Origin of the sequence: Arachidicoccus rhizosphaerae, assembly GCF_900107765.1 — a bacterium.
GTDB lineage: Bacteria > Bacteroidota > Bacteroidia > Chitinophagales > Chitinophagaceae > Arachidicoccus > Arachidicoccus rhizosphaerae.
The window spans coordinates 1-57671 of sequence record NZ_FNQY01000009.1 but is presented as its reverse complement, the minus strand read 5'-3'; the positions used below and the strand labels follow the sequence as shown (position 1 = coordinate 57671).

The 57671-nt window shown below is 39.0% G+C and carries 45 protein-coding genes and 1 pseudogene (1 of these 46 running past the window's edge); 14 read left to right on the top strand and 32 right to left on the bottom strand.

Features of this window, described 5'->3' with window-relative positions; all coding sequences use genetic code 11:
- From BLU80_RS09205 to BLU80_RS19540, 8 genes are all read right to left on the bottom strand, one after another.
- Positions 1-530, bottom strand: the 5' portion of a protein-coding gene (locus BLU80_RS09205) for a hypothetical protein (protein ID WP_139188117.1). Its footprint begins 112 nt before the window's first position; only the first 530 of its 642 coding nucleotides appear in the window; it begins with the start codon at positions 528-530; its stop codon lies beyond the left edge, outside the window.
- Positions 531-550: 20 nt separating this feature from the next.
- Entirely contained in the window at positions 551-1231 is a 681-nt protein-coding gene (locus BLU80_RS09200) for a hypothetical protein (protein WP_091397023.1), read from the bottom strand.
- 49 nt (positions 1232-1280) lie between these two features.
- Positions 1281-3845 (bottom strand): TraG family conjugative transposon ATPase, encoded by a 2565-nt coding sequence (locus tag BLU80_RS09195; protein ID WP_244518843.1) that lies wholly within the window; start codon positions 3843-3845, stop codon positions 1281-1283.
- Between the two features lie 14 nt (positions 3846-3859).
- Positions 3860-4186: a DUF4133 domain-containing protein gene (locus tag BLU80_RS09190; RefSeq protein WP_091397020.1), complete on the bottom strand. Its 327-nt coding sequence runs from the start codon at positions 4184-4186 to the stop codon at positions 3860-3862.
- A 9-nt stretch (positions 4187-4195) separates the two neighbouring features.
- Positions 4196-4729, bottom strand: coding sequence for a hypothetical protein (locus tag BLU80_RS09185; RefSeq protein WP_091397017.1), 534 nt, complete (start codon positions 4727-4729; stop codon positions 4196-4198).
- A gap of 29 nt (positions 4730-4758) precedes the next feature.
- Entirely contained in the window at positions 4759-5112 is a 354-nt protein-coding gene (locus BLU80_RS09180; protein ID WP_139188116.1) for a hypothetical protein, read from the bottom strand.
- A 32-nt stretch (positions 5113-5144) separates the two neighbouring features.
- On the bottom strand, positions 5145-5456 hold the full coding sequence (locus BLU80_RS09175) for a DUF4134 domain-containing protein (protein WP_449371660.1): 312 nt from the start codon (positions 5454-5456) through the stop codon (positions 5145-5147).
- A gap of 125 nt (positions 5457-5581) precedes the next feature.
- On the bottom strand, positions 5582-5755 hold the full coding sequence (locus BLU80_RS19540) for a hypothetical protein (RefSeq protein WP_170831192.1): 174 nt from the start codon (positions 5753-5755) through the stop codon (positions 5582-5584).
- A 355-nt stretch (positions 5756-6110) separates the two neighbouring features.
- Between BLU80_RS19540 and BLU80_RS09170 the strand changes: the two genes are divergently transcribed.
- A complete protein-coding gene (locus tag BLU80_RS09170) occupies positions 6111-7316 on the top strand; it encodes a toll/interleukin-1 receptor domain-containing protein (protein ID WP_091397011.1) in 1206 nt (401 codons plus the stop codon).
- Between the two features lie 75 nt (positions 7317-7391).
- Here BLU80_RS09170 and BLU80_RS09165 read toward each other — a convergent pair whose 3' ends face one another.
- Positions 7392-7958 carry a hypothetical protein gene (locus BLU80_RS09165; RefSeq protein ID WP_091397009.1) on the bottom strand — a complete coding sequence of 189 codons (567 nt, stop codon included), beginning with the start codon at positions 7956-7958 and terminating at the stop codon, positions 7392-7394.
- A gap of 94 nt (positions 7959-8052) precedes the next feature.
- Entirely contained in the window at positions 8053-8748 is a 696-nt protein-coding gene (locus BLU80_RS09160) for an AraC family transcriptional regulator (protein WP_091397007.1), read from the bottom strand.
- 604 nt (positions 8749-9352) lie between these two features.
- Between BLU80_RS09160 and BLU80_RS09150 the strand changes: the two genes are divergently transcribed.
- Positions 9353-10192 (top strand): RteC domain-containing protein, encoded by an 840-nt coding sequence (locus BLU80_RS09150; protein ID WP_091397001.1) that lies wholly within the window; start codon positions 9353-9355, stop codon positions 10190-10192.
- Positions 10193-10212: 20 nt separating this feature from the next.
- Here the strand turns inward: BLU80_RS09150 and mobC are convergent, their stop codons facing one another.
- The 4 genes from mobC to BLU80_RS09130 all read right to left on the bottom strand — a co-directional run bounded on the left by mobC (position 10213) and on the right by BLU80_RS09130 (position 14398).
- Complete coding sequence (gene mobC, locus BLU80_RS09145) at positions 10213-12201, bottom strand: conjugal transfer protein MobC (RefSeq protein ID WP_091396998.1); 1989 nt, start codon at positions 12199-12201, stop codon at positions 10213-10215.
- A 34-nt stretch (positions 12202-12235) separates the two neighbouring features.
- On the bottom strand, positions 12236-13507 hold the full coding sequence (locus BLU80_RS09140) for a relaxase/mobilization nuclease domain-containing protein (protein ID WP_091396995.1): 1272 nt from the start codon (positions 13505-13507) through the stop codon (positions 12236-12238).
- Complete coding sequence (locus BLU80_RS09135) at positions 13492-13896, bottom strand: hypothetical protein (protein WP_091396992.1); 405 nt, start codon at positions 13894-13896, stop codon at positions 13492-13494. Before BLU80_RS09135 ends, BLU80_RS09140 begins: the two co-directional genes overlap by 16 nt.
- A 202-nt stretch (positions 13897-14098) precedes the next feature.
- Positions 14099-14398: a hypothetical protein gene (locus BLU80_RS09130; RefSeq protein WP_091396990.1), complete on the bottom strand. Its 300-nt coding sequence runs from the start codon at positions 14396-14398 to the stop codon at positions 14099-14101.
- 612 nt (positions 14399-15010) lie between these two features.
- Between BLU80_RS09130 and BLU80_RS09125 the strand changes: the two genes are divergently transcribed.
- The 4 genes from BLU80_RS09125 to BLU80_RS09105 all read left to right on the top strand — a co-directional run bounded on the left by BLU80_RS09125 (position 15011) and on the right by BLU80_RS09105 (position 20895).
- On the top strand, positions 15011-16663 hold the full coding sequence (locus BLU80_RS09125; RefSeq protein WP_091396987.1) for an ATP-dependent nuclease: 1653 nt from the start codon (positions 15011-15013) through the stop codon (positions 16661-16663).
- Positions 16664-17035: 372 nt separating this feature from the next.
- Positions 17036-18565 carry a DDE-type integrase/transposase/recombinase gene (locus BLU80_RS09120; RefSeq protein ID WP_170831191.1) on the top strand — a complete coding sequence of 510 codons (1530 nt, stop codon included), beginning with the start codon at positions 17036-17038 and terminating at the stop codon, positions 18563-18565.
- A 24-nt stretch (positions 18566-18589) separates the two neighbouring features.
- Positions 18590-19342: an IS21-like element helper ATPase IstB gene (gene istB / locus BLU80_RS09115; protein ID WP_091396982.1), complete on the top strand. Its 753-nt coding sequence runs from the start codon at positions 18590-18592 to the stop codon at positions 19340-19342.
- A gap of 506 nt (positions 19343-19848) precedes the next feature.
- Positions 19849-20895, top strand: coding sequence for a 3'-5' exonuclease (locus BLU80_RS09105; protein WP_170831190.1), 1047 nt, complete (start codon positions 19849-19851; stop codon positions 20893-20895).
- Position 20896: 1 nt separating this feature from the next.
- On the opposite strand, the gene BLU80_RS09100 is transcribed toward BLU80_RS09105, so the two are convergent.
- The 8 genes from BLU80_RS09100 to BLU80_RS09065 form a co-directional block, all read right to left on the bottom strand.
- Positions 20897-24121 carry a type I restriction endonuclease subunit R gene (locus BLU80_RS09100; protein WP_091397320.1) on the bottom strand — a complete coding sequence of 1075 codons (3225 nt, stop codon included), beginning with the start codon at positions 24119-24121 and terminating at the stop codon, positions 20897-20899.
- Between the two features lie 11 nt (positions 24122-24132).
- Positions 24133-26391: a hypothetical protein gene (locus BLU80_RS09095; protein WP_091396972.1), complete on the bottom strand. Its 2259-nt coding sequence runs from the start codon at positions 26389-26391 to the stop codon at positions 24133-24135.
- Positions 26391-27560, bottom strand: coding sequence for a hypothetical protein (locus BLU80_RS09090; RefSeq protein WP_091396968.1), 1170 nt, complete (start codon positions 27558-27560; stop codon positions 26391-26393). Before BLU80_RS09090 ends, BLU80_RS09095 begins: the two co-directional genes overlap by 1 nt.
- A gap of 18 nt (positions 27561-27578) precedes the next feature.
- On the bottom strand, positions 27579-28811 hold the full coding sequence (locus BLU80_RS09085; RefSeq protein ID WP_091396964.1) for a restriction endonuclease subunit S: 1233 nt from the start codon (positions 28809-28811) through the stop codon (positions 27579-27581).
- A complete protein-coding gene (locus tag BLU80_RS09080; RefSeq protein ID WP_091396961.1) occupies positions 28808-29845 on the bottom strand; it encodes a PDDEXK nuclease domain-containing protein in 1038 nt (345 codons plus the stop codon). The genes BLU80_RS09085 and BLU80_RS09080 overlap by 4 nt, the downstream gene beginning before the upstream one ends.
- Positions 29846-29893: 48 nt before the next feature.
- Entirely contained in the window at positions 29894-30778 is an 885-nt protein-coding gene (locus BLU80_RS09075) for an ORF6N domain-containing protein (RefSeq protein ID WP_091396957.1), read from the bottom strand.
- Complete coding sequence (locus BLU80_RS09070) at positions 30771-32306, bottom strand: type I restriction-modification system subunit M (protein WP_091396953.1); 1536 nt, start codon at positions 32304-32306, stop codon at positions 30771-30773. Before BLU80_RS09070 ends, BLU80_RS09075 begins: the two co-directional genes overlap by 8 nt.
- 609 nt (positions 32307-32915) lie before the next feature.
- Complete coding sequence (locus tag BLU80_RS09065) at positions 32916-33152, bottom strand: SymE family type I addiction module toxin (RefSeq protein ID WP_091396949.1); 237 nt, start codon at positions 33150-33152, stop codon at positions 32916-32918.
- A gap of 301 nt (positions 33153-33453) precedes the next feature.
- Between BLU80_RS09065 and BLU80_RS09060 the strand changes: the two genes are divergently transcribed.
- Positions 33454-33912 carry a helix-turn-helix domain-containing protein gene (locus BLU80_RS09060; protein ID WP_091396946.1) on the top strand — a complete coding sequence of 153 codons (459 nt, stop codon included), beginning with the start codon at positions 33454-33456 and terminating at the stop codon, positions 33910-33912.
- A 98-nt stretch (positions 33913-34010) separates the two neighbouring features.
- On the opposite strand, the gene BLU80_RS09055 is transcribed toward BLU80_RS09060, so the two are convergent.
- Positions 34011-34526 (bottom strand): hypothetical protein, encoded by a 516-nt coding sequence (locus BLU80_RS09055; RefSeq protein WP_091396942.1) that lies wholly within the window; start codon positions 34524-34526, stop codon positions 34011-34013.
- Between the two features lie 150 nt (positions 34527-34676).
- On the opposite strand from BLU80_RS09055, the gene BLU80_RS09050 reads away from it, so the two are divergent.
- The 4 genes from BLU80_RS09050 (at position 34677) to BLU80_RS09035 (ending at position 39122) form a co-directional block, all read left to right on the top strand.
- The gene (locus BLU80_RS09050) at positions 34677-35597 is read left to right on the top strand and encodes a hypothetical protein (protein ID WP_091396939.1); all 921 of its coding nucleotides are present in this window, start codon (positions 34677-34679) and stop codon (positions 35595-35597) included.
- Between the two features lie 2 nt (positions 35598-35599).
- Positions 35600-36061, top strand: a complete 462-nt coding sequence (locus BLU80_RS09045; RefSeq protein WP_139188115.1) for a hypothetical protein — start codon at positions 35600-35602, stop codon at positions 36059-36061.
- A gap of 4 nt (positions 36062-36065) precedes the next feature.
- Positions 36066-38108, top strand: a complete 2043-nt coding sequence (locus tag BLU80_RS09040; protein ID WP_091396932.1) for an ATP-binding protein — start codon at positions 36066-36068, stop codon at positions 38106-38108.
- A 312-nt stretch (positions 38109-38420) separates the two neighbouring features.
- A complete protein-coding gene (locus BLU80_RS09035) occupies positions 38421-39122 on the top strand; it encodes a DUF4145 domain-containing protein (RefSeq protein ID WP_091396930.1) in 702 nt (233 codons plus the stop codon).
- Positions 39123-39528: 406 nt separating this feature from the next.
- Here BLU80_RS09035 and BLU80_RS09030 read toward each other — a convergent pair whose 3' ends face one another.
- The gene (locus BLU80_RS09030) at positions 39529-39747 is read right to left on the bottom strand and encodes a hypothetical protein (protein WP_091396928.1); all 219 of its coding nucleotides are present in this window, start codon (positions 39745-39747) and stop codon (positions 39529-39531) included.
- A 23-nt stretch (positions 39748-39770) separates the two neighbouring features.
- The gene (locus BLU80_RS09025; protein WP_244518841.1) at positions 39771-41237 is read right to left on the bottom strand and encodes a recombinase family protein; all 1467 of its coding nucleotides are present in this window, start codon (positions 41235-41237) and stop codon (positions 39771-39773) included.
- A 591-nt stretch (positions 41238-41828) separates the two neighbouring features.
- On the opposite strand from BLU80_RS09025, the gene BLU80_RS09020 reads away from it, so the two are divergent.
- On the top strand, positions 41829-42350 hold the full coding sequence (locus BLU80_RS09020) for a hypothetical protein (RefSeq protein WP_091396925.1): 522 nt from the start codon (positions 41829-41831) through the stop codon (positions 42348-42350).
- Positions 42351-42448: 98 nt separating this feature from the next.
- On the opposite strand, the gene BLU80_RS09015 is transcribed toward BLU80_RS09020, so the two are convergent.
- From BLU80_RS09015 to BLU80_RS09005, 3 genes are read right to left on the bottom strand one after another with little or no spacing between them, the layout of a single operon-like run.
- Positions 42449-44461: a cytidine/deoxycytidylate deaminase family protein gene (locus BLU80_RS09015; protein ID WP_091396921.1), complete on the bottom strand. Its 2013-nt coding sequence runs from the start codon at positions 44459-44461 to the stop codon at positions 42449-42451.
- Between the two features lie 23 nt (positions 44462-44484).
- Positions 44485-47742 (bottom strand): DEAD/DEAH box helicase, encoded by a 3258-nt coding sequence (locus tag BLU80_RS09010; protein ID WP_091396917.1) that lies wholly within the window; start codon positions 47740-47742, stop codon positions 44485-44487.
- A 56-nt stretch (positions 47743-47798) separates the two neighbouring features.
- Entirely contained in the window at positions 47799-53714 is a 5916-nt protein-coding gene (locus BLU80_RS09005) for a DUF3320 domain-containing protein (RefSeq protein WP_091396914.1), read from the bottom strand.
- A gap of 245 nt (positions 53715-53959) precedes the next feature.
- Between BLU80_RS09005 and BLU80_RS19535 the strand changes: the two genes are divergently transcribed.
- On the top strand, positions 53960-54484 hold the full coding sequence (locus BLU80_RS19535; protein ID WP_449371659.1) for an ISAon1 family transposase N-terminal region protein: 525 nt from the start codon (positions 53960-53962) through the stop codon (positions 54482-54484).
- A 235-nt stretch (positions 54485-54719) separates the two neighbouring features.
- On the opposite strand, the gene BLU80_RS20100 is transcribed toward BLU80_RS19535, so the two are convergent.
- Complete coding sequence (locus BLU80_RS20100; protein WP_091396907.1) at positions 54720-54959, bottom strand: DUF1016 N-terminal domain-containing protein; 240 nt, start codon at positions 54957-54959, stop codon at positions 54720-54722.
- A 445-nt stretch (positions 54960-55404) separates the two neighbouring features.
- Entirely contained in the window at positions 55405-55638 is a 234-nt protein-coding gene (locus BLU80_RS19865; RefSeq protein ID WP_244518839.1) for an ORF6N domain-containing protein, read from the bottom strand.
- 140 nt (positions 55639-55778) lie between these two features.
- On the opposite strand from BLU80_RS19865, the gene BLU80_RS20215 reads away from it, so the two are divergent.
- Positions 55779-56117, top strand: a complete 339-nt coding sequence (locus tag BLU80_RS20215) for a hypothetical protein (RefSeq protein ID WP_244518838.1) — start codon at positions 55779-55781, stop codon at positions 56115-56117.
- 173 nt (positions 56118-56290) lie between these two features.
- Here the strand turns inward: BLU80_RS20215 and BLU80_RS08980 are convergent.
- Positions 56291-56599, bottom strand: a pseudogene (locus BLU80_RS08980) (putative polyvalent protein kinase domain-containing protein); the annotation flags it as partial.
- Positions 56600-57008: 409 nt separating this feature from the next.
- Positions 57009-57671: IS3 family transposase (locus BLU80_RS08975; protein WP_091396896.1), on the bottom strand; the 663-nt coding region annotated here is incomplete at its 5' end.

Genomic DNA, 57671 nt, shown 5'->3' with positions numbered 1-57671 from the left:
TTAACTTCCAGATACAGCCCATCAATACGTAGTATCCTTTCATCATCCGTCATTTTCAGTTTACCGTCCGCAACGAGTAGCTCCAATTCTTCCAGGTCTTTCTCAGCGTCATCATCCGCCTCTTTACATATTTGACGAACAGCGCTCAATTCCCGGGCATTCAACAGATCATCCAGCCTCTTATCAGTCAACAACGCACTTCGGCACTGTTCAGAGCGGTCCTCCATTTCTGCAATGCCTACCACTTTAGCGTATTTTTTAACCCTTGGACTAACCATCTCAAGGCGCTGGAAATACAACACATGCTGCATAAAATCACCATCCTTCAGCACAGAAATGACAGAAAGACCATTTTGAGCTATATCATACCCCTTTTCTACCGCCTTCAGATAAGTCCCGAGGGCCGCAATCTGGGCCAACAGGTATTTTTTCTGCGTCTTTTTCTGTTTAAACCACTCACTGAAACTCTGGGCATCCGTACTGCCCATAAAGAGCACTGTTATCAGCAGTAACAAATAGAATCGCTTCACTATAGAATATTTTAGTTTATTTATTGAATACCATACATTTTTCTGGTGATCAGCTGATCCGCCAAATCCACGGCCCGAGCCAGGCTCAACCGTACATTACTATTATTAAAACTGCGTAAATCAGCCAGGTTCTTTTCTATATACTTACCCGCGTCGACGATCAGTTGCATTCGCTTCCCATCCGACATCTGTGTCGTGAGCATACTGCAGGCAAGCATCAGCTGGTCCAGATTCCGGAGGCTCTCGGTCAGAATACCCCCATAAACCCGGTACATCTGATTTAATTCCGCTACAGAAAAATGGTCATCATTTTTTAGTATTCCCCAGACACTATTATACTCACTCACCAACTGCACCTGCCGTTGAATAATCTCTTTCACCTTCCAATAGCTGGTCAGCACCGTTTTCACTTGCCACAACTGCCGGAAGTACTGATCATATAACGACTTTTGCCGCTCCGCCCAGCCAGCGATATCTTTTAAATGCAGTTTCGACATCGCATTTTCAATGACCTTCTGGGCATTTTGCAGACCAATGGTTTTATTCTGCATCCGCTGGATCTTAAGATCTATGGCCTTAATTGCCCGGTTGATCAGTCCGGAAATATTGCCAATGCCCGGAATGATCTGCGCCTGCAAATTGCCAGCTGACAGACTCAGCGAAAAGGCTAACAATAAGCTGACGAAATAGCTTCTTTTCATAGGAATTCTTTGTATTATTACTCACTTGTGTATTTTGTTACTATACAACCTAAGCCGTCCCCTCGCTTTTCATATCCGCCACCAGTGCAGCCAGGCCCTTTTTGATATCACCACCGAATTTTTCCGTATATCGCTTAACTTTGAGCTTATCCGTCTCTTCCGTTGAATAAGCATAAAACTCTTCCGGACTGGGCTCATACCGATAGACTTTCATCAGTTGGTTACCCAGTTCTATATAGACCTCCCGGTACCTTCTGTCCGGATCATTGGCTCTATTGATGGAAAGTACCAGGTCCCGTCCCTTATTACTCATCCCCAGCACCTCCTGTATCGCCTCAAACTTATTCTGGAACTTTTTCATGTCCAGCAGGATCTTGCAGTCTGCATTATTGATAATCGCTTCCTTAATAATCGGTGAGCTGATAATGTCATCAATTTCCTGTGTAACGGTCACCGCTTCCCCGTAATACTTACGTACTGTTTTATAGAGGTATTTCATGAACTCCGCCATCCCGGACCTGGCAATCGCCTTCCAGGCTTCTTCGATGACAATGACCTTACGAACACCTTTCAGCTTCCGCATCTTAGAAATGAACATCTCCATAATAATCAGGGTAATCACCGGAAACAAAATCGGATGATCCTTGACATTATCCAGTTCAAAGACGATAAAAGGCTGGCTCATGACATCCAGATTTTCCCTTGCATTGAGCAGATAATCGAATTCACCTCCTTTATAATAAGGCCGCAGGACATACAGAAAATTATCGATATCAAAGTCCCGATCCTTAACGCCGTCATTTTGCAGCTCCCTGACAAAAGCTGTCTGTAGATATTCATAAAAGCTATCAAAGCAAGGAAACACCGTCCCGGTGCTTTTTAAGAAGGTATAGTAACCACTTAACGCATTTGAAATGGCCACATATTCGCTGCGCCTGAAAGTCTCGTCTCCCTGCTTCCATAAGGCCACCAACAGTGTTTTGATACTCTCTTTCTTCTCCGTGTCCAGTAGCGCACCTTCCGGAATGTAAAAAGGATTAAAGGAAATAGGCTCCTCGTCCGTATAGGTAAAATAATACCCATCCAAAAGTTCGCAAAGCCCCTCATAGCTATGCCCCACATCCACCACAATGCAGTGCGCACCCTGACTGACATAACTTCGCAACAGATGATTCATAAACATACTCTTCCCACTGCCGGATCCGCCTACCACAATCTTATTGCGGTTAGTAATCATCCCCTTTTTCATCGGTTCGTCAGAAATATCCACATGGACCGGCAGGCCGCTTAACCTGTCACCGAGCCGGATACCAAAAGGGCTATCAGAGGACCGGTAGGCCGTTTCCATATTCAGAAAACAACTGGCCTGCTCTACAAACGTATCGAAGCACTCATTTTCCGGCATTGCCCCCTCATTGCCAGGTAACCCCGCCCACCAGATCTGTGGGGCACCTGCCGACTCCTGATAAGGGACAGCCCCCAGATGAGAGATAGCAGCAGCAACATTGCCACGAAGTGGCTTCAGGCCATCCCTGTTTTCAGTCCAGGCCAGCAAGTTAAAATGCGCCTTCACCGGCAGCCGGTTATCACCAATGGCTTCATTCAAATAATCAGCCGTCGCGTCTTTTGCAATACTATTTTCCCGGCTATAGGCAGATAAAGACTGGAGCCGTTTTCTTTTGCCTTCCAGTCGCTTTAAAGTCGTACTCGTATCAAGAATCCGGATATACTGATTATAAACATGGTTTACGGGTAGTAACAAGCCTACCGGAGCAGCAAATCCAACCGAAAACCTGGTCTTGTCCGTAGCATACTTCGTATAATCCATCACAGGACCACAGCCAGCAGGTAATTGCTCGACATCCGCCAGGGTAAAAAGCTCGGGAAAAGCTGCGCCGATTTTCCAGTCCGGTTTCAGCAGGATGTCCTTTAAAACAGGCCGATCATTTTCTTTCAGCAAAAAAAGATACCGTTCCAATAGTCCAGGCTTATCCGGGCCACCGGTAATCTCCGGGGAGAACACCCGCTTTATCTGAATCAACCCACTGTCAGACAGCAGTTTTTGAAATTTACCAACCGTCTCCAATAATTCCTGCATCCGCTTATTATCGAGAGCGCCTTTCGGGACAATGGATTTTTTCAACAAATTAGAAGCCGCAGAATTACCGGGGCGGCTTCCGCCAGCCGTCCAGGTGATAAACAGTAAGCTCTCGTGTTGTAAATACGGTCGTTCGTGGAAGAATCTTTCCCTACAGCCACTGATAAAATCATCACCATCATTACCGGCAATACCGTCCTGCTCAAAATCAGCCTTATAACCAGCCTCCTGAAACCAGTCCTGCTTATGCAGTGTCGTACCAGCAGGCAATATCCCAATCGCTTTTACCCAGTGCCCATGCAAAGCAGCATATTCAGCCCCGGAAAGAGAGAAGATTTCAGGTAAAGTCAGCCTGAAACAGACCGTGATATCACCATTTTTGGCCAAAATGCAATCATTTTCCACTTTCCAAAGGGGAAAGCTTTCATCCAGGGACACAAAACCATCGTCTGAAAGCCTGCTCCTTAAAAACAGGACTGCCATTACAATAGAAAAAACAACAACTAAAGGGATCATTATTTATCAGAAAATTATATGCGTGACTTCATCAAACGAAAGATCATCCTGGAACCAGGCCGAATAGCCTTGGGTAAGCGCCGCAAAGCGGAACGCTTCATCAGGCCAAATTGCCCATACCGACGATTGAGTTTAGAAACGGAAACAAAAAGGCCTGCACCAAGAAGCAAAATCAGGGAAAGACACAGATAAACCGGCGTACCACTAATATACAATACACAGAAGAGCACCAGTAAGACGGCCAATCCCACCGCCAAATAGTATATATACTGCGCCTTCAACCCCCTAAATTCAATAGGCCGGTTAACACCTTTGTTAATCTTAAATTGTAACGCTTGCATATCTAATGATTAAAATTGCCGCCCACAGTGATGACAGCAGGCCACCTTCCCATTCCTGCCTTCTTTCTGGCAACAATCCCGCTCACCAGCGAAACCGCCCGGCGACACCTTTGCCGTAAAAAGTTGAATAAAATAAAAGGTAGTGTCTGTGTCCAGCTCTGTGACAATAGCCTTCAACTCCTTTTGAAGCGGATACATTTTAAGCGCTAAATCCATATCATACCCATTCATCTTTGCCACTCCAATCGGATCCATCATGAGTTCAAAGGGCAGATGGACCAAAACAAGGGTATCGGGCACGCCAAAATCACTATCCAAAGGAGCATACAGTTCTATTGCCTTAGGATCATACAGAAAACGCCTTCCATGGGTCATTGGATCAGGATGCATTAAATAGAAGGGGAGATATTTACCATAATCCGCCACCGATCTTAACTGCTGCGCACGGATATCAACAAAAAATGGCTGTCCACAGATATTAATAACGGGCAAATGACCTACCAGCCTTCTGGCAATCAGCACCTTCAGCTCTCTTAATCTCATAAATTCAACTTTTAAATGCGCAACAATCTCTACAAACAACGACTCAATGGACTTAATGCCGCAGTCACCCGCTTAGGCGGTTTGGGTAAAGAGTCAGGAGAAAGCATCTCTAAGGGGATTTCATAACGTATCGCCATACCCTCCGGATCTAACTCCATCAGTGCAGGAAGGGTTACTACCAGGTGATCACCTAAATGGCCATTTATATACGATTTGTCCCAGGACCAACAACGGCTCTTTCTATTGTATATAAAGTAATAACCATTATTCTTCGAGTGGAATACACTAAAGGAGATGCAGTTTCCAGGGCTGTCCACCTGCCGAAGCTCTTCACGTTCCGCATCCACATAAAAATCCACTCCATCAATTTCTGCGATAGGCAATTCTCTTTGCATATGCTTATAATTTTAAAAGTTTAAACCTTAAAAAAGCTCTTCAGCACCGTTGCCACCACCACCAGGAAAATACAAGCCCCAAACCAACTGGAAGCCACCTTGGTTGTATCAGGCTCGCCCGCACTCCATTTATTATATACCTTTATCGCCCCAATTAGCCCAACCAACGCTCCAACTGCGTACATTAAGTCAATCCCCGTATTGAAATAACCTTTAATAAGACTTGTCGCCTGAGAGATACCCGCATTGCCATCTGCCTGAGCCATTACCATCTTATATCTCAATTGAAATAATCCGGTCATAAGGCTGTACAAAACCAGTTTTTTCTTCAAAGTGCTCGATTTTATAATTGAAAAAATATTACAACAATTAGGTGGTGGGCGGGAGAACGACCTTTCCTCACCTCAACCCCGTCCCTTCAGCATTCACCGCCCACCCAATAGGTTTAATTAAATAGTTATGGAGCATCTAATAGATCACCGTCTCCTTCCAGTTTCCGTCGAAGTTTCCTTTTTGTAAACAACCCCACAACCTCCTGTCTGAAATAAAGCGACAGAACCACCGCATAATAAACCGGGATAATAATGAACAAGTAATGCAGATAGGTGCCCCACGTGATTGACTGAAACATAAATTCTAAATTTTTTCGTTTGTGTTATCAACGGGGCAAAAGTGCAGCAGCTGAAATTAACTTTTTGCTACTATGGTATTACTAATAGAAAAAATGTGAGGGATCGATGCTCAAACAAAAAAACTGAATACAATTTATTAGTTTTGTTAACCAATCTATTTTCCCGTTAGGAAGGAATCACAAAAAGACATGACAACGGCTAAGTAGATAAAATGAAGATAAAAGACTATTCATCAATAAGATACATTAACTAACAAAGATTTCGTAAAATTCGATGATCAACTTAATGCAGTTCATATTAAATTTTGTGGTAACTTTTGAGCAACAACCAGTCTAAATTCAAAAATTAGCTTAAATGCAAAAAAATAAAATTTTCATCAGCCATTCAGCTAAAGACAAAGCATATATTGATTCCTTCGTGGAAAAAATACTTATATTAGGTTTAGAAATTCCGTCAACGAGAATTTTTTGTTCAAGTATGGAAGGCCAAGGAATAAGAAGCGGACAACATATCACGACAAAACTCCGCGAAGAAATAAATCAATCAGAACTTGCATTACTGTTCATATCCAAAAACTATAAATCAAGCGAAATTTGTTTAAACGAAGTAGGTGCAACATGGGCCACCCTAGCATCTGAATCCGTCATCCCTTTGCTTCTTCCAGACGTAGATTTCGGGGAAATCGGTGTCTTAAATCTCGGAAAAATTGGTGTAAGGATAAAGGAACGATCAGAAATTTTAAAGCTTATACAGGATTGTAGAGAACAATTAAATCCGGACTTAAAAATACAAAAACTCAGTGCCCAAGTTGATCGTTTTATAACCAGTGTTCAATCATTTATAGAGGAAAATAATATCCACACGACGACCACGAAAAATCAGCAAATTAATGAGTGGGATCAATGTTTTACCTATACTTTATTTCCATTTCACGAAATAATCAACAAATCAACTCCGACATTACCGGATGGCATACACAATATCACAGACGCAAAAACACAAGATCAAATATTTATGGAATTAAGCAAGGGAACTTTTTTAGAAAATTTGTGGTATAAGCATTCAGAAGGAGACTTCTATGTGGAGAAACTACGCAAACTTCCGTCTGGAAACTGGTTACTGTCACAGGCTAACTGGGAAGTAAAGATCAGTGATATGTGGGTGTCAAAAAATATAGAGCTCCAGTATGAATTTATTCTATTTCGCTCTGAAAAGCAAGAGCCATATAATATAAATTCAGATATTGGAGGCTCTAGTTATAATGTAGCTATTTTAAATGATGGAACCATAATCAGTAACATCGAATACCAAAACAGTTATGCTGTTATTAACGGGCAAACAATTAATACGACTGATTATGATTCAAAACCACGATTTAGAGAAGATGAATCGCACTGGACCTTCTTTGTTTCAGATTACCATAAGGCGGGTTATAACCCGGATGAAACTATTGAATTTTGCAAAAAAATAGATAAAGGGGAAATCAACATAAACCAACAAACTATAATGCAATTTTTGAGCAAACTCAAGAATAATCCAATAGTTACCAGGTGGAGATAAAAAACCGATGCCCATAACAATGGCTTACGACTTAAATAATTCGGCACATTATCGATGCCTGTCAGAATTCTAATGTCAGTTAAACGATTTCCCAGAGAGCGCCTTCAGCATAGCTTCCTCGGCCGCAAACCGATCACCATTTTTTAAATCCAATAAAATCATTTCATGCCTTACTCTACTAGCTCCAGCAAAGAGCGATATCTCAGATGTAGGCAATTGAATAGTTTTCTGGTGACCTCGTTCAAAATAAAAGACTTCACCCGGCCGAAATTGAGCGCGAACGCTTTCCCCTATATTTAAAAAAAGCAAACTCTTCATTTCATCTAGTTCTAAATTTACTCCGGCGGCCACCGGAACTTCCATATCAATTTTCCAAAATGAACATTCCGAATTCTCTACCTTCTGTCCTAATAGATCAACGCTGTTGAAGACAACGCTCCACCTAACTACATCAACATGCTTAATTAAAGCTTCGGATAAAGACTCAGGAACGGTATCTACAAACGAAACTGGTTTCCCATCAATTTTTATTCGCAACTTTTTATTCATAAGATTTACATTTCTATAAATATCATTTTTAAATTGTCTAAAGTCATTTTTCAATAATTTACCATGTATTTCCCCATTGACCTTTGTTCTCATCCACAAATTTCACTAAGTCATACCTTACAGGATTGTCCAATAAGACAACTATTACAAGTTAATATATATTTGGTTGCTGATCAATATCTTCTGTCTAATCTAAATTAACCCCCATTCGCTTTCTATAGTCAGAAGGAGATTCCTCAAACAGCTTCCTAAATGCCTTGTCAAAAGCCGCTGTATCGCCATAACCGACATCCAACGCAATATCCTTCATAGAATCACTGGTCGTAAGTAGTCTTAATACCCCCTTCTGAATCATTCCGAGCTGCCAATAGTCAAAAGGAGTATAACCCGTTACCTTCTTAAAATTGACCTTGAACTTTGTAGGACTCATATTCGCCATCCGGGCATATTGAAGAATTCCCCTGAAACTATCCTCCTCTATTGTTAATAATCGTTTTATCTCATTCAATTTCCTTAAAGTTTCTATTTGGCTATCAGTCAAACCACGCCTCTGCTCGATTTCAGCTTTCCACAAAAGGATCTGACCAAGTAGAATCTCTCCTCTTCTATCCAATAACAGCGGGGATAATCCGTCTTCTGTAACATGGTTCATCATTGAATATGCTGAGTCCAATATAGCGCCGTTGGGAAAGATATCCTTTCTAAATAGAGATAACTCCCGACCTGCATAATAATCATTAAGGAAAGGGTAAACAAGTTCCGGCATGATGAGGGCTAACTTCTCAAAAATTTCAGGTTTGAAATGTACATCGAAAGATTTGTAATGACAGCCCTTTTCAAATTTGACCTCATTATCCATCGCCAGGCAATGGTCGAGGTTCATCTCAAATGCCTTGATCTCAGACCATCCGTAAGGGCGTGGACGACGCTCAATACTGCTTTTCAGATGCAATCTAAACTCCAGGCTTCGATAGTTCAGGGACGCCCAAGCGGTGAAACCGTTCAAAATATCATAATCGTTCAGTCACATATCGAATAGCGGTCGAAACTTCCCCTGAAATATCATATTTCCAAAACCACCAATAACAGAAGCAATTTTCCCGTCCAGGATAAGTGGACCATTAAACGATGTATAAGGGCCTTTAATCCAATCAATGTACTTAAAATTATCCGTCGTAATAGAGAACCACTCTTTCATAATCATTTTTTGTTTAAATAGTTATCAAAAAAGTCTTAATGGACAAGCAATTCTACTGTATAGCACCTAATATCGCAATAAATTTTAATTTAATTTAATTGCAATATATAACTTAAAGATATGATTAATATTACATAAAGAGTAGAAATACACAAATTTTCTTTAATAAATGAATTTATACAATCGAATAATTACCGTTTCAGCTGGCAATCGAATGCATAAAACATGGGCCATTACAGGTCAATTTTAAGTCATTAAGTAAAACCAATTTTAAATTAAAAATCAAACCATGGATACAACAGCAAAACTAATTTTTATGGAAATGGCAGAACAGATCAATAACATCCGGCCAAACAATATCTTAGAACGAGCGGAATTATCCTATAAAATAGTAAAGGAATCGGTCAGAAAGCTGAATGACTCTATGGAACAATATACTTTTAAAAACCAGGAAGAAGAAATCCGCTACTTCAAATACATCCGGCCCCAACTATTAAGAGAGCAGATCTATTATGCCGAATTGTACTATCTTGAATCCCTAAAACCCAGCAAAGATAAGCAGTCCATAGAGCAGTACTTAAATGATCACTTAAAGTATAACAATCAATATTTTGAAAGAAATCGAACCTTCTACAACTATTACCGCAGGGGCCAAACTCACCAGGATCAAGTTCTGTTTGTCAGTATGACCGAATCAGCCCTTTTGCCTACTGAAGGAGCCATAGAAAAAGACAGCTATCTTTCTCAAGGCCACTCCTATATATTAGCAAGACTTCAGGCCCTTGAAATTCTAAATAGCTATATCCAAAACGAAATAAATACATTGAATAATCGCTCCCCATCCTACAAAGAACCTGGGGAGTTAACCTGGACAGCATCCAAAGTTGCCCTTATAGAACTCTTATATGCACTTGCATCTATCGGCGCATTTAATCACGGAAAGGCCGATCTAAAAACAATTATAAATACCTTCCAGGAAATGTTTTCCATACATTTAGGCAACTATTATGCGGTAATTCAGCAGAATATAAGAATCAGAAAGAAAAATCGGACCGCCTTCCTGGATAGTTTAAAAGAATACATGGAAAGACGAATGGATGAAACAGACGAAAATCCCAGGTTTACATGAACGAGTTAGATTTTAAGTCGTCAATCCTCGTCCTGAACGACCAAGAGCCCCAACAGTTCAGGCGTATTCATAATTCTTTCCATTTCGGATTCTATAAGTGAAAATACCTCATTTTTAATGCGTCGGTAGTTCGCATCAACATCTGACTGTCGAATTTGGCGCACCATCGGGATCGGGAGATAACGATCCTGCTCAGCTTTCAACGATTTGTGGTCATTCTGGATTTCACTATGGAATATCTTCAGCTTTATCTTTTGGTCCGGATTATCCGCGACAGCCCCCACCATCTCCCCTGAAGACAGGGAGGATATTTTGGAGACAGGAATAGCCGTAGCCAGCTGTGTAGACCGGCTAATGGACGTGTCCGTTGCATTAATCGAAAAACTTTCCCTTTCCTGCATAATCTGGCCAAACCGGTCAGAAAGCTGCTTTGCCGTATCACCGGTCACTTGTCCAGAGATTACATTCCCCACAATACTGGAGATAACATCCGCCTGCTCCCGCCCATAATCCTTGCGGAGCTGCGAAAAATCCTGCACACCCAGGCAGGTAGAAACCTTATTGCTCCTGGCAGTCGCAATTAAACTGTCCACCGCATTAAAATAAATCGTAGGGAACTCATCAAATATCAGACTTGACTTCAATTGATCCTTTCTATTTACCAATTTAATCATCCGGGCCGTATAAAGGGATAAAACAGCCCCATATACCTGTTGTTTCAGATAATTATTGCCCATACAGATAATCTTCGGCTCTTTGGGGTTATTCAGATCCATTGTAAAATCATTACCAGACAACACATAATAAAGCTGTGGAGAAGCCAGCCGGGCCATCGTAATTTTAGCAGAGCCAATCTGCCCCTCTAATTGCGGCATCGCCCCATTAACAAAGGCTGTTACAAATGGGTTGATCAACACCTCTATTTCCGGCTCCGTCCGTAAAACAGGAAAAAGCCGCTCGTAATTTACCTGCATCAGTTCAATCACATGCGGCAAAGTACAGTATTTACCCTCCCTGTATTTCCTCAAAAACCAGATAATAGCCGTCACAAAATTAATGGGAGACTCCACAAAAAAATCACCAGTTCTCCGGATCCAGTCCCTGTTAAGTCCCAACATAATCGTCCTGGACGACTCTGTAGCGTCCGTTATATCTGTCATCGTCTCAGGATCCAAAGGATTACACCGGTGCGTAAGGGACAAATTATCAAAATTGATCACATAAAATTTGGGCTCAACCTGATACCTATGTTTATTCTTCAGGAACGTATTGTAAGCGATAAGTGACAAATCATCGAATTTAAAATCATAAATAAACATCGTGAATCCCTTGCGGATATGCTGCGTAATGATATGCCGGATCACAAAATAGCTCTTCCCCGAACCTGGCGTCCCTGCGACCAGAATACCCCTGAACGGATTAATTATATTGATCCAAGACCGCCGTAATTTGCCCTTCAAGTTATAAACTGCGGGCAAATTGATGGAATATTCATTTGTCAACAACCTTTCCTCCTGGGGAAAGGTCTCTTGCAGACTGTTGAATATATCACCAGCCAGCTTATCACTTAACAATCTGGAAAGTAAAGCACCACCATGTAAGATGCATAAAAATCCCACACTCGTCACTCCAATATAAAGAATCGCCAGTAGATTAAGGGGTGCATTTACAATTAATATAAAGCGACTTCCCCAGTAAAAAACAAGCCCAACAGACAAAAAAAGCAAAATGCTACCGGGAAGTAACTTCTCATCTTTCTTGCCCTTAATCCCCAAAAGAGAAACCGATAAACAGACAAGGGCAGCCAACTTGGATACATAAAAATGATCAAAAAGCCCCGTTCGTCTTAAATTACCTAAGACTTCCAACACAACAGGATGTGTCAAATGCCAACCTTCAAAAGCCTTATAACAATATACGTAATAATGGAGGCAGAGTAGTAATATGGCGCACTTCCTGGTAAGGTCCGTAATTTTCCTCAACCCCTCCGTATTCTCTCCTGTATGCATAGCGTCCTCCTATTATATAAGTTTACAAATGTGATTACCTCGATAACTGCATTTTTCTCCTTTTCTTTTTATCAGGCACGAAGTCACCCACCTCATGTTCATCATAAAATAAAGTATCCACCAGGGTCTCTATTACAGGAAGGTCCAGGCCAGGAACACTGTTTACCGCATCTTTATTTACGGCGGCCTCAGAATCTCGGCTGTGCATATTATCAGAAGATTGAAGCACCGTTCCATCTGGAACCGGCAAAGTTTTTTTATGCTGCAATGCTTCCAAGAATGCCTTCGCGCTATACTTTTTACCCAGATCACTACCATTAAAAACAGCCCTTGTGGTATTGTCAATAAAAGTCACTCCGAAGATATTACCTTGGATATTTTTTCTGAAAATGACCCGTATTCCTTGATCATGGAGACGTTTTTCAATGTCAGCCAAGCCAGAACTCCTCTCAAGTGCCTTATCCAGTATATACTTCAATCGCTGGCCATAGGGCTTGCGACTCATCTTATTCCCCACAAATAGCTTCTTTAAATTCTTAAGCGTCGGGCTACTATAAATAGAACTGGCCTTAATGGGAATCCCCACCTTTTGTTTGTCCTGATCCAATAATCCATAGATCAATCCTCCATTATTGTGCATAGGACTTCCGGGAACACCGCCGTCCACATATACCCCAAACTGGTTTAAAACAGCATTTAATTCGGTCAGAGAACAAAATTTGTAACTTCCCACGACCTCTCTCACAACCCAGCTGACCGCCTTTTTGGTTTCTGCCTTTCCATAAACAACCCTTTCCAATGGGACGGCTTTTATCTCAAAACTTCGCTCCACTTTCTGATCTTCCGCCCTGATCAACCCATAGGTCACCTCTAATTCTTTCCGCGTTTTCTCCGATTTGGTTTTGCCAAGATTATGTGTTTCAATCCGCTCGCCACCATTTGCAATATTTACTGTGGCAATATGCAGATGTGGATGAGCCGCATCAAAATGCTGATACACTAAAAAAGGCTGTGCACCAAATCCAATCCCCTCCATATACGCCTTGGCTATCTCGATCAGTTTGTCGTTATCCAACCTGTCCTTAGGAGAAAAATTCAGGGTGATATGCAGCGTATTGGATTTCGTCCGGATATTCTGTCTAGTAAATTTTTTGAAAAAATCCACCTTATTTCTGAAGCTAAGCATATCAGACTCCATAGGAAATCCGCTAGCAAAAAGTAGCCGGGCTGCAGACGCTTCCACCTTCTTTTCATTGTAAACAAGTACCCCTCTAATTGACTTTCCCGTCTCTATTCTGGCAACCATTTCTGCGCAATTTTGGTAATAAGATCAAAAAGTTCCTTTATTCTTAAGTCAACTTCCTGGTATAACAAAGCGATTTCCCGGGCATTCATCAGCATCGCATCTGGCCACCTTTGAACATGAAAACGTTTCGTTACCTGATTAATATTTACACCAATTGACAGCAACTCTCTGCGAATGTCAGCAAGCTCCAGCATCACTTTATCCAAGGTTTTATCATAATATTCAAGTGTAATTTTCCGGTTTTCCAATATATGTCGAAACAATTCGCTCATTGTTTTTATGCTGGAATCCGCCATCATTTTCCGAAACTCCTCATACTTTTTCTCCCTAATCCGGGTGCTCACCACCCGCATGCGCCCGACAACCTTACCTCGTTTCTTTCTTATCATCCGTAACAATTATTAAAAAAAATCAAGTACAAAAACCCGACTACGAAGGGTTTTGCTCCACGCCCGCCGACTACGGAGGCGGGGAAAGATGGAATGTTGTAAACATTCCTACATCTTGCTGAGGCCCACAAAAACGGCCTCAGCAAGCCCCAACGTTAAATACATTAACACTACATCCAAAAAAGCATAAAATCCCGGCCACTTATCTTCCAGATTCACCAACAAAAATCTTCGGACTTTCCATCCCATACTTGCGGATATTCTCCTTCAGTTGAAGCCACAACCCCGTCATATAATCCGCCAACTCCATCACCTCGTCCAATGTCAACCGCTGCGGATTTTGAATTTTCTGTTCCGCATTCGGATCCATCGGCAAGGCCAAAATGTTAGGAATATTCCCTTCCCCCACCTCCAATGTCTTACCAATACTGATACTGTTTCCATAGAGTGTCATCTGTTTTCCGGTGCTAAATTTCAAGGTTCTTCTTTTAAACTCTGCCATATCTATTCTTTAAAATTAAAAATTACAATTTAAATCCAGTCGTACAAGTACTAGCTCCTTGCTGGAACCGAAAAATACTACAAGAGAGCTGCCACCAGCCATAAGTGCAAAATTTCGATGAATTCCTTCGGACCAGCAGCCAACTAGGTGAAATCGCAACCGCTATTTGATCCGACAGGAGACTCATGCTCCGCTTATAATAGAAAAGCAAATGTGCAATCCTTGAATTTAAATTTTTGCTACTTTGATGTTACTAATAGATTAATCAGACAAACTCGACTTTATTAACTGTTTTCAAGATAAATTTTGGTCGGAGGAAACTCATCGGAAGCAATGGCTATCAGATTAAAGAAAACATTTAATAACCTAAATCCCAAAAAAATTATAAGTAAAGCTGTTTTATTCTAACTTTTACAGAAATGTACTGGATTCCAACTTTACTGTGTTGTTACTGGAACATACAATCACAGAAATCGTCGAAAATAAATTTTGCAAATATTAAATAAACATCATACCTTAGTTACTACTGAATAGGAAATCGTTGAGGTATTAATTGCCTCTTATTTAGATTGTACAATTTAGAAACATCATACCACTGCAACCAAATTACTAATGCACATTAACAAAATTCAAATAGAGAATTTCAAGAGTTTCCAAGGCACATTTAATCTTTCTTTGAATAAAGGCTTAAATATTCTTGTCGGTGACAATGAAGCAGGAAAGTCCACTATTATTGAAGCAATTCATCTTGCTTTGACGGGGTTATACAACGGCAAATATCTGAAAAACGATTTATCACAATATTTATTCAATAATCAAGTCGTATCCCAGTATCTTCAGAGTTTAGAACCTGATAAAACAGCAAGTCCTCCACCCAAAATTCACATTGAAATATATTTAGAAGGCGACGATATAACAGAATTTGAGGGAAATGGAAATAGTCAAAAGGAAAATGTTTGTGGATTTTCATTTAAAATCGAATTCGATGAAAACTACCAGAAGGAATACGAAGAGCTGATTAAAGTCGGAGAAATTAAAACTTTGCCAATAGAATACTATAATGTGTCATGGACAAGTTTTTCTAGAGACGAAAACGTCACACCCAGGACAATTCCAATCAGGTCAGCTTTAATCGATTCATCAAGTAGCAAACATCAAAATGGTTCTGATATTTATATTTCACGAATTGTCAAAGAATTCTTAGACTCGAAAGAAATAGTAGAGATATCTCAGGCTCACAGAAGAATGAAGGAATCGTTTATGGGCGAAGACGCAATCAAAAATATCAATAATAAAATAGAAACTGCCTCAAAAATATCAGATAAAAAGATTGAACTTTCTGTTGAATTGTCATCGAAAAATGCCTGGGAAAACAGCTTGATGACATATTTGGATGATGTTCCATTTCATTATATTGGAAAAGGAGAGCAATGTTTAATAAAAACAAAACTGGCATTAGGCCACAAAAAAGCAAAAGAAGCTAATGTAATATTATTAGAAGAGCCAGAAAATCATTTATCGCACACAAAGCTAAATCAATTAACCAGTTATATAAAAAACGATAGCGGGGAGAAGCAGATCTTAATTTCAACCCATAGTAGTTTTGTGGCCAATAAGCTGGGTCTAAAGCATTTGATCTTGTTAAACGAAAAGAAGACTGTAAGACTTAATCAATTGCAACCAGATACCTACGACTTTTTTGAAAAGCTATCAGGTTACGACACCTTGCGAATGATTTTATGTAAAACGGTCATATTAGTAGAGGGGGATTCTGACGAACTTGTTGTCCAAAAAGCATTCATGGTTGCAAATAACGGATCACTTCCAATCGAAAAAGGCATAGATGTAATCTCAGTCGGAACGTCATTTTTGAGATTTTTAGAAATCGCAGATAAAATTGGAAGCAATGTTACTGTCATCACTGACAATGATGGAGATGTCGATGCTTTAAAAAAGAAATATGAGAATTATCTTGGGGAAAGGGCTAGACCTAATATTAAGATATGTTTTGATCCAGATGTTGATATAGGTGAGTTAAAGTTAAATGACAAAAAATACAATTATAATACACTTGAGCCCAAACTTTTGAAAGCAAATAATCTAGAAGTACTAAATGAGATTTTTGGATCAAATTACACTAATGACGATGAATTAAGAGGTTTTATGAAAGCCAATAAAACCCTATGTGCAATGAAGGTATTTGAGACCTCAACAACATTAAACTTTCCAAAATACATCTTAGATGCTATCCAAACAGGCCAATAATAAGCTTATCATAGCAGCCGCCGGATCAGGCAAAACAACATTTCTTGTTGAAGAAGCCTTAAAACAGATAGATGTAATAGGTAACCAACAATGCACCGTTTTCGGAAAATAGGAATATCCTGTTTCGGTAAATAAGAATGCACTGATTCGGTAACTGATGTTCCACTTCGGTAAATAAGAATGCACCGTTTTGGTAATTTGCCGGCCCATTTCGGTAATTAAAAGTGCACCGTTTCGGTAAATATTGGCCCATTTCGGTAATTAAGAATGCACCGTTTGGGCATTTATGGCTCTTTGTTAGACATAATCAGTTAATAACCAACATTTTTGCACTTCACAAGAAGCATAAAAATGTGCATTAAAAAGAAGATTATGTATTACAAAGTACAAGAGCTCAAGAACAAAGGAATGAGCTTTTCCGGCATCAGTAAGGTGCTTGGGCTTAACAAGCGAACCGTGATGCGGTATTGCTCTATGACAGATGAAGCGTTCGAGGCATTTATCGCTAAAACCAAGTCGAGATCCAAACTATTATCAGCCTATGAGACCTTCCTTGTTAAACGACTCCAGGAGGCTCCCCTGGCCAGTGCAGCGCAGGCCCACGACTGGCTAAAAGAAAAGTTCCCGGACTTTCCTGTTGTCACTCAAAAAACGGTTTACAATTTTGTCATGGCCATAAGGCAGCACTATAACATCCCCATTGAAAAGCCATCAAGGGAGATGATGATGGTTGATGAGCTGCCTTACGGTAAACAGGCACAGGTAGATTTTGGTGTGTACAATATGACAACAGAAGAAGGTAAGCGAAAGAAGGTCTATTTTTTTGCAATCGTCCTTTCCCGCTCCCGGATGAAGTATGTATTTTTCCAGGACAAGCCCTTTACAACCAAAGCTACCATTGAAGCCCATGAAAAAGCGTTTGCCTTTTTTAACGGCATCCCGCATGAACTGGTTTATGACCAGGACAGAGTCTTGTTGGTATCTGAAAACAATGGAGAATTAATACTTACGTCGGAATTTAAAACCTACGTCCTATCACATAAATTAGGCCTCCATTTTTGCCGAAAAAGTGACCCTCAGTCAAAAGGCCGTACAGAAAATTTAGTGGGTTATACAAAGCACAACTTTTTGTATGGCAGAAGATACAGCACTTTAGAGGCATTACAACAGCAAGCCGTTGCCTGGCTGGACAGGACTGCAAATATCAATAAGCACAGTGTTACCAACCTGTCACCAAAAGCAGAATGGGAGAAGGAAGTCTCCTTTCTCAGGCCATTTATATCAGCTCAGGTAAGTCCTGCATTTGAACAGCGAACAGTTCGCCAGGATAATACGATCTGCCATAAAAGTATATACTATTCTGTGCCGTCCGGCACTTATAGAGAGGGGGCTGTTGTATTGGTTGATGAAAAGGACGGTATACTCTCCATCAGGCCAATACAGGGCAGTGAAGTCTGGACCCATGAAATTCCCAAAGATAAAAGCAAAAAGAAGGTTCTCAATAACAATCACAGAAGGGACACAACCCTTAAGATAGCAGAACTAAAGCAGGCAGCTGCAAAATTGTTCCCAGATAGTACAGAAGCATCTAAATTCCTTGATTTAGTACATAAACAATATCCACGTTATGTCCGTGACCAGGTAACAGGTATAATGAAAGCTATTGAACTTTACCCGCCCGAAATCACTGGACTGGCATTAGCTGAGTGTCTGAATATGAAGCAATATAAACTCTCTGTATTTAAAGAGACGCTTCAGACGATAAATGCAGAAAACGCACCTGTGCCAAAACCGCTGCCCAAAGTAATCCCAATACTGAAAAATAAGGTTCAAGAAAAAGCGGATATCCAACCTGCACAAAGAAGTCTGGACGTCTATGACTCACTTATTAATAAAGCTTAATCCAATTATAACTAAAGAAAAATCATGAAACAGATAGGTAAAATAAAGGATCAATGTAAACAGTTGCGTATACCAGCTATTGCTGACTGCATAAATGCAATAGCGGATCAGGCGGCCTCTGAGAATATCAGTTACCTGGAATTTGCCGCAAGACTATTTAATGAAGAAATAAGGGCCAGAGAGAAGCGCAGCCTGGATAGAAAGATAAAAGATGCCCAGCTGCCCTTGAGACACGATTTAGAGATATTTAACTGCTCTCTTGTAGAGGGTATCTCTCCTGTGCTTTTGGCACAATTAAAAGAGCTGAGCTGGATCGACCAGGCAGAGAACCTGGTTATAATGGGACCTCCCGGTGTGGGGAAAACACTGTTATCCGGAGGATTATGCCACCAGGCTATCCTAAAGGGCTATAGCGCCTATTTCAGGAGCATGGATCAACTTATGACAACAATATCCAGAAAGGATACCAATCGCTCTGCAGCCATTGAATACAGACGGCTGACAAAGGCAAATCTGATTGTAATCGATGACATCATGATGGTGGAACCAGATGCAAGAAGGTCAAACGCCTTTTTTCATTTTATTAATGATATTTATGAAAAAGCATCTATCGTAATTACGACCAATAAATCCCCAAAACAATGGGTGGAAAAGTTAGGCGACGAAGTCCTTACGGCAGCTATACTGGACAGAGTCCTTCATCATGCAGCAGTCATCAAGCTGGATGGACAAAGCCAGCGTAAACTAAATAGAAAAGGAGGCCAGCGTTTACTATAGCCCCCCTTTTAGCCCTATACCAATGGCCCTCCTTACACGAGGGCTATTTTTTTATCCAGATGGCAGAGAGTATTCCTCTCCAGGTTCCTCCCCAGGATTGCCTGTATCCGCTTCCTCACTGCAATGCAAAGATAATCCGTAATGATTATAAACAGGGAATTACAGAATATTTTATACGTGATTTTTTTGTTGGATTTTAAAAGAAAAAGTACCAAAAAGAAAAACAGCGGTATGGGCTATGCCCATACTTTTAGTGCAGGGCTACGCCGCTGCATAGAGAAGTGGAATCGGCGTAGCCGATGTATTTCTGTGGTGGGTTTTTGAGGCATCAGCATCCAGATAAGAAAATCCGGGAAAAAATCCGGGAAAAAAAGTCTGCTACATATAAATACAATAGTATATATTTGACCTGATAGAATTATGTCTACACAAAGAGCTCTATGACGGTGCACTCTTAATTACCGAAAACGGTGCATTGTTATTTACCGATCACAATAGAGAGTAAGGTGCTCATCACTACATACACCCAGGCGAACGAAACCGAAATAAGGAAAAAAATTATCGAGAAAAATAAGTGCATCCCTAAAAATATTGTTGTCCAGACTTGGTTTTCCTTTTTATTAAAACACGGGGCAAGGCCCTTTCAAGGCGTATTATTTGAAAAGAAAATCAAGGGACTAATTCTGGTAAATAGTCAATCAGGACAGAAAGGGTCTACCCGAGCAGGTCAACCAATATATTTTGGTGAAAAAAAGGAATTTGAGCAACACTATTTTTCTAATTCTCAAAAAATATATTCCGATAAACTTTCAAAATTCGTATTCCGTTGTAATGAAAGATCCAAGGGCAATGTAATTGATCGAATTTCCAGAATCTATTCCCATATCTTTGTTGACGAGGTTCAAGACCTTGCTGGTTATGATCTGGACATACTTAGGCTATTTTTTGATTGTAAGTCTACAATTCTACTGGTAGGCGATCCCAGGCAAGGCACCTATTCAACAAATAGCGCATCTAAAAATAGAAAATTTCGTAAAGCTAATATTGTAAACTTTTTCACCGACCAAATTGGTAACCTAGCAAAAGACGATACATCATTGATGGTAAATCATAGATGTAATCAGCCAATCTGCGAATTGTCAAACAAATTATTCCCAAAATTTCAAGCCACAACATCCAGCAACAATACCCAAACTGAACACAATGGTGTATTTTATATCAATGAAGAAAATATTGATGACTACATAAAGAAATTTCAGCCCATTCAACTCAGAAACGACCGAAAAGAGAATAGGATTAGGGAAAACTGCCAAGTAATGAATTTCGGCGAAGCTAAAGGGTTATCTTTTGACAGAGTCCTTATTTATCCGACCAAACCCATTTTAAATTGGCTAAAAGACAATAACACTACATTAGCAGAAACAAGTCGTTCCAAACTTTACGTAGCAATAACAAGAGCACGATTTAGCGTTGCCATTGTGAATGACGAAGAAAAAACCGGCAGTTTAATTCCGCATTACAAATTTAATACTGAAAACCAGCCTCAAAAGTAAATCAACCTGTCAATTCCTTAGCTATCCTCTCGGCCTGCTTGATAATGTTTTCGGTCGCTAGTAACTGCATGTCCGGCGGATAGCCGTATTTTCTCAATAGTCTTTTTACAGCAACCTTAAGTTTAGATTTTACACTCTCTTTGATTGTCCAGTCGATAGAAGCATTTTGGCGAATCGTTTCAGTAAGCTGAACGGCCAATTCCCTCAACTTATCCTTCTGCATAAGTTCCACCGCGCTTTTATTATTAGATACCGCAGTATAAAAGGCGTATTCAAAATCCGTTAAACCCATATGTGCTGGCTCTTTGTCCTTTTCGACAATTATTTTACTCAGCTTTATCAGTTCTTCAATTACCTCAGCGGCCGTTAAAACTTTGTTATGATATTTATTAATGGAAGTTTCAAGCATCTCCCTAAAAGACCGGCCTTCAATCAGGTTCTTTTTTGTTCTCGCCTTAATTTCATCATTCAATAATTTCTTTAAAACTTCTAAGGCAATATTTTTATGCTCCATGTCCCTGATTTCCATGAGGAATTCATCGGAGAGGATAGAAATGTCAGGTCGTTTAATACCTGCCGCATCAAATACATCAATGACGTCTTCCGAAACCAAAGCTTTATCGATCACCTGGCGAATAGTCGTTTCTATTTCTTCATTTGTTTTCCCAGATCCAGTACCGTCAAATTTAGCCAACCTTGCTTTAACAGCCTGGAAAAATGAAACTTCCTCTTTTACATCCATCGCCTGTTCATGGGGAATAGCAATAGCAAACGCTTTAGAAAGTGCAGTTACTTCGTTGATAAACCGCTTCTTTCCGTCTTCCAGACCCAGAATGTGGTCTTCGGCAGCCAGGATCATGGATAATTTCCTAGAAGTCGTCGCATCAAAATAATCTTCGTATGCAAATCCATGGAACATTTGTGATACCACCTCCAATTTCTCCAACATCAATTGAACAGCTTGTTCTTGCTGGATGGTCGGATCCCCCTTTCCACCTGCATCAGAATAAAAGGAAAGCGCCTTTTTCAGATCCGCAGCGATCCCCAAATAGTCCACAATTAGCCCTCCGGGCTTATCCCTATACACCCTGTTTACCCGGGCAATTGCCTGCATAAGATTATGCCCCTTCATGGGTTTGTCTATATAAAGGGTATGCATACTCGGTGCGTCAAAGCCCGTCAGCCACATATCCCGAACAATGACCAATTGCAACTCATCATCAGGATTCTTCATCCTTTCGGCAAGATCCCGCCTTTGCAACTTTGTCGTATGGTGTTTAGCTATTTTAGATCCATCTGAGGAAGCAGAAGTCATGACCACCTTAATGGTGCCCTTCTTTAAATCATCCGAGTGCCACTCCGGTTTCAGCGCAATAATTGCCTCATATAATTCAACAGCTATTCTCCTGCTCATAGTGACGATCATTCCCTTCCCCTCAAACACCTCCTGTCTTTGATTGAAATGCGAGACAATATCACGAGCAATATTCTTTATTCTGTTCTCGCTTCCAACCAGCGCTTCTAATTGAGTCCATTTTGCTATGGCCTTCTGGGTATTGGTCAGATCCTCCCGATCTAACTCATCATCCAGGTCTTCCACCAACTTCTTGCCCTCTTCACTTAAATTTACTTTAGCCAGCCGGCTCTCGTAATATATCCGGACGGTCGCACCATCTTCAACTGACTGAGCAATATCGTAGACATCTACATAATTTCCAAAGACGGCAGGTGTATTAACATCTGCATTCTCAATTGGTGTCCCCGTAAAACCTAAATAAGTCGCATTAGGCAAAGCATCCCGCATATATTTGGCAAAACCATACACAATCTTTTTACCAATTACATTTCCATTATAATCCTTTTCATCAACCGTTTTAGGCTTGAACCCATATTGAGTCCGATGCGCTTCGTCGGCAATTACCACTATATTCTTCCTGTTAGACAGCAATTCATATACATTCCCCTCTTCCGGCTGAAATTTTTGAATGGTCGTAAAGATTACGCCGCCTGATGCAACTTTTAGAAGATCCCTTAATTGATTTCTATCATCCGCTTGAACAGGCTCTTGCCTCAATAACTGTTTTGAAGCAGCAAAAGTGTCGAAAAGCTGATCATCCAGGTCATTACGATCCGTAATGACCAAAATAGTCGGATTATCCAGTGCCAAAACAATTTTACCCGTATAAAAAACCATGGATAACGACTTACCACTACCTTGAGTATGCCAAACCACTCCAGCCTTTTTATCCCCGCTAGGCTGCGATTTCACCCTTGGAAGACCATACGAAACCGGAGATTCCATCACCACATTAAGTGGCGCCTCCTCCCTGGAAGCAAATCCAGTTGCTCTCAAAGTAGATTCCACCGCCTTATTGACCGCATAATACTGATGATAAGCAGCAATCTTTTTGACCGTCGAAATCGTTGTAATCCCAGTCAGCAGATCCTCAGATTTAAATTTCTCAAATACAATAAAATGCCTGATTAAATCAATAAGTGTTTCCTTATTCAGCATTCCATGGATCAGTGTTTCCAGCTCACTTTCCAAATGTGAGGCAAGTGATATACCATTCTTTGTCTTCCAGGACATAAACCGGGAGAAACCAGAAGAAACCGTACCCGTTTTTGCCTCCAGACCATCAGAAATTACCACAAACCCGTTATAAGTGAATAAACCAGGAATAATCGCCTTATACGTCTCCACCTGATTAAAAGCCGTTCTTACAGTCGCTTTCTCATCAGCCGCATTCTTTAATTCCATGACCACAAGCGGTATCCCATTCACAAACAAAAGAACATCAGGGCGCTTGTTATTCCCATTCTCTACAATAGTAAATTGGTTGACCACAAGAAACTCATTATTAAGCGGATACTTAAAGTCAATCAGCCAAACTCGATCACCCCGATCATCTCCATCGACACGCTTCGATACAGGAATACCTTCAGTTAAATACCGGTGAAAGGTTTCATTGTTGCTAAGCAATCCCGGAGAAACAATCCTTTGAATTTCCTTTATTGCTCCCTCCACGATATCACTCGATAAATGAGAATTGATCTTCTTAACCGATTTGCGCAGGCGTTCCAATAATAAAACCTGTTCAAAACTTTCCCGTTCTGGCGTATCACTATCGCATGCTATGTCAGGACCATAAATATATCGATAGCCCAAGAATTCAAGTCGTTCAATCGCTAATCGTTCTATATGATTTTCTGTAATATGGGTCATATATTTTACCATTATATACTTAATTTGTGGAATTGTTTTATGCATTTTGCAAAAATTCTTACCCGACTATCTTTTATTTTATTGAGGTCTTCAATTAAAATTAAATAATGGTCCTTCCACAGCCGCAATTTCCCAATCGCCAAAGCATGCAAAAATTCAAATATCGCTTCTCCCTGATACTCCTCAATATGTTTAATGTAAGTTTGTAACAGCATAAGCATTTTATTTGAATGATCAACACTAAAGGAATAATTCAACTCCTCTGATTTTGCTGATCGTAATATTGCAGCTTGAATTATACCATCATTAAAACGGTTAAATAAGTATGGGTCCAGAACGTTCTTAACAAAATTCGTTTGATAAAGACCATCATTCATATTACTTCTCATATTATTAAGGACGCAAGAAACGGTAAAATAGACGTCTGATTGAGTAATATTTCCGTAGTAGTCATTATTATTAAAAAAAACCGAATTTTTACGTATTTCTAATTCTTGACTATCCATATTAGGGTAAAATATTCTATTACTACCTCCTTTCAATTCCATACTCGAGAATGAATTAATAGTACGAATCCTTTCACTAATGAACTTAGAAGGCTTGTTCAGACTTTGTTGAACAGCTTTCAAGTGTTCTACTTCTACCTCCCAAGGAGTTTCAGAATTAGCATTATCGCAGTATAAGGTCTCAACTTCTATAAAGGAAGCATTATTAGCGCCATACAATCCATATTTAATATTACCCTTAAGGTCACTATGCCTTGTAGAATCACTAATTCTAGTGATTCCAACAAAATATACAAGCCTAAAATGCTCATAGTTCCTAAAAAATCGATTAAGATACAAAAGATTCTTTCCATTAGTGATACAAGATCCGACAATAACAATTGCACCAACTTGATTTTTATCAATTTGACCTTCCGAAAGATCAGCTTGATTTATTACTAAAATATTGTGTCTTGAATCTTTCTGTACTTTCTTGTGAATATATGTAGCCAGTTTCTCAGATCCAAGGTCATTAAGGTATACAATATATTTAGTAGCTGCGGGAATATATTGTTTAATATAAGCATCCAATTTATCCTTATGCGTTTTATACTCATTAATATTGTCAATTACCTTTTCATAATCTATATAAGTGGCATATGTTTTTCTTTTAATAGAAGGATCACTATATGAAACTTTTAATGCAGTTCCAATTTTTGCTTTAAATCTGAAACTATCAACAAACTCTTTTATGTCAATGGTAATATATTTCTTTGCATTAATATTTCTCAGATTTATTATCGGTTCATCAAGACTAAAAGAATCTCCTAATATTTGAATCGCTGTTGAATAATTGTTGCAATATTTGCAGGGTCTTATCGGAGGCTTGAATGTTTCATAGGATTTTATTCCATAATTCAATTTGCTATTAACTCCCAAATTACAAACAACACGCTCAAAAACTGCAGGTGAATGTTTATCTAATGGCAGGTAAAAAAGCGTACTGATCTGATTCGAATTAATTTCAGGATGTTGTTCTTTAAGATAATTAATTAGACCTCCAGAAGTAGAAGCGGAAATCAAAAAAATAGAGTTATCATAAAACTTTTGCCTATTGTCATAGATTCCACTATATGATTTAAAGGATTCCACATAAATCTCTTTATCCATTCCAAACCTTTTTAGGAAGTTAGCCATTGAATAGCCAATTACTGTAATAGATAACGTATCGCAATAAATATTTTCAAAATTTGATTCTTTAAAAAGATGTAAGGTCGTTAACCCAATAAAATCTATCTCACTTTTCTTCACAAGAACATTTGCAGCTCTCAAAAATTTTGTGGAATGTTTCCCAGAAGGAAATACGAAATGGTGAGAAATACCACTACTTTCGACGAGCCCTCCATTCTTAATGAAAATATTTGCCAACCCCTGATTGATTATTTCCTTTAGATTACGTTTTATAAATAAAACACCATTTGCAATCTTAAAACCTAACTGATCATAGGAAATGTAAAAAATATTTTTTCTTAAAAAACCTTCCTCAACTGTAGGTATGCTCTTTAAAATAGAGTCTAAATTCCCCACAACTAACGTTTCTATATTAGGAGTCGTAGAACAATGGATAAATATTAAAGCCCCCGTTTGGTGAAACGTACTGAAAAACATTTCAAGTTCTCTTCTCAATGAATCAAAAGAATACTCAGAATTCGGGTTGAAGATTATTGTTGCATCTCGACTAATTTTGTCATCAAGAACAGCATTATAAATATAAAATTTACCCATCAGTTTGATTTTTTAAAAGGGTATAAAATGCTAATAAAGGATCCCTGTAGCTTTGGCGAATCCATTGAATCGAAATTTAGTCCATTCCAATCTTCGAGAATCAGATCGTCAAGCTTTTCAATATCAATTGGTTTATATTCGCATTTTATGAGATCCCTATATACGCAGTATTTATCGGTTAATATTCTTAAAAACCCTTTTTTATTTAGAATGTTCAATATTCTATCTAATCCAATCCCTTTTTTTGATTTTAAGTTAGAAGTGGATGTAGTTTGATTTTTAACGAGGCATCTCTTAATAACATCAATATCTTTGAAGTTCGGGGCGGAATGAAATTTATCAATAAAACCGATTCCCGAATCATAAATCAAAATTTCGAGGTAATATAACTGCCCCAGTTCATTTAAACAAGAATTTATAATCTCGGAACTATTAAAAAATGCAAGTAAAGGAGTCGAAGCGTACTCTTCAACTAATTTCTCATGACTATTAACGTGAAAACGTAAGTATACACCTCGGATACTCGAACTAAAATTAATGTTTTCTTTATCTGTCTTCCCCCATTCATCAGTATTTTTAGCGAGCTCATACACAATTGCTCCAATGTCATTTTTGATTCCCGCAATTTCAGATAGATTATTTTTATTAAAGGTAAGTATATATTTCTTCAAGATTAATTCAAAAATATTGCTTATTTGATCTTCATCATCGTTAAAACCGTTTGAGTTTTCCAATAATCTGACATAGCCCGGTAAATGATCGACCATAGTCAAAAAGAATTTATTCCCTTTCATTCTGCTGAGAGAATTCATTTTTTTGAAAAAAGAATTTTGTTCTTCTCGTAATAGACTTTTAATATCTGTATCTTGTTTATCAACAAAAGACGCAGTATTCCACAACAACGAAATGATCGGGTAAAAATATTCCTGATCATAAAGAGCGATTAGGTCGTCTCTAAGAATATTTAATTTTAATTTCTTTATAGAATATTTATTATTTATTGTAATCACAAAACTTAATAGATCTGCCAGTAATCCAAACGAATATCTACTAATTTCACTTGGAAGAATCAGCACAATATCTCCCAAATCACTCTGACCAAAATAGAGCTTCCGTAAATCGCTCAATTTTCTTGGGGAAATATTCCTATTAATTTTTATCTCAACCATAAACAACATTTTTTAAGGTTATTTATTCCCTTGCTCTTTTACCTTAACTTCTCCATTCATTAGTTTCGGCAATAAAGTATCGCGCAACTTCATGAGAATTCGGATTTGATATTTATTTCGATTAATTTTTTCAAATAAATGCTTAACTTTTTTTTGGAATTCCATTACTGTTTTTTCGTCTGGCATTAGGTATTCCAAATCATTTAAAAGAGCCTTATAGTTTAAGTTCTTAATTCCAGAGCTGCCATTCTCAAGATTAAAAAATTCATCCTGATTATATAAGTATTGAATATAACAGTATAGGAAAAATGAATACTCTTCCTTTTTAATTCTTATCAGTCTGCAGAAATTAGAAAATATTAGTGGTTTATCAAAAAGTCCTTTAATATCCTTGTTGATATAACAAACTCTTCCAGTAGATTGATTTTCGGTACCTCCAGATATTTCAATAATTAGATCCCCTTCTCTAGGCTCAATATTTAAAAATTTCTTTTCTTTCACAAATCGAATTGGTGTTCTTTCAGGTAAGCCATTGTTTAAGTCTGCAATATCAGTACCACGAATACAATATACAGGCTTGTTGAATTCACCTACTGCGTTTTCTTTCCCCCATTCCCCACCTAATGTATCAATGGCCCATTTCCCTAAAGTTTCATTCTCCCACTCCTCCTTCGCTTCCTCCACAAACCACTGCCGAAAAAGCGTTTCGGCCATTTTTTCTAAGGTTTCGTTTTGGCATTGCAGCAGGTCTATTTTATCATCTAAACTGCTAAGGATAGAGGCAATAGCGATTTGTTCGCGCAAACTAGGGATTGGATATAATATATTTTCAAATGTTCCTAGGTTAATGTTATCTTGAACGGACCCTTCACCAATATACTTTAGTTCCTTTTGGAAGTGATTTAAGGTATAATATACGAAATCCAAATCCACTATGCTCTTATCTGGAATAAAGCCCAAAACACTATCAGGAAAGCAGGCATCAAAATCTAATATTGCTAATTCCGCAATGTTGGCCGCTATTGTAATACAAAGTGTACCTTTCGGCCATAACTTTGATTGTTTAAGGCCTTCTTCACTATAGGTTTGTTGATAGTGTCTTATATATTTTGACGCCTCTCTAATTTCTCCAGTTTGAATAAAAGGATATTTACCTCCATACAAATGAAATGCATATCGAGGTCGATGCCGAGAACGACCTCTTTGGAGAATTCCTAAGTCTTTAAGTTTATACTCCTTCCACTCACTCATTTGTTTTCCATTTGTTTTTTAGACATTTCAATAGCACTGTGCAGTTTTTGCTGCAACAGCTTCTTATCCGGCAACTGAGTAAGATACTCAGCCACCCTAATTCCCGACTGATCAAGTTGCAGTAATTCAATCTGCTCCTTATTACCTTCAGCGCAGAGCAAAAGCCCCAACGGAGCTTCTTCTCCTGGTTCCATCTCATTCTTTTCTAACCACCGGAGATATAGCTCCATCTGACCTTTATAAGCCGCTTTGAATTTTCCCAACTTCAAATCTATGGCAATCATCCGTTTAAGTTTTCGATGGAAAAAAAGCAAATCCAAGCTAAAATCCTCCCCATCTATTATCATACGTTTCTGTCGTCCTACAAAAGTAAATCCCTGGCCCAACTCCATAATAAAACCCTCTATTTGGCGGAGTACGGCATCTTCCAGATTCCGTTCACTATAAGTATCTTTTAAGCCAAGAAAATCCAGAAAATATGGATCCCTAAATACCAAGTCAGGAGTCAGTTTGTCCTCATCGCGCAAGCCCTTTATTTCCTGTTTTATTAATTGATCAGGCTTTTTGCTGATGGCAGTTCTTTCATAAAGCATCCCATCGATCTTACTTCGAAGTGTTTTAACGCTCCACTTTTCAATCCTGCACATTTCAGCGTAGAACTCACGCTGTAATGGATCTTTTAACGGAATAAGTGCAATGAAATGTGTCCAGCTCAATTGTCGTATCGCCGATACGACAATTTGCTCATCGGGGAAAACCTCCGCAAACTGCATCATTCTGCGAAGATTTTTCTCAGAAAACCCATTGCCGAATTGTTCCGTTAATTGCACAGAAAGTGCCGCAACAACCTGTTTCCCGTAATCAGCCCGTTTGTTGCTGAGTACCTCAGAGTTTATTCGTCTGCCTATTTGCCAATATAAAAGCGTAAGCGTAGCATTTACCGTCTGTGCAACATGACTCTTGCTTTGCTCAATCAGCTCAGAGATATCCGTGAAAAGCTTTTGTCCGTGATTCGTATGCTTTAATTCCCCCATGACTAGTTTACCAATTTAATTTTATTTAAACCACTATAAATCAACATTTTAATTACTACCTAACGTTAAATGTTTTAAGACCGAAAACACTTCCACATCCATTTTTGAAAATCCAAACCACTTTTTCCCTAAATCTTTCAGTGATGCACCAATATGGTACAATTCTTTATCGTCAATGATCAAAAATCGGTCATGAGCCGTTTTAAACTCCTTCAGTGTTATAGCCGAATATTGTTGGTTGTGTTTTTCTAAGTCTAATTTCAAGTTTTTGCTAATAGTTTTGGTATAACATACGCAATTCACTCCTTTTTTACGTTTGTTCAACAGGGTAAAAACGGAATCGTCTAAATAATTGTCTATCAAGATTAAAGAATCCTTGGCTTTTCTAATTAAATCGGAAACAAAATTATAAGCATCAAAAACTTGCCCGTCGAAAAAAATGCCTTTTTGTGGCAACTCGCTTTGTTCTAATGCAGTGAAAATCTGGCTAAATTTCTGATCATGTTCAATCAGTTTGTTTTCAATATTTGAGAGTCGTAAGTGCTGAATTGTTTCATGCCCAATAATCCTTCGCATTTGCACAAATGCATTCATAATCTGCACACTGACCCTTATAGCTACATTGCTACGTAGAACAGCTGATAGCATTGCAACCCCCTGCTCTGTGAAGGCGAATGGAAGCGTACGCCTTCCTCCATGGCCAGAACTTGAGGTCACAGATTGTGACCTCAAGTTCTCATATTCCTGATCCGTGAGTTGAAAGTGAAATTCTTCTGGAAACCTAGCTAAATTTCGCTTCACTGCCTGATTAAGTGCTTTAGTATCAACCTGGTAAAGATCTGCCAAATCGCTGTCCAACATGACCTGCTCACCCCGGAGCGCGTATATTCGGTTCCCGATTGACTTTTGCGATATGATTAGTTCCTTACTCATATTTGATCCGTTTCAGATTTTCATTAATTAACTTATTCAATTTTGCCTCTTCTTTCAATTGTCCTTCAAATTCCGCTTTCAACGCTGAAAACCGCTCATTAAAGTCAAAATCATCCTCCTCATCCGGCAACCCAACATACCTACCCGGCGTAACCACATAATCCAATTCTTTTACCTTACTAATAGGCGCAGAAGCGCAAAAGCCTGCAACATCCTCATAATCACCCCTTTTATTACGCCAATTATGGTAAGTGCCAGCAATTTTGGCAATATCCTCAGCCGACAACTCCCGAGTCCGGCGATTGATCAGGTGCCCAAGGTTCCGGGCATCAATAAATAAAATCTCCTTACTACGGTCCCTGAACTTTCCGTTTTTGCGGTTACGGCTCATAAACCACAAAGCCGCTGGAATCTGTGTATTTAAAAACAACTTAGCCGGCAGATTAACGATACAGTCGATTAAGCCTTCCTCAATCAGTGCCTTCCTGATATCTCCTTCGCCCGAAGTCTTAGAAGTCAATGCACCCTTTGCTAAAACCACCCCCGCTTGCCCATTGGGAGCCAAATGGTAAATAAAATGCTGCAACCAGGCAAAATTAGCATTACCAGTAGGCGGCACACCAAATTGCCAACGACCATCCTTACGCATAAGCTCACCGCCCCAGTCACTCACATTAAACGGTGGATTCGCAATAATATAATCTGCTTTCAGATCCTTATGTGCATCGTTTAAAAATGAGCCCTCATTATTCCATTTCACCTGTGAGCTATCAATACCACGGATTGCCAAGTTCATCTTTGCCAACCGCCAGGTGGTCTGGTTGCTTTCCTGACCATAAATGGAAATGTCATTAACGTTGCCCCTATGGTCCTCCACAAACTTTTCCGATTGCACAAACATGCCACCAGAGCCACAACAAGGGTCAAAAACCCGCCCCTTAGAAGGCTCCAACATTTCAACTAATAATTCAACTACGCTTCGAGGCGTATAGAACTGACCGCCCTTCTTTCCTTCTGCCAAGGCAAATTCACCCAGAAAATATTCAAATACATGACCCAGGACATCAGCACTTCTGGATTTGGCATCCCCCAGCGCGATATTGCCAACCAGATCAATCAACTCACCCAAACTCGTTGGGTCCAGATTTTGACGAGCAAACACTTTCGGTAAAACTCCTTTCAGCGATGGATTCTCCTTCTCAATGGCGTCCATAGCATCATCCACAAACTTGCCAATTTCAGGTTGTTTGGCTTTGGACTGAAGAAAACTCCATCTCGCATCCTGAGGAACAAAGAATACATTTTCAGCTTTATACTCATCCTTGTCTTCCGGATCTGCCCCACTATCAACATCACCACTCAATTTAGCATATAGATCCTCGAATGCATCCGAGATATATTTCAGGAAAATAAGCCCCAATACAATATGCTTATATTCCGCCGCATCAATATTCTTACGGAGTTTATCCGCCGCCTTCCATAACTGCTTTTCCAAAGGCTCCTCTGTTTTTTCTTTTTGCTTCGCCATTAATTCGTTTATAGATAATTAGGTTCCAATTGACAATTTTTCATCATATCTCCTCAAAGATACAATCAAAGACTAATAATATTAGCTTAATTTAACTTTTATATTGAATCTACCCATATTTTAAAAAGGCCGCCATCCAATAATAAAAAAATATCTAACAGCATTTCCTGCAATTGGTTGTGTATATGTTAGTTTAGGCTAAAGTAGTAAATAAAATTGAATATGATGAGTGTTTTTAATTTAATACCCTTGCCTTTAGCGATTCCCCCTAAGCATAGAAATAAAAGCATTGATAGTATCAGCATTACCAGCTGAAAATAATATAGATACTATTTGCCGAAATTTCACCCAGCATCACCAAAAACGACCAGCCAGCTAAAAGATAACTATCTAAATAGCTTTGCCCATTTGATTTGTCCCAACTGAAGCCAACTATATAAGCGATAACCCTGTCTAGATACCGCACCTCTTCCATTGAGGTGCAGCATCTTTACGGAGTTGTTTATCTTCAGGCGCCTGCAAAAAGCTGTCCCACAGGTTCTTGAATTTTCTGGTATTGGTCATTAGCGGTCAAAATTAAATTATCACCTAACTCATCCCTGAGCTATTTTATGCTACTTCATTCATCACACTGGGATTCTTTTCCGCGGGTTCTATGATAATTTTATTATTGTCCATGGTAATATTTACCATGTCACCCACATTAAATCCCAGCTTTGCCAGCCACAACCCACTCACAGTCAGCCAGGGAACAATCTTATTACTTCCCCTTTTAAACATCAGTCGACTTTGACTTTCTCGGAATTTACCCTGTACTTTTACCTGTTTTCTGTTTCTCTCTTCCATAATTTTAAATTTTAGATTGTAAACAATACATTATCGCTTTATAGATATATAAACCTTTATAAAATGATGAGCAAAGCTCATGTCAGCAAATAAGTGGCCACTCAACAAATTCCATTATTCGGAGATAGTCCAATGGCATTTTCCGACATAAATAATTACCTTTCAACTTAAAGCGCTATCGTGCTTTCTATTAAAACTTTTCATGGTATTTTTGCTCTTTCTTTTAGGTCGCTTATAATAACTAGGCAAATATTGAACAAAATATTGAGATTTCAAAGTAATTCTCAACAAATCTTTCTTTATGAAAAATAAATTCTCAAAAAATCTTAAATTTCTACGAATAAAATCTGGAAAAAATCAAACAGACATTGGGTCACAGCTGAATAAGGCGCATACAACCATTGGAAACTGGGAAAAAGGAATAAGCGAGCCAAATTTCAATGAAATTGAGATTATTGCCAATTTATTTAAGATTCAGCCGGGAGAATTATTATATAACAACCTTGAAGAGAGCAACGTAACGATCGGAGAAAATATTTCCGAAGATGTGAAGCAATTGGACAATCAGATTAACCGAAAGGAAGCAAATAATGAAACATTTATTGATTCCAACCAGAATGACTCACTGCTAGCATTAAAGGATGAGATTATTGAAAATTTAAAATCTACTATAAAAGACAAGAACTCAATAATATTAATGCTTACGGCCGAGGTTGATCGTTTAAAAGAAGAATTACAGAAACAGATACAAGACATCTAAATTTGCAAGAGTGCCCCTGATCGTGTTGAAAACTATCGATCAGCCCGCAAATTCTGAGATTAGTCCTAGAACTAACATATTGCAAATTATCAAGTAATTTAGTCAGTATATTGACAATATTTTACCATGAATTTGGTCAACATACTGACTATTTGCAGTTTTATTTTCATCCCAGTCATAGATTTTTTCGCAGCAAGGGGCAGCGGAGCTAATATTTGAGTTTCTGGAGGCCCCTGTACGTAGAAAGGCGGAACTTTAGCCTGAGACAGTATGAAAGAGCCAATCAGCCACCTACCGGTTGCGGCATTGGATATTGCCAAATCTATATATTTGAAAACCCGGCTTTTAAACCCTAAGTAACCCACTTCGAGCCGATTGCTTTTATAACAGCGGAATAAAACGATACCAATTATCGGTAAAAAACGATTCCCAACCCCAACATGCATCAAGTTTTTCTTCAGATATGAAGGGGAAAAATAAAAAAGCATTGCATTTTTAATGCAATTGTTATCCTTTTTTGGTGAGGAAAGATAGAGTTGCCACGCAGCATCGCAAACTGGGTCAAATAAAAACAGAAATATCCGCGTCTGGGGAGCTCCAACTTCTAAATCCAAAAAACAAATCAAACATTTTATACTATCATGTGTTAATGCGCAAGATGGACTAAGTAGATAATATTATTGATACAGCACCCTAATTTACACGCAATCAAATGGAAATATTTCATATATTTACATCCAATTATGAGGTGAAATAATGATCTTATGTATAAAACTAAATGCGGGGCCTTTAATGGCGATTCATGGGAAGATTTAATACAAATATGCTTACGAATAAAATATGAAACCGAGCTGTACCAATCTGTGCCTGCTTCTCCGGGTGATTGCGGCATTGAAGGTTTCACAAAAACCGGAAAGGCATTTCAGTGTTATTGCCCAGATAACAATATTACATCTTCATCATTATACGAGAAACAGCGAGACAAAATAACTAGAGATCTAAGTAAGCTAAAACGTAATAATAACCGTCTAGCTCTTCTACTTGCAGGCACCAAAATAAAGGAATGGATTTTCGTGACACCAGAATACCTAATGAATGACCTTGTTGTTCATTGCAACAAGAAGTTAATTGAAGTTAAAGCATGGAGTTTACCGATCATTGACGCCAATTTTCAAATAATAATTCATGATATTGACAATTTCGCGAAAGAAATACCAATAGCGCTTAATGGCACCCAAAAACTAACAATCAGCCCTGAAGAGGCGGATGATGGAATAATAATCTCCTGGAAAGAAGAAAAAAATGAACTTATCGATAATGCTATTCGCAAGCATACTAAAAGATTTACAGCTGATTCATCGGAGGTGTCCAATAAAGTAAACTCTCTTACCGAAAGTACAATCAAAAGCTATTTCGACAGAGAATCCATATTAAGTAACTGGCAGCGTCTACACCCGCAAGATTACGACAGATTCTTAATATTAACTTCACAACTCGAGAATATCGTTAAGGAACAATGCATGTTTCCAACGACAGACAACAATGAGTTATACGGAAATATCAGAACTTCCGTGTATAATAAACTTAAGGAATATTTCTCCTACTTAGACGAAACAACAATAACTAACCTTACCCATGGGATCGTTGCCGATTGGCTTTTACGATGTCCGTTAGATTTTGAATAACAATGGAAGAAAAAATAAATGCAATCAGTTTTAATGATCGAGCTATCCCTATACCGTCTGACTACAGACCTTTGTATAAGATTGGACACATACTATTAATTTTATACATATCATGCAGAGCTGGCAAATCTTCAATAATGAAACTACATTTTTTATGCTGGGCAATAAAGACGAAAAGCAATACTGCCACTGTAAAAGGATGGATCAAAGATAATTTTTCAAGCCACCTATATATATGGGGAATAGAACCGACAGTCAATAGGGCGTTGTTATTTGCAGTTTCTAATGAATTAGTTAAAAATATTGGTCCGGATTTTCTAATTACGACTAAAGGTAATGACCTGGTAAAAGCAATAACAAGGGATAAAGAACTTTATAATAGAGAAAGAGAGTTTTTGTCTAGTATCGGTAAAAACAAAATTACCGAACTACAGATAAACAAATTGGCCAGTAAATTTCATTAATATTATGTTATCTATCACAGCATTAAGTCTAGAAATAAATTCAACAAACGGCCTTTACGGCGCATTTTTCCAGTTTGAAGCAGGCCTTAACATTATTCGTGCAAACAATACAAGTGGAAAGAGTACAATCTTTCAAGCCATAATATACGCATTGGGCTTTGAAGAATTAATTGGGGGAAGAAATGAAAAGACAATGCAATCAGTATTAAAGGACACAGTACTCGATGGCAAGGATCAATATAGAGTACTACAGTCTGCAGTTATTCTTCAAATATCAAATGGAAAGAAAGAGGTAACAATAAAAAGAAGCGTAATAAATGAAAAACGAAAATCCCAATTGGTGGATGTGATAGAAGGTCCCGCACTAACTGAACCAAAAAATAATTATACACAAAAACAGATGTATCTCCATGACAGTGGAGCAGCCACGGACAGTAATTATGGCTTTCATTTGTTTCTCGAAGAATTTATTGGATGGAAAGTTCCAGACGTTATTGATAATAGCGGAAATAGAATTAAATTATATCTACCACTTATTGCACCGTCATTTATTATTGAACAAAAATCGGGTTGGTCATCTTTTTTTGCAACAATGCCGTTCTATCGCGTAAAGAATGCAGAAGAACGGATAATAGAATTTCTGTTGAATCTCGATGTATTTCAGAATGAACAAGCGAAGATTTCTTTAAATATTGATAAACAAACTTTAGTATTTAAATGGCAATCACTTTATCAAGAGTTTGTTCGGGTTGGAGAAAGGAATAATGCTGTAATGGTTGGATTACCAGAATCACCAGCCATTATAAATAATCTGTCAGATATATACTTTAGAATTAATAGAAACGACAATTATTATTTAATCGATGAATTGCTTGTGGAGCTTCAGAAGGAATATGATGATCTTTCTAAAGAAACAGAAATTACAGTCGGTGAAAATATTGAAAAAAATCAAACACGTCTTACACAGGCAAATGATAATCTAATTCGATATAGCTACACTCTTGAACAATGGGAAAACGAAAACTTTATTGAAAAAGATCAATTAAAGCATTATATCCGACAGAAAAAAAATATCGAAGAAGATCTTGAAAATAACAAGGCAGCTAGGAAAATGTTGAATCTTGGAGCGGAAGCCAAATTATCGCTTGCAGAAAACAAATGCCCTACTTGTGGCCATGAAATAAATGGAACATTACTTCCTATTGAGGTCAATCAATCACCAATGGACGTTGAAAGAAACATTGAATTTTTGACAGCTCAGTTGAAAATGTTGGAAACTTTTGTTAATGGCCAAAGAAAAATGGTACAAGATAAAGAAACGAGAATCAACGATTTAAAAAGCCACATACAAATATTACGTCAACAAATAAGAAGCCTGAAGAAAGATCTTATTTCAGATGAACGGTTACCGTCAGAAGAACTTATTGAAAGAAAGATCAACTTAAAGAGGTTGATTAAATTATATGAACAACTTATTGAAACGACGCAAGACCTCAAAGAAAAAGTTAAAATACTTTCAAAAGAATGGGAACATTTAAAAAGCGCAGAAACTAAACTAGCTGGTATATTATTTACTACACAAGATAGCGCTAAGATTGAATACCTAGAAGTCAGTTTCATAAAACTACTGACTCAATTCAATTATCAAAGCAAGGAGAAAAATTCAATTAAAATATCTCGGGATAAATATGTTCCAGTAATTGAAGTGAAATTACCGAATGAAAAACCAAAATATTACGATATGAGATTTGATTCATCAGGTAGCGACCATATCCGCTGTATGTGGGCATATTACATCTCTCTATTAAAGACTTCACTCACCAAAAATGGCAATCATCCTCAACTACTGATTTTTGACGAACCTCAGCAACAATCTGCTTCAACAGCAGATTTCCACCAGTTTTTGAAAGAATTATCTCTTCAAACAGAAGCGCAAAGTATTGTTTTTGCCTCTTTTCAAAATTCTCAATCAGATTTTGAAGCTGCTACCAAAGGGCTGATATTTCATAAAATACAGGGCAATGAAAGGTTCATTTCAAAATTATAACGAGATAACTATGAATTAATAAAACTCCAAAATTTTCCTTTCATCCCGTAAGTTCAACACACGAGTAAAAGTCAATAAAAAAAGGTAATGAAAATATTTATTTATTAGTCGTCCTGAAAATGTTTTCTATGTAAAAATCAAGAGCATAGAGTTGGATTTTTATTGAATTACGAAGTCTTTAGGACATAATATCGTCTCAATAAGTGATGACGTTTAATAATTTAATTGTAGATTAAGTTTTTTCGAATATTATGATGAAAAATGCGCAAATAATTACCCAACAAGAGTATATCTTTATAAATTTTACAGTCAATGGCAATAGTATCAAAAATAATAGAAAACAAACTGAAAGGAAAAACAACTAATGCTGATTGTTCGGAATGTAGGAGATCAACATCTCACGTTATACTTTCATCCATCACTGAAAAAGGTGAAGACATACTTAGTGATAATATTGGAATTGATTGGCATAATGAATATCAGATTATTCAGTGTGAGGGGTGCAAGTCTATAACGTTTCGAGAAACCAATTTTTTTTCCGAAGATGTCTGTGGTAACGAAGATCCTACAAAGGTTTTCTTATATCCCAAAAGAACTATAAAGGAAAAAAAAGAAATTGATACAACGAATTTCCCATTAGAGGTTTCTAATATCTATATTGAAACGATCTCTACCTATAATGATGGATCTTTAATTTTGTGTGCGGCAGGCTTAAGAGCAATTGTTGAAGCAACCTGTAAAGTTCTAAAAATTAATGGCACTAACGCTTCAAATAAAAAAGGAGGAAGTTACTTCAAGAACAATTTAGAAGGAAAAATTGACGGTTTGGTTGAAAATGGGTATCTGACTCAATCGTCTGCCAAAATGCTCCATAAACATCGTTTGCTGGGAAATGAGGCATTACATGAGATCAAACACCCCAAAAAAGAGCATCTTTTAACAGCGATAGAGATTATTGAACATTTTTTAAGTCACATATTTGATTTGCCCACTATGGCACAGTCAATGGCTTAAAGGCATATAATTAATCCAATATTTAAATACGGAATCAAATAGGCCATGTGTGTTTGAATTCGGCCAAATCCAGTTTTATATCCGACATATTTTGCTATCTTTAAGCCATAAACTAAAGCTCTTTAAATCGCAGCAAATTTGATCAAAATGACTGGTGCCCAAACCGGTGCCCTATTTATTTAAAATGTAATAATTAGTTCATTATTAATGCCTTATAAAAATAAAAGTGTTCCCAGCGGGATCACTTAACGAGACAACCTTATTCAGGTTGTCTCGTTTCTTTATGGCAAAAGGCTATGCTAGCCAATGCGTTATAGTGCACTGGCTGACGGTTCGATTTTTTCAGGTTGGCAAACCAACTTTCCTTGGTTTATAAGCCGTAAACGGGCTGAAAGTAAACGTGGGCTTATGTTGGCCCAAGGTTCGATTTCTCTTTAAGGTCCGCCTGCTTTTTATGTATTTTCTGTTGGTTACCGTTCCGGGCAACTAGGTACAGAAAATCAAGTATAATGCCGGCCTCATTATCATTTACTTCAATGTTGTTTTTAGCCAGTATGGAAATGGCGCGTTTTAGCGAGATCTTTCTATCGATAAAACTGCTGCTGCCGGAAAGTAATCTACCCATAACCCAAATCGTTTAAAAATGAATCAAAATTTATGATGTACTATTTTAGCTAAAGCACTATTGATATTTATGGATACCTCTCCTGTCCGGCCGTCCACTGCGCTGGGCGGCAATAAGCTTACCAGCTGTTTTTTGTCTGCAATGTCCATAAATTGGAACATATAGAAGATCTCCCGGGGAGTGCTTCCAGTTTGCTGATCAAGACGCTTCAATTTCCGCGTAATCGCATTCAACTCTTTTTGCAGAACACCGGAGACACCCTGACACTCTTTTTTACATTCCCGGAAGTCATCAAACTTCAGCTTATCCTCTACAAATAGCATTCTTGCTTTTGCGATTAAGGCCTCCTGCTGATCCAGCTGGCTTATCAATGCTTTCCGCTCTGATAAGTACTTCGTCTTGTCTGCGCCTATATTCGTGTCCTCCAGAATAAGATTAAACAATTCAGACGCACCCTTTGAAAGCTCAAGTTGCTGCAGTGCCTTATAGTAGTTGTCGTTGACCAGATCAGCGCTAAGCCTCGTCTTGCAATCGCCGGAGCAGTGATAATAAGGATATCGTTTAGTACGCCCCCTTGAATAGCTTGCCCGGAGTTTTCGGGAACAGTCCGGACAAATCAAATAGCCTTTTAGTGGAAAAGTTGCTTTTAGTTCATCCGTTTTGCCCGTGAGCTTTTTGGGCGATCCGACAATATGCTGCACTTTGAAAAATAAATCCTCGGAAATAATGGGTGCATGTATTCCCCTGATCAAAAGGGTACCCTCCGTTTGTGTGGCAAGCCGGACAAAACCACAGTAAACCGGATTACGAATTATTCTCCAAAAATGTGCCCGGGAACATTTTAAGCCTCTGGTTAAAGCCATTCTGCGCACCTCCTCGATCGTAAAAGTATTTTTTGCAAGCTGTTGAAAGGACCACTTTACGATATTAGCCTTCGATGGATTGGGCGCAATATATTTTCTGCCATCCAACCCAGTAAGATTGATATAGCCTAATGGTGCTTTGTTCGGATACCGCCCCAATTGCTTAGCTTTACGGATATTGTTTGAAGTATTCAGTGCCCTTCTCAGATTCTCTGACTCCGGTATAGATAAGTATACAGCCAGCATTACAGCACTTTCCGGAACATCAAAGTCAATCGGTTGATCTATAGCCATCGCCATAACATTCAGTTTCCGGAGTATCCCTATCATTTCATAGGCATATTCAGTATTACGGCTAAACCTATCCCATTTTATAAAGAGTATATTGCCGGGTCCCTGAGACCGGCATTTTTTAATGGTAGCAATAAGTTTTTTCCATTCCGGGCGGTTAAAGTCTTTAGCCGAAAAATCTTCCCGAAAAATGTCTTTAACTTCAATGTTATTGACGGCACAATATTTCAATAACCGGCCTTCCTGCTCCGGCAGGGAGTAGCCTTTCCGCTTCTGTTCATCCGTGCTGACACGGATATATAAATAGGCTGATTTCATCATTATATCTTGTGTCATAAGAAATGAAGCCGCAGGAGTACTCTAATTTGGAAACATAAATTTTGCTTCTATAGACTAAAAACATTAATCAATAATTGTATTATTCTATAGCAGAAACCCTACTATTCACCTCTATAATGATGCTAAGCAGTATCTCTTTCCACAAAAAATATTATTTTTTTTGTATTTTATAAAATGCTAAATTGCAAAGGAGATACCAGACTTATTCTGCTGGATACACGTGATTCAAACGCAAAACGATGAGGATATTGCATACTGCTGACTGGCACTGTTTCATGAATATGACCGTACCTCCGAACCCCAACAGTTTTCAGACTGGCTGTTGGCAACCCTGACTGCAGAAAGACGTTATGCTTGTCCGTGGGGGATATTTTCGAGCTCTCCAAACCTTCGACGGCATAAATAAAGGTGTTCTCTTCCTTTCTGAATCAGGTAGCGAAGCAAACTCCACAACCTGTGGCGAAAGATAAGTATGATCTTCCATGTGCAGGAGATGACGGAACGGATACCAATCCAGATAAGAATGAGTAAGAAGATTAGTGGGAAAATCGAAATCAATTGCAATTGACAATTTAAATAAATAATAATATGGCAAAGTTCAATTTTTTTAATCTTGGCAAGAATGTACGTTCAGTGATGTTATCTGAAATTAATGACGACATTAAAGCTGGCAGGATTTTCATCAGCGAGCGACTAAACGATGCAGGTAAAGAAAAATATGCTGCTTTTCTTATTGAAGCAGTTACTAATAGTGACGAAGAGGCCTTTGAGGCACTTTTAGATCTCGCAACATACTTTCATCCTACAACTCTGCGACAAGGTAAGCCGATAAAGATGCCTTCTAATGCATCAACAATATTGTGTCAAAGTGAATTTAATCGATACTATATAAGAGCAGTTTGTGTTCATGCTCTTGCCAATAATATAAATGAGGTAGAAATTTACAGAGCAAGAGTCTCAAGTTGGGCAAGGCCTGAATCTGAAGCCAAAATTGGGAAGAAGATTTCTGCACAAAATTTATTAGATGACTTAAGATCTTCGATAGGAACCGCTCCAACATTACTGCCGGAGGTAAACTCAGGATTGAGTGTCAGAATATTTATAAAATAGCTTTTCCCCGCATCAACATATTAGAACGTCGGAAAAACTGATCAATCGTTACGAAGGCAATTGCAGCATTATATAGGCTTATTTAACTCTAGCTCTTTTTAAGGCATATTTTTTTGCCCATTCAATCCATTTTTTAATATTTCTATAAAGCGTTCCAATGGGTTATTATGGCCTTCAAATAGTTCATCCAATTTCCCCTTAAGCTCGTTATCTACAATTTTAGTCTTCAGCAGACTTTTGAGCTGTTTGACTTTAACATCTTCTGGAGATTCAATTTTGAAATCTGTCAAAAGGGAAAGTTCATCTTTTTGCGACATAAACGGATCATAAAGCTTATGATAATCTCGCCCTACTGCTCCCGAAAACGAAATCATTTTGGGATCGTGATTAGGATTACTTTTTAATATATGGTTTCTGGAAATACCCGGATACGGGTCTATAAAATAAATATACTTAATACCAAGTTGGTAGGCCTTCTTCGCACATAATTCACATGGGCTTGCAGTCGTGAATAAAAAGCCGCCTTCTAAACCTTCTCCACCATTTTTGGAAATTTGCAGCATCGCATTTTCTTCCGCGTGAAGCGATCTTGTGTGCACTTGATTCTTCTCTCCTGAAAAAGCGTTATAAGCTTGTTTGAAACAATAAGGGCAATTTCTGCCTCCCAATTTTTCCATAGGCATAGCTTGCTCAGAATAAGCCTTCTGAACAAAACTTAAAAAGTCTATTGATTCCTTATCTAGTTCGTCACTACTCTGTTTATCAGTCTGATTACCGTTAATCTGTTCTGTTTCTTTAAGCCCACGCCCCAACTCAAATTCCGTATATCCAGATGCTGTTTCTGGATATTGAAGGTCTTTAATGTTCCTTACTGAGCAAGGAGTAGCACCTTTAGGAACGTCATTCCACCCAACTGACTTAACAGAAAACTCTTTATCTGTTACAACAGCACCTACCTGTCTTGAAATACATCCTGAATTCAATTTTGATGTAAAGGCGATCTGCATGATTCGTTCTTGAGCATCGGGAGTAATAAGGCCTGGTTGCTGAATCAAGCCTTGTAGTTTAATCAACTGTTCTCCTAGTGAATGAAAAGATGAAATATAACCCTGATCTTTCTCTTCCGAAAAATTATAGTTATTTATATGAAAACCAGCCATTTGTATACAATTCTGAACATCCGGAGCATCAAAATTACCTTTCTGAAAGTCACCGCATAAATATTCCTTATCATCTATTTCCAGTATTCGATTTATAACTAATTCGCTATGGCTATTATAAAGCTTTTTTAAACGCGTTTTCCTCTTGTCATTTTTGACCGCTATCAAGTAAAATGCGGAATACCTCTCTTTGAAAAAATTTATCTCCAAAGAATTCCGTAGAGAATCTATGACAATATGACAACCTGAATCACAATGCCTCTTCGTCGCTTTAATAATAAGATTAATAATATTGCAAATGAAATATATATACTCAGGGGACTTTTCCTTCGTTTTAAATGGCTGACCAGATTTTCTAAAATTACATGCAATATGATGAAGTAAACATATTCTATTTATTAGCCCATTTTTAATCAGGCATTCGTCGATACTATGCGACAATTTAAAAAAATCCTCTCCCCAAAAAATATCATAAAGTTTTTTAAGGATTGCATCGTTCTTCGATTTTATTAATTTCACATTAATATGAATAATTTTTAAGACAACGCTATTGAAGCTATTAAGTATGGCGGTTATCTCTTCATCTACCTTTTGTATTAACTCTGTGGTAGGCTCATCTTTCATTCGGAAACGATAATAGTCTTTTATCAATTCTAGTGCCTTTGCCTTTTCTTTATATAGGAAAGGCAAAAGAATAAACAGTATGACCCTTTTATATTGAACTACATTATATTTCTGCCAGTTTTGTGAGGTATAATTATAAACAATCAAGTATTTTTTATCAAATACAGATTTGGCATCCCCCTTTGGGACTCGAATATTATCTAATTCACAGAAGGGCTTGCTTAAAAGTTCAGATACTTCAGTGCATCCACTTCCGGTTCTTCCAGTAATTCCAATAATAGTGAATTTTTTCCTCAGCGAATAGAGTTGATCTAGTTTTGTAGCCATGTTATGTATGTTTGATTGACAAATTATCTACTTGTTATTATCTTAAGATTAATATCTGCAAACTCCTTAATGTAGGTAGCTGTAACACCTAACAATGTCAAAATATCATCAGACGCTTTTGCTTTTGACAGCCCTGGCTGGACAATCAAAATTTCATATTCAACAGGAATTTCGTTTTTTAATATACCCATCAGTTTTACCAAATCATTTCTATTACCTTTTTCAAGTCGAGAGCAGGACAAGCCCTTCTTCGATTTAGTTTCTCGTTTAAGGAGGTGGTTGATGAATTCCTTGCCTGATTTGTGTTTCCAATGCACGGATTTTTGAGCTTGTCCACATACGTCATAAAAATTCTTAATTTGGTTACTGACTACACCATCTAAAGCAAACTTTAGATGATATAGCTTAATTTCAATTTTATCACTATGCGCTTTAATAGTCACAACATCGGCAATTTCACCGGAATAGTCATCATCGTAGATGATATCAAAATCTCCTTGCTTCAGTTGCTCAATGACTTTGTATTGAATAGAATCAACTTTCTTAGGTTGTATACCTTGCGCTTCATTTCTTAGATTCACACCATCCCAATTCCAGGATATAAGTTCATGTTTAGGGTAAATACCTATTTGCTGTTTGAGTTCATAGTATTCGTTTCCTGTAAGCGCAGAACCATTAGCATACCAAACAGTAGGGATGAATTTTTCAAAGAAAGTAACTCCATCAATTTTAGCACGTCCAAATTGGACTTCTACAGGTTCTTTTGACTGTTGAGTTATTTTAAAGTCCGCAAACGACTCATCACCATCTTTCTCTTCAAACAGTTCCAGCTTAAAAACTGCTTCTTGTGTTTCGGATTTAAGAGAAAATAACAAATCGCCATCTATGGATGGATTGACTAAGCATAATTCTATATTGGAGAGGTCATATTTTACTCTACCTATAATGAAATTATATTTGGTTTCGACATCGAGGTACATATCTGTATCCCAATCTATCCATACAGGAAATAAATTTGGAAGATTTGTTCTTAGGTCCGGAATTAGTGTTTCTTTAAGAATTTGATTAGGGTCAATATTTTTGTCTACCAGTTTATTTCCTAAAGCTATACACCAATTTTTAAATTGTTTCAAATCTCCTTGAAGTTTTGTCCATATTCTTCCTTTATATGAAGCTCCTATATTGACCGGATTACCAACTTCAAAACCGGTACCCATGACAAAAGCTTTTTCACCTCTTTGTTTTTCTGCAAGACTCAATGCTTCCCCAACATCACTTCCTACCATCATCCTAAAGCGGATGTTTTTACCTAAAAACTGCCTTAATCCGACATTTTGTAGTTTTACTCTTTTGATATTATAGAAAGTCCTAAAAACATCTATTCCCTTGACAATATCAGCATTATCACCTATTATCGCTTGGGCCAATTCTGTATAAATACTTCCATTGTCCGAACTATTTATGAACAGAAGATTATTTTTGGTTTCCCAGTAAACTATAATGATATCCCATTGAATATCATAAATTTCCCGTTTATCATGTACCCATTCTACGTCAAATCTTTTACCAGTGACGATAACAAGCATATTATGCTCCCGATTTGTATCATGAAATTTAAATTCAAGATTATCATATCCTGAGATTCCTTTCTGAAAATTACCCGGATTCCAAGTATTAGTCTTATTCTTATAAACAACTGTGCTTAATTTAGGTCTGATATTCTGAAAAGGGATGTTAGCATTGTTCAATTTCTTAAAACCACTCATGAAATCCTTAAATTCTACCTGTTCATTCACTTGCTCCGAACTTGCATCTGAAAGAATTTCATTCCAATCTGCATCCGTCGCATATAAATCGGCTAATTCGGCTCTCACCTCCAGATCAGCAATATTGGCAATGAAAGAGGCATCGCCAAGCTCTTCATCATATTTCGTCCTTGTAAAGCGACCCGCTAACTGTAATGTAATAGGAAGACTCTTTCGAATATCATGAAATGCCGCTATTTTCAATTCCGGCAAATCGAAACCTTCACCAAGCATATCAACACAAACGATTAATCTCGTTTTCTTTTGAAGTATCTTATCATAAGTTTTCTTAAAATTAAGCGCTCCCGAATAAATTATAACAGGATTAAGATCTTTATGAACTTCGTATAATTTAAAAATTTCTTTTGCCCGCTCTTTGGTAGCACAACGAGCCATAAGAATGTGATTGTAAGGGTTTGGATTAGCTAAGTCTGAACGTAAACGTTCAACAGCCACCTTTGCAATTTCTTGATCCGCTTTTTCTTTCTCATATTCACGGATAGAAATAAACTCTATCTTTTTATAATAACCTTGTTCCTGTGCTTTCTTTAAAGGAAAGTTGGAAATAATTTTCCCATCCAGTCTCTTTCCATCATTTCTAAATGGCGTCGCTGTAAATTGGATAACCTTTTCCTTGTCGAATTTATTCCGGAACTCATTCCACGAAGACGCTTTCACATGATGAGCTTCATCAATAAATACATGGCTGAAAGTTCTGGCGAAAAGCCCTTGAGTCTCGTTATCCTGATTGGTAAGCCAACTCATGGTAGTTACGACTACATTGCATTTCTCTAAAAATTCAGTAATATCTTCGGTACTTTCAAATTTATTCTTAATAATTCCAACAATTGGATATAACGACTTTTCGCCAACAACACCAAATTGTTTTAGTAGGCCTAAATTGAAAAACTTTGCAGCTATCTGATTTCGTAAGGAATCAGAAGGTACGGTAACCAAAAGCTTTTCGCAGCTATTAGCAACCAAGGTAGCCAACATTGTCTCCGTTTTACCAGTACCTGTGGGCATTACTATGGTTGCTGCATCCAATGGAAGCTTGAGATGCCCCATAATCATATGCAATGCTGCAATCTGTGGTTGCCTTAAACCAGGTCCTTCGTCATCTTCTTCCTTATATAAAAAATCATTTTTCCACGATTCTCTAACTTCACTGGGTGAGTATCCTTTTAAAAAAGGATGCTTCGCCCAGCCTTTTATAACTATTTTGCCTTCTTCAAATCGTTGTTTACTTGGAAGTATATTAGTAAGAAGCGCATATTCAATTCCTTCCGGAATATATTCTTCTTTGGTAGTGAAACAGATTTTGCTTCCGTTTTCTTTTATTATCAGATAAAAGCGATTTTCCTCTGATATATTTAGAGATATTGAACACTTTGAGGCCAATAGTTGCCTTGCTATATTTTTGCTTCCAGTCTTTTGATAAAGAGTTAATTCAAGAGCGGGTAAAAATATTATCATGTGAATAGATTGAGGTTAGTATATTATAGTATACAGAAATAGAATAATCATAAAAATTAACAAATTGCAACCCTCCCATTCTCCCGCCTCACCTTTCCCTGCTGAACAGCTTCCCGGATTCCACGGCGCATAGCGGTTTCTACATTACCGCCCACACGACCGTATTGAAATAGCTTGGCGGTCTCCCGCACGAGGTCATCTTCAGGCATGCTGATCTGGGTAGTAAGGATTTCCCGAACTGCATTGGCCACCTCCCGGGCAGGCAGGTCTTCGGCATTGCGGCGTTTCGCCTCGCTATCCGGCACCCGAAAATCAGTATATGCTTCGGGCATTTGTTCTTCCTTCCAGAAACAGGTATTGCCGTCCTGGTCCTGGGTGGTGTTTAATTGCATTGCACTGAAAACCTGCTCGAAACGCGCCTGGATGCGTGTGCCCAACCGACTAATGCCCCAAGCAGCCAACACACGGCGGCATAAGAGCGTTTGCGTCACAGGTGCTTCTATATCAATCACCTGGCGGATCTGCTGCAATAAGGTCTGGGTGCTGCCATATGCCAAAAAGTCTTCGTAAGTGACCTGCGTCATGACCGGCAGCTCAGCGGGTTTATATACCGAATACGCGAAACTTTGATTTGTCGGTACGGCTACCGGATCAGAAACAGGTTGGTCATTGGCTGTTGCTACTTTATTATAAGCAATCGTTTCTTCCTTTTCCAGGTTAGCAGTTTGGTATTCAGGAGGCACCGTTTCCGCAATTTGAGCAGGCGCTACAGGCATTTCACGATTGGGGGCATCCGGCACAATAATGGCTTTTTGCTGATCCAGGTAATCCAGCAAAGCCTGCATGATCTGTTCCTTGTTTTCCCACCAATCCAAGGCCCAGATACGGAAGATCTTCCAGCCCAACAGCTGTAAAACGGAAGACTGGACCACATTCCGATCCCGCGCAGTTTGCCCGGCCAGGTAGTTATACCCGTCAAACAGCACCCCTGCCAGATATTCCTTTGGTTTGTCCGGGTGTATCACAGCCATATCAATACGATAACCGGAACAGCCGATATGGGTATCGACCCGGTATCCCTGCGCGCTTAAGAAAGTGCCCACTGATGTTTCCAGTGATGCCAGGGTATGATTTTCCGGTGCAGCAGTTTGAGGTATGGGCAAAGCGACTTTCCCTTTTTCGGCAAAAGCCAGAAATGCCTTCAATCCTGCAACCCCTTCCGAGCGGGTACGGCTCAGATCAATCTGGTCGGCATGCAAAGTGGCATATATCTTCATCAGGTACCGTGCTCTTGACACGGCTACATTCAGCCTACGCCAGCCACCGTCCCGGTTCAACGGTCCGAAATTAAGCGACACCTGCCCCGAATCATCCGGGCCATAACAAACAGAAAAAAGAATGATATCCCGTTCATCTCCCTGTACGTTTTCCAGATTTTTTATAAACAGCGGTTCTGCAGCCTTGTTGTTTGCTTCTTCAAGTGCAGGATTGCGGGCAAATTCTTCGTTCAGCAGGTCTTCGATAAGGGTTTGCTGTACAGAGCTGAAGGTGACCACGCCGATGCTTTTCCGTTCCTGCTCGGGCAGGGAGAGCAACCAGACCATTTCCCGGACGATCGCTTCGGCCTCTGCCCGGTTTTGCCTGGTTTTACCCCGATCATAGACTCCTTCAATCGGGACATAATGCACCCGGGTGGCCAGGTCATCAGGAGAAGGGAAGGTAAATAAGCTGTTGTCATAATATTTGGCATTGCTAAAGGCGATCAGGCTCTCATGCTGACTGCGATAATGCCATTGTAATTGCCGGGACGGCACGGAAAGTGCCTGGCAGTCGTCCAGTATGCTTTCCAAGTCTTCGTTGCTGTCTTCTTCATCAAAATGGACAGAAGAAAAGAAACTGGTGGGTGGCATTTGCTTAGGATCGCCCACCACGATGAGGCTCTTGCCCCGGGCAATGGTGCCGACCGCTTCGCTGGTGGGCATTTGTGAAGCCTCATCAAAAAGAATCAAATCAAACGGCTCGCTGTTGACATCCAGGTATTGCGCCACCGAAATAGGGCTCATCAGCATACAGGGCATCATTCTGGGCAATAAATTGGGAATATTATTAAAGAGTTGCCGGATAGCCATGCCTCTGCCATTGCTCTTGATCGCCTTTTGCAGGATGCCGCTCTCCGAAGTAGCTACGGCTCCCTGGGAAAATACGGGTACCCGGGATGAAAGTTCAGCGTATAGCAGCTCCTGTGTAAGCCTGGTAAAGGTATTGGTAAGCTCCCGGAACTTCGTAATCTGACTATCAAAATATTGACCGTTAAAAGCAGATAATGGCTGGCTGGAGGCAATGATCTGCGTAGCAAGACTACGAGCCAGGCTCTTTTTAAAGCTGTCCAGCATCTGATCCGTTTTAAATGCTCCTGTCTCATAGGCTGCTATAAAACTTCCCAGGTGCAGTGCAAGCGTTTTTTTACGTACCTGTGTCCAGTTAAACCAGTTTTTAAGCTCGTCCAGGTGCCCCTGCCATAAGGAAGCCTTTTCCAACCCTTCGTCTTTGGCATTGCTCCGCTCGAATGGCAGGTGGCAACCCAACACTTTTTCCAGGTCATGCCGCTTAGCCTGTTCGTCCCGGATCACCTGGTCCAAAGATTGCAGCAAAGGAGCCTCATTGTCCATAAAGGAGGCCTTCCCCTTCTGAAACAAATGTCCAATTTCTTGACGACGGGTAAAAACAGTAGTCTGATCAGCGTTCGATTGTAAAAGGTGAGTGTTTAATGCATGAATTCCGGCTAACGCTTGGCTAACCTGTTCCCATACAGGATGACCATTCTTCCAGAAACGACCCAGCTTCGCGTCTAAATAATCTTTATGTTGATTTAAAACGGCGTTATTTTCCTGGTACGCGAGCGTATCGAGTAAGATTTGTGGCACCTCCTGGCCGGTGATGACCCCGGTTTTTAAAAAAGCGTATAAATTCTTCTTTACTTTTTTCTGTCCAAAATACCGGGGTAAGAACCATTTTGCAGAGGCGAGGTTCCACGCGGTGAGTAGCTCACCTGCAGGCGCTTCTAACAATGTTGCCTGGAATTTTTGGCTCAACGTACTACTTATTTTATCCCGCTGTTCTCCTGCGTTGATCAATGGTAATAACGCTTCTTCGAAATCCGATAAATGCTGGATTTGAAAGAAGCTTTCCGGCATATCGGGTAACTGAAAGATACAGTCGATCAGCTCCTTAAATTTTTGAAGTTGCCCGTCTGTCCAGCTATCATCTGGCCAGTGCAATATTTGGGTAACCTGTTGCAATATCTGGTTCAGCTTTTCACGGGCCTTGATGAACAATCCAAGTTCCTGGCGAATTTTTTCTTTTTGCTGGCTGCTATATTCACCGAGTTCCAGACCATAGAGGGGATTTCTTTTGGAAGCGTCGCCACATAAGCCGGCGGCTATTTGCAGTTCTTCTACTATATCTATCCACTGATGCCACTTTTCCCTGTCCAGACTATTTAAGTCCACCGCAGAAAACGAGATATCATCTTTTGCTTCCGGGTATTGAACATATTCATTGAACAGGTCGTAAAGGGAGTAGCCATAAGCTTGTTTTTGATGCAGCACTTCTACATACTCATTCAATACCTTGCGCAACTGGTTGAGCCGCTCCGCCTCCGATTTGAAACTATCCGGCGCATGCTTCCGAACGATTTCCATGGTCTTTTGCAATTGGGCAAGCACTTCGGATTTCCGGGCTTTATTAGAATGTAATTCCAGGCAGAAAGGCGCTAACCCAATCGCCGCCAAACGGCTTTGTACCACGGACAAAGCAGCCATTTTCTCCGCTACGAACAGCACACGCTTTCCACGGTATAGCGCATTGGCTATAATATTGGTAATTGTCTGAGATTTGCCGGTACCTGGGGGTCCGTGTAAGACGAAGCTATTTCCGGCTGTAGCGGCGCTAATAGCCCGTAACTGAGTAGCGTCTGCATTTATTGGAAGCAGCAGGTCCTCATAACCATATTTATTATCAAGATTTTCTTCCCGAATATAGTCAAGCGGATCCTTTAAAGATCCGTTGGTCAAACCGGCTACAATGGGATGCTCTTTTAGTTTATCGGCATTTGAATGTAGATCATTCCACATGATAAACTTACTGAAAGAGAACGTGCCCAGAAATATTTGTTCTTCCACATCCCAACGAGGCATGGACATGATCGTTTGCCGTATTATATTGAAGATCAGTTTTACATCCACGCCGCTCTCATCTCTTGGCAGAGGATCTAAACCGGATAATGCAAGTCCGAAGTCTTGTCTCAGCTTTTCCAGTAAGGTGATGTTCAGCACCGTATCTTCCTCCCGGCTCCGGATAATGAAGCCTTTCTTAACTGATTTTCGAATAATCTCCACAGGCATCAGCAGGATGGGTGCAAATCTTGGCCGTTCACTGGAAGGCGTTTCATACCAGCGCAGTAATCCGATTGCCAGGTATAAAGAATTGGCTCCGTTCTCCTCCATGGCTTGCCGGGCATTCCGGTATAACCCGGTTAACCCGGCATAGAGATCTTCTTCTGATACATAAACACGCAGCCGCTTCTGTTTTAATTCCTGCCGTACCAATTGAAGCATCGGGTCCTGGCTATTCAGGGATTGATAAACACCGGCACTACGGAGTGGGTTATCCCAGTCCCTGGGCCTGGCCAGTATCTGAAACTCATCACCGCCTGCCATGGCGTCCTCTAACTCATTAGGTGGCACAGGGATGAACTGGAGCGATGTCTTTGAAATACGGAGGTTAAGCAGGTTATTCCGAAGACTGAGATCCAAAAGTTTTCGTTCCCACAGCTGTTGTTTCCCGAAATTAATTTCTTTGACATGGTTCAGTTTAATGCTTTGTTCTAAAGCAGCAGGATTGCTTATCTCCGGTTTCTCGACAACACTATTTTCATGGTCGATCATTTGCCATTCCTCACCGATCTTTCTTCTTAATGGCATGGGCCTTATGCCACTGAAACGGCTGCGGTGCACATCAATAAAATATTCAAAAGTAGAGAGATCGGCAAAATGATTAACCGCAAGCTGTATGGCATCATCAAAGGTTGGCGCCGGCCCTTCATTCATGGCAGTTGCTTCAATAAGCAGTATCTCGTTAATCCCACTGGCCATTCTTTTGGTAAGTAAGGAAGGATCGTCGTTTACCGTATCTGGGAAAGTGTCATCTACCAGCCAGGCGCCTACAAAGGCATGTCCCTTAATGAGCACCAGTATCGGATGCAATCCCATTGCCTCCAGGCAGGAAGCATATAGTAAGGACATTTCAAGACAATTGCCCATACCGGTGCCCAATACGGTATCCACAAGCCTTACCCGTTGTCCAGCACCGCCGAAGCTGGCCGGGACGCTACAATAAGTAATTTTTTTCTCTTTTATAACGGCATACAGTGCTGCCATTTGCTTCTTTACCCGATCGGGGTTCTGGCTTTGATAATCATTCAGAGCAGAATTATCTGTCCATTTCCCAAGTATCCCGGCTGTAGACTTAAGGATCGGCACCAGGTCAGGCAAATTGGGCATCACAAAAGCGGAAAGCATTTCCGGAAGGATACTGTTCCCCAGCCATTGATCGTATGCCAACAAGTCAATATCATAATCCTCGCTGTAAACTTCTTTTTCATCTGCCCGGATAGACAACTTTAAAGAGGCAGTCATCTTTTCCGTAAGACTATAAATGAAAAAGGGTTTAAGCTTCAGCCGGATAATTTCCGGTTGGAAGGTGCTGCCCGGTAACAGCTGTTCCGTATGGAGCTCCAAGGGATCGGCAAAATCATCCGAAGGCTCTATTTTAATAATGAGGCTCCCCCATTCTTTATCCGTAGTATTTTTAACAGATAATGTTCTGATAACAGGAACATGATTCTGGTATAATGCATAATTAATAGCTGGTAAATAATCAAGCACAAGCTGCGTTTTGGTCTCTTCGGCCATGGGACTGAATTTCTATAAAGGTATAAATTTTTAATATATTTATCACTAACAATACTTCACGGGATCGAAAAAAGTAATAATCATTTGACCTTATAGGAATATAGCGATAGCTATTCTCTATAGATTTTGTTTCCCAGGCTTTCTTCTGTTCAAAAAATTTTCGTTTTTTCTACTAAATTGTCCGAGTTGCTGCGCCTTGTCAATCCCAACATGATGATTATCAACAAAATGAAATCTATAAATACTTGCCAACCTTTTTAATTCTTCCAAAAATCGATTCGAGATTCGTACCATGGAGCTCACAGAAGGCGCTAATAATAGCGCCTTTTTGCATTTTTAAATTTGTCGAATATTTAAAATCATATGCAAGACAGCTACCTAGCACTTATAAAATTTATTCTCCTAAGTATATATTGGACCATTTTGAACTTAAGTCAGTCAAAGAACAAAAAGGCGGCAATACCCTTGAAATACAACTTGAGGAACCTAATGTGATTCCTGCTGAATTTGGTGAAGGCAAATACCACTCAAAAGGCTTCTATCCGGAGATAACCATCCAGGACTTCCCCCTTCGCGGCCACCGAGTATTCCTGATCCTTAAGCGCCGACGTTGGATGAAAATGGATGAGGAGGAAACTGGCTCTAACATAACCCGGGACTGGAATGTAGCCTCAGAGCACTGCATCTTCCAGATTCCGTTCACTATAAGTGTCTTTCAAACCAAGAAAATCCAGGATGTAAGGATCATTAAATACCAAGTCAGGCATTAATATATCCTCTTCACGCAAGGTCCTTATTTCCCGTTTTATCAATTGGTCAGGCTTTTTGCCGATGACAGTTCTTTCATAAAGCATCCCGTTGATTTTACTGCGAAGTGTTTTAACACCCCACTATTCATTTCTACATATTTCGACATAGAATTCACGCTGTTGTGGGTTTTTACGAGGAATAAGCAAGGCAAAATGCGTCCACCTCAATTGTCGCATTGCTGATGCGACAATTTACTCATCGGGAAAAACCTTCGTAAACTGCATCATTCTGCAAATACTTTTCAGAAAACCCATTGCCGGATTGTTCAACCAATTCCACAGAAAGCTCCGAAACTACCTGTTTCCCATAATCAGCCCGTTTGTTGCTGAGCACTTCAGAGTTGAATCGTCTGCCTATTTGCCAATATAAAAGCGTAAGTGTAGCATTCGTCGTCTGTCCAAGACGCCTCTTGCTTTGTTCAATTAGCTCAGAGATGTCAGTGAATAGCTTTTACCCGTAATTAGTATGCGTTAATTCCCTAATGGGTACTTTAGCAATTTAATTTTACTCAAACAATTATAAATCAACATTTTAACCACCTCCTAACGTTAAATGTTTTAAGACCGACTTTAATTAAATCTGAAACAAAACTGTAAGCATCAAAAACTTGTCCATCGAAAAAAATTCCTTTTGTGGTAACTCGCTTTGTTCCAATGCATTAAAAATCTGGCTAAACTTCTGATCGTGTTCAACTAGCTTGTTTTCAATATTTGAGAGTCGTAAGTGCTGAATAGTTTCCTGCCCAATAATCCTTCGCATTTGCACAAATGCATTAATTATTTGAATACTTACCTGGACAGCAAACATCACTTCTTAAAATTGCAGAAAGCATAGCGACGCCTTGTTCTGTAAATGCGTAGGGATTGGTCCGAGAATGTTTTCAAGTTTCGAACCGGTCGCAATTTGCGACCAGTTCATCTTTTTCTCGGTTACTCAGCTGAAAACGAAAGCTTTCTGGGAAACGCTCAATATTTCTTTTAACTTGTTCATTTAACCGTTTTACTTCTACCTGATACATTTCCGCCAAATCCCTGTCAACCGTTACCTGGCACCCGCGAATCGTGTAAATTCTATTTGTAATATATTGTTCAGATATTTGTATTTGTTTATTCATATGGCTCGTGTATTTTAATCTACTTTAAATTCTCTTTTATCAACTCAACTATCCAATAATAAAAAATATTTAACAGCATTTCCTACAATTGGTTGTGAATATCTTAGTTCAGGCTAAAAATACGAAATAAATTGAATATTATGAGTGCTTCCAAGCGTGCAATTAAATCGCCTAATTGTCCCAATATTCAATTCCGAAGAAAGCGCGGCACTCCCTTTTGTCATGAACTCAAAAAAGTCTTTCAGGGGCTTACCAAGAATTCTAGATTATATATCATAGATACTAATGAACCTGGATTTAGTTTCCATTTCCAGATAAATGGCATCAGCTTCTGCCTCGTTGTTAGAAATAAAACTGTTTATTCGCACAGCATTGGTTGGGCTGGATTTAACTCTGCCTGTCTTTTGGTTCCAATCGTCAGGGTTGATATTTACACCAAGAGCAACCTACTTAGACTTTCTGTTTTTGGTCAAACGTAAATCAATTGGGATTGGATTACTCACATTTATCTTTTCCAATCGAGGTTATAGTTTAACGGACGCCATACTTATATTGATTTTAGTTTTAAACTTTCAATATAAGAATAAGCTAAACAGTTCGCTTGCTAATTTGCTTGTCATCAATATAAAAAAAGCTATTATAGGTAACAGAATTAAACTTTACCATTCTTTGTGATATAAAAAACCGTATCGATAAAAAAGAGCTTTCCGTCAATCGTAATTACGTTTTCATCATGCATATCCTCCAACAACAAGTCAAAGTCTTGATTAAAATAATCATTTCTCTTAATATTCATGAAGCCATTAAAATTCAGGACTTCTTTTATATCTTCAAGATCGGCTTCTCCATCTGATTTCACATAGTTCTGCTTGTGTACCACGTATAAACCTCCTTCTATCTCTATAACCCCTTGACAAGCAAATGCAGTAACTTCGAATAAATAATTGTGAATAACAAGACTATCAAAAAACTTAAGTCACGTAGCATAATAAACGGAATCGTTTACTTTCAGTACGCTTTTACGATCACCGTTTAAATAAACTTTTTACTCTCCTTGAGGTGTGTTGAAAAATCCGGACAGTAGTTTTTGCTAAGTCAAAGATAGATTTTTCTTTTCAAAAATTGATTTATAGATTTACGTTGATCAGAAGCATAAGCGGCGCTGCTGGGAAGCATCCGCTGAGGAATATGATCACTCCGACGAATAGTCAAGGTTGGCTACTCCTGATAAGTGGTATTCTGGTAGTTCACTGAGCTACCAGTTCTATTTGGAGGAGATATGCCTGAAAAATCCCGCGGGGGGTCTGGGGGCGCGAAGCCCCCACTTGATGGACGATATGGGCGCTAGCCCATTCCATTTATTACTCATTTTAAACTGCTATTAATTTTTCTGTTTCAAATTCTATTGGTGTATTATAATCCAGAGATGAATGTAATCGTATAACATTATAATACTGATCTATGTATTCCCTAATTTGTGTTTGGGCATCTTCAACACTTTCAAAGCATTTATTTTCTTGCATTAATTCGGCTTTGAAGCGACTAAAACATGATTCCATGAATGCATTGTCGTAAGGGTTGTCAGGGTCACTCATACTTTGGCTTACCTGTTTTTTGTTTAAAAGGGAGCGAAAGCCATTTCCTGCATATTGACCTCCTCGGTCTGAATGAACAATGAGCCCTGCTGGAATTTTGTTCCTCAATCTGACAGCTTTTTCAAAAGCGGTAATTACAATTTCCTCTCGCATATGAGTCGATAAAGTCCAACCAATTATTCTTCTGGAGTAAAGATCCAGCCACACGGCTAAATAACAGAATTTCCCTCCTTTTAAGGGGATGTACGTGATATCACCCACCCAGACTTCATTCATCTTTACCGGCATTGCTCTATCCTTTAATAAGTTAGGGCTTTTAGCATATCGGTGCCGACTATTTGTTGTTTTTGGAACGAATGACCTGGGTTGAATGGCTTTCAAGTTATTTTCCTGCATTATAATTCGGGATTTATAAAGACTAATTTGAATACCTTTTCT

What these genes read in the sequence shown, in the direction of transcription:
- BLU80_RS09170 (WP_091397011.1), top strand. Translation starts at nt 6,111, where the DNA reads ATGCAAAAAAATAAAATTTTCATCAGCCATTCAGCTAAAGACAAAGCA.
- BLU80_RS09060 (WP_091396946.1), top strand. Translation starts at nt 33,454, where the DNA reads ATGAAAAATAAATTCTCAAAAAATCTTAAATTTCTACGAATAAAATCT.
- mobC (WP_091396998.1), bottom strand. Translation starts at nt 12,201, where the DNA reads ATGCATACAGGAGAGAATACGGAGGGGTTGAGGAAAATTACGGACCTT.
- BLU80_RS20215 (WP_244518838.1), top strand. Translation starts at nt 55,779, where the DNA reads ATGAGTGCTTCCAAGCGTGCAATTAAATCGCCTAATTGTCCCAATATT.
- BLU80_RS09150 (WP_091397001.1), top strand. Translation starts at nt 9,353, where the DNA reads ATGGATACAACAGCAAAACTAATTTTTATGGAAATGGCAGAACAGATC.
- BLU80_RS09200 (WP_091397023.1), bottom strand. Translation starts at nt 1,231, where the DNA reads ATGAAAAGAAGCTATTTCGTCAGCTTATTGTTAGCCTTTTCGCTGAGT.
- BLU80_RS09185 (WP_091397017.1), bottom strand. Translation starts at nt 4,729, where the DNA reads ATGAGATTAAGAGAGCTGAAGGTGCTGATTGCCAGAAGGCTGGTAGGT.
- BLU80_RS09120 (WP_170831191.1), top strand. Translation starts at nt 17,036, where the DNA reads ATGTATTACAAAGTACAAGAGCTCAAGAACAAAGGAATGAGCTTTTCC.
- BLU80_RS09070 (WP_091396953.1), bottom strand. Translation starts at nt 32,306, where the DNA reads ATGGCGAAGCAAAAAGAAAAAACAGAGGAGCCTTTGGAAAAGCAGTTA.
- BLU80_RS09130 (WP_091396990.1), bottom strand. Translation starts at nt 14,398, where the DNA reads ATGGCAGAGTTTAAAAGAAGAACCTTGAAATTTAGCACCGGAAAACAG.
- BLU80_RS09075 (WP_091396957.1), bottom strand. Translation starts at nt 30,778, where the DNA reads ATGAGTAAGGAACTAATCATATCGCAAAAGTCAATCGGGAACCGAATA.
- BLU80_RS09040 (WP_091396932.1), top strand. Translation starts at nt 36,066, where the DNA reads ATGTTATCTATCACAGCATTAAGTCTAGAAATAAATTCAACAAACGGC.
- BLU80_RS09100 (WP_091397320.1), bottom strand. Translation starts at nt 24,121, where the DNA reads ATGACCCATATTACAGAAAATCATATAGAACGATTAGCGATTGAACGA.
- BLU80_RS09160 (WP_091397007.1), bottom strand. Translation starts at nt 8,748, where the DNA reads ATGAACCTCGACCATTGCCTGGCGATGGATAATGAGGTCAAATTTGAA.
- BLU80_RS09010 (WP_091396917.1), bottom strand. Translation starts at nt 47,742, where the DNA reads ATGATAATATTTTTACCCGCTCTTGAATTAACTCTTTATCAAAAGACT.
- BLU80_RS09140 (WP_091396995.1), bottom strand. Translation starts at nt 13,507, where the DNA reads ATGGTTGCCAGAATAGAGACGGGAAAGTCAATTAGAGGGGTACTTGTT.
- BLU80_RS09165 (WP_091397009.1), bottom strand. Translation starts at nt 7,958, where the DNA reads ATGAGAACAAAGGTCAATGGGGAAATACATGGTAAATTATTGAAAAAT.
- istB (WP_091396982.1), top strand. Translation starts at nt 18,590, where the DNA reads ATGAAACAGATAGGTAAAATAAAGGATCAATGTAAACAGTTGCGTATA.
- BLU80_RS09005 (WP_091396914.1), bottom strand. Translation starts at nt 53,714, where the DNA reads ATGGCCGAAGAGACCAAAACGCAGCTTGTGCTTGATTATTTACCAGCT.
- BLU80_RS09015 (WP_091396921.1), bottom strand. Translation starts at nt 44,461, where the DNA reads ATGGCTACAAAACTAGATCAACTCTATTCGCTGAGGAAAAAATTCACT.
- BLU80_RS19540 (WP_170831192.1), bottom strand. Translation starts at nt 5,755, where the DNA reads ATGTTTCAGTCAATCACGTGGGGCACCTATCTGCATTACTTGTTCATT.
- BLU80_RS09080 (WP_091396961.1), bottom strand. Translation starts at nt 29,845, where the DNA reads ATGGGGGAATTAAAGCATACGAATCACGGACAAAAGCTTTTCACGGAT.
- BLU80_RS09135 (WP_091396992.1), bottom strand. Translation starts at nt 13,896, where the DNA reads ATGATAAGAAAGAAACGAGGTAAGGTTGTCGGGCGCATGCGGGTGGTG.
- BLU80_RS09020 (WP_091396925.1), top strand. Translation starts at nt 41,829, where the DNA reads ATGGCAAAGTTCAATTTTTTTAATCTTGGCAAGAATGTACGTTCAGTG.
- BLU80_RS09030 (WP_091396928.1), bottom strand. Translation starts at nt 39,747, where the DNA reads ATGGGTAGATTACTTTCCGGCAGCAGCAGTTTTATCGATAGAAAGATC.
- BLU80_RS09190 (WP_091397020.1), bottom strand. Translation starts at nt 4,186, where the DNA reads ATGCAAGCGTTACAATTTAAGATTAACAAAGGTGTTAACCGGCCTATT.
- BLU80_RS09065 (WP_091396949.1), bottom strand. Translation starts at nt 33,152, where the DNA reads ATGGAAGAGAGAAACAGAAAACAGGTAAAAGTACAGGGTAAATTCCGA.
- BLU80_RS09025 (WP_244518841.1), bottom strand. Translation starts at nt 41,237, where the DNA reads ATGACACAAGATATAATGATGAAATCAGCCTATTTATATATCCGTGTC.
- BLU80_RS09050 (WP_091396939.1), top strand. Translation starts at nt 34,677, where the DNA reads ATGTATAAAACTAAATGCGGGGCCTTTAATGGCGATTCATGGGAAGAT.
- BLU80_RS09195 (WP_244518843.1), bottom strand. Translation starts at nt 3,845, where the DNA reads ATGATCCCTTTAGTTGTTGTTTTTTCTATTGTAATGGCAGTCCTGTTT.
- BLU80_RS09085 (WP_091396964.1), bottom strand. Translation starts at nt 28,811, where the DNA reads ATGAGTGAGTGGAAGGAGTATAAACTTAAAGACTTAGGAATTCTCCAA.
- BLU80_RS09035 (WP_091396930.1), top strand. Translation starts at nt 38,421, where the DNA reads ATGGCAATAGTATCAAAAATAATAGAAAACAAACTGAAAGGAAAAACA.
- BLU80_RS09095 (WP_091396972.1), bottom strand. Translation starts at nt 26,391, where the DNA reads ATGGGTAAATTTTATATTTATAATGCTGTTCTTGATGACAAAATTAGT.
- BLU80_RS19865 (WP_244518839.1), bottom strand. Translation starts at nt 55,638, where the DNA reads ATGAATAAACAAATACAAATATCTGAACAATATATTACAAATAGAATT.
- BLU80_RS09045 (WP_139188115.1), top strand. Translation starts at nt 35,600, where the DNA reads ATGGAAGAAAAAATAAATGCAATCAGTTTTAATGATCGAGCTATCCCT.
- BLU80_RS09125 (WP_091396987.1), top strand. Translation starts at nt 15,011, where the DNA reads ATGCACATTAACAAAATTCAAATAGAGAATTTCAAGAGTTTCCAAGGC.
- BLU80_RS09090 (WP_091396968.1), bottom strand. Translation starts at nt 27,560, where the DNA reads ATGGTTGAGATAAAAATTAATAGGAATATTTCCCCAAGAAAATTGAGC.